The organism is Cricetibacter osteomyelitidis (assembly GCF_004340985.1).
In the GTDB taxonomy this organism is placed as follows: domain Bacteria; phylum Pseudomonadota; class Gammaproteobacteria; order Enterobacterales; family Pasteurellaceae; genus Cricetibacter; species Cricetibacter osteomyelitidis.
Map to the genome: position 1 here is coordinate 1 of NZ_SLYB01000020.1, position 42,577 is coordinate 42,577.

At 40.8% G+C, this 42,577-nt stretch carries 36 protein-coding genes and 1 pseudogene; 17 read left to right on the forward strand and 20 right to left on the reverse strand.

What is annotated here, in order from left to right; all coding sequences use genetic code 11:
• Positions 1 to 232: 232 nt before the first annotated feature.
• Together EDC44_RS09130 and EDC44_RS09135 are read right to left on the reverse strand one after the other, a co-directional pair.
• Positions 233 to 766 carry an inorganic diphosphatase gene (locus EDC44_RS09130; RefSeq protein ID WP_131977762.1) on the reverse strand — a complete coding sequence of 178 codons (534 nt, stop codon included), beginning with the start codon at positions 764 to 766 and terminating at the stop codon, positions 233 to 235.
• 51 nt (positions 767 to 817) lie between these two features.
• Positions 818 to 1,159 carry a DUF496 family protein gene (locus EDC44_RS09135; protein ID WP_131977766.1) on the reverse strand — a complete coding sequence of 114 codons (342 nt, stop codon included), beginning with the start codon at positions 1,157 to 1,159 and terminating at the stop codon, positions 818 to 820.
• A gap of 199 nt (positions 1,160 to 1,358) precedes the next feature.
• Between EDC44_RS09135 and serC the strand changes: the two genes are divergently transcribed.
• The 4 genes from serC to folD all read left to right on the forward strand — a co-directional run bounded on the left by serC (position 1,359) and on the right by folD (position 5,927).
• Positions 1,359 to 2,450 (forward strand): 3-phosphoserine/phosphohydroxythreonine transaminase, encoded by a 1,092-nt coding sequence (serC, locus tag EDC44_RS09140; protein WP_131977769.1) that lies wholly within the window; start codon positions 1,359 to 1,361, stop codon positions 2,448 to 2,450.
• A 45-nt stretch (positions 2,451 to 2,495) separates the two neighbouring features.
• Positions 2,496 to 3,596, forward strand: a complete 1,101-nt coding sequence (gene hisC / locus EDC44_RS09145; protein ID WP_131977772.1) for a histidinol-phosphate transaminase — start codon at positions 2,496 to 2,498, stop codon at positions 3,594 to 3,596.
• Between the two features lie 74 nt (positions 3,597 to 3,670).
• A complete protein-coding gene (gene aroA, locus EDC44_RS09150; protein ID WP_131977775.1) occupies positions 3,671 to 4,984 on the forward strand; it encodes a 3-phosphoshikimate 1-carboxyvinyltransferase in 1,314 nt (437 codons plus the stop codon).
• A gap of 85 nt (positions 4,985 to 5,069) precedes the next feature.
• A complete protein-coding gene (gene folD, locus EDC44_RS09155; protein WP_131977778.1) occupies positions 5,070 to 5,927 on the forward strand; it encodes a bifunctional methylenetetrahydrofolate dehydrogenase/methenyltetrahydrofolate cyclohydrolase FolD in 858 nt (285 codons plus the stop codon).
• A gap of 137 nt (positions 5,928 to 6,064) precedes the next feature.
• Here folD and malM read toward each other — a convergent pair whose 3' ends face one another.
• From malM to malK, 3 genes are all read right to left on the reverse strand, one after another.
• Positions 6,065 to 6,940: a maltose operon protein MalM gene (gene malM, locus EDC44_RS09160; RefSeq protein ID WP_131977781.1), complete on the reverse strand. Its 876-nt coding sequence runs from the start codon at positions 6,938 to 6,940 to the stop codon at positions 6,065 to 6,067.
• A gap of 79 nt (positions 6,941 to 7,019) precedes the next feature.
• Positions 7,020 to 8,285 carry a maltoporin gene (locus EDC44_RS09165; protein WP_131977784.1) on the reverse strand — a complete coding sequence of 422 codons (1,266 nt, stop codon included), beginning with the start codon at positions 8,283 to 8,285 and terminating at the stop codon, positions 7,020 to 7,022.
• Positions 8,286 to 8,405: 120 nt separating this feature from the next.
• Positions 8,406 to 9,524, reverse strand: coding sequence for a maltose/maltodextrin ABC transporter ATP-binding protein MalK (gene malK / locus EDC44_RS09170; protein ID WP_131977787.1), 1,119 nt, complete (start codon positions 9,522 to 9,524; stop codon positions 8,406 to 8,408).
• A gap of 380 nt (positions 9,525 to 9,904) precedes the next feature.
• Between malK and malE the strand changes: the two genes are divergently transcribed.
• The 4 genes from malE (at position 9,905) to EDC44_RS09190 (ending at position 15,735) form a co-directional block, all read left to right on the forward strand.
• Positions 9,905 to 11,092, forward strand: coding sequence for a maltose/maltodextrin ABC transporter substrate-binding protein MalE (gene malE / locus EDC44_RS09175; RefSeq protein WP_131977790.1), 1,188 nt, complete (start codon positions 9,905 to 9,907; stop codon positions 11,090 to 11,092).
• A 93-nt stretch (positions 11,093 to 11,185) separates the two neighbouring features.
• Entirely contained in the window at positions 11,186 to 12,733 is a 1,548-nt protein-coding gene (gene malF / locus EDC44_RS09180; RefSeq protein ID WP_131977793.1) for a maltose ABC transporter permease MalF, read from the forward strand.
• A gap of 12 nt (positions 12,734 to 12,745) precedes the next feature.
• Positions 12,746 to 13,636 carry a maltose ABC transporter permease MalG gene (malG, locus tag EDC44_RS09185; protein WP_131977796.1) on the forward strand — a complete coding sequence of 297 codons (891 nt, stop codon included), beginning with the start codon at positions 12,746 to 12,748 and terminating at the stop codon, positions 13,634 to 13,636.
• 59 nt (positions 13,637 to 13,695) lie between these two features.
• The gene (locus tag EDC44_RS09190; protein ID WP_131977798.1) at positions 13,696 to 15,735 is read left to right on the forward strand and encodes an alpha-amylase; all 2,040 of its coding nucleotides are present in this window, start codon (positions 13,696 to 13,698) and stop codon (positions 15,733 to 15,735) included.
• 33 nt (positions 15,736 to 15,768) lie between these two features.
• On the opposite strand, the gene malT is transcribed toward EDC44_RS09190, so the two are convergent.
• Complete coding sequence (gene malT / locus EDC44_RS09195; RefSeq protein WP_131977801.1) at positions 15,769 to 18,474, reverse strand: HTH-type transcriptional regulator MalT; 2,706 nt, start codon at positions 18,472 to 18,474, stop codon at positions 15,769 to 15,771.
• Positions 18,475 to 18,635: 161 nt separating this feature from the next.
• Here malT and malP point away from each other — a divergent pair, with 161 nt between their 5' ends.
• The gene (gene malP, locus EDC44_RS09200; protein WP_131977804.1) at positions 18,636 to 21,026 is read left to right on the forward strand and encodes a maltodextrin phosphorylase; all 2,391 of its coding nucleotides are present in this window, start codon (positions 18,636 to 18,638) and stop codon (positions 21,024 to 21,026) included.
• Between the two features lie 57 nt (positions 21,027 to 21,083).
• A complete protein-coding gene (malQ, locus tag EDC44_RS09205) occupies positions 21,084 to 23,150 on the forward strand; it encodes a 4-alpha-glucanotransferase (RefSeq protein ID WP_131977807.1) in 2,067 nt (688 codons plus the stop codon).
• Positions 23,151 to 23,204: 54 nt separating this feature from the next.
• On the opposite strand, the gene dsdC is transcribed toward malQ, so the two are convergent.
• The gene (dsdC, locus tag EDC44_RS09210; protein ID WP_131977810.1) at positions 23,205 to 24,128 is read right to left on the reverse strand and encodes a DNA-binding transcriptional regulator DsdC; all 924 of its coding nucleotides are present in this window, start codon (positions 24,126 to 24,128) and stop codon (positions 23,205 to 23,207) included.
• A gap of 177 nt (positions 24,129 to 24,305) precedes the next feature.
• On the opposite strand from dsdC, the gene dsdX reads away from it, so the two are divergent.
• Together dsdX and dsdA are read left to right on the forward strand one after the other, a co-directional pair.
• Positions 24,306 to 25,643, forward strand: coding sequence for a D-serine transporter DsdX (gene dsdX / locus EDC44_RS09215; RefSeq protein WP_131977813.1), 1,338 nt, complete (start codon positions 24,306 to 24,308; stop codon positions 25,641 to 25,643).
• A gap of 12 nt (positions 25,644 to 25,655) precedes the next feature.
• Positions 25,656 to 26,984, forward strand: a complete 1,329-nt coding sequence (dsdA, locus tag EDC44_RS09220) for a D-serine ammonia-lyase (RefSeq protein ID WP_131977816.1) — start codon at positions 25,656 to 25,658, stop codon at positions 26,982 to 26,984.
• Between the two features lie 42 nt (positions 26,985 to 27,026).
• On the opposite strand, the gene EDC44_RS09225 is transcribed toward dsdA, so the two are convergent.
• Positions 27,027 to 27,590 (reverse strand): acetate uptake transporter, encoded by a 564-nt coding sequence (locus tag EDC44_RS09225; RefSeq protein ID WP_131977819.1) that lies wholly within the window; start codon positions 27,588 to 27,590, stop codon positions 27,027 to 27,029.
• Positions 27,591 to 27,728: 138 nt separating this feature from the next.
• On the opposite strand from EDC44_RS09225, the gene recO reads away from it, so the two are divergent.
• Both recO and rlmD read left to right on the forward strand, forming a co-directional pair.
• Entirely contained in the window at positions 27,729 to 28,442 is a 714-nt protein-coding gene (gene recO / locus EDC44_RS09230) for a DNA repair protein RecO (RefSeq protein ID WP_424276107.1), read from the forward strand.
• Positions 28,443 to 28,444: 2 nt separating this feature from the next.
• Complete coding sequence (rlmD, locus tag EDC44_RS09235; protein WP_131977826.1) at positions 28,445 to 29,758, forward strand: 23S rRNA (uracil(1939)-C(5))-methyltransferase RlmD; 1,314 nt, start codon at positions 28,445 to 28,447, stop codon at positions 29,756 to 29,758.
• Between the two features lie 61 nt (positions 29,759 to 29,819).
• On the opposite strand, the gene mscL is transcribed toward rlmD, so the two are convergent.
• Together mscL and trkA are read right to left on the reverse strand one after the other, a co-directional pair.
• Positions 29,820 to 30,218, reverse strand: coding sequence for a large-conductance mechanosensitive channel protein MscL (gene mscL / locus EDC44_RS09240; RefSeq protein ID WP_131977829.1), 399 nt, complete (start codon positions 30,216 to 30,218; stop codon positions 29,820 to 29,822).
• Between the two features lie 86 nt (positions 30,219 to 30,304).
• On the reverse strand, positions 30,305 to 31,681 hold the full coding sequence (trkA, locus tag EDC44_RS09245) for a Trk system potassium transporter TrkA (protein WP_131977832.1): 1,377 nt from the start codon (positions 31,679 to 31,681) through the stop codon (positions 30,305 to 30,307).
• A 105-nt stretch (positions 31,682 to 31,786) separates the two neighbouring features.
• Here trkA and mioC point away from each other — a divergent pair, with 105 nt between their 5' ends.
• Entirely contained in the window at positions 31,787 to 32,239 is a 453-nt protein-coding gene (gene mioC / locus EDC44_RS09250) for an FMN-binding protein MioC (protein ID WP_131977835.1), read from the forward strand.
• Positions 32,240 to 32,300: 61 nt separating this feature from the next.
• On the opposite strand, the gene EDC44_RS09255 is transcribed toward mioC, so the two are convergent.
• The 10 genes from EDC44_RS09255 to pstS form a co-directional block, all read right to left on the reverse strand.
• Positions 32,301 to 32,672, reverse strand: coding sequence for a YgiW/YdeI family stress tolerance OB fold protein (locus EDC44_RS09255; RefSeq protein WP_131977838.1), 372 nt, complete (start codon positions 32,670 to 32,672; stop codon positions 32,301 to 32,303).
• 84 nt (positions 32,673 to 32,756) lie between these two features.
• Positions 32,757 to 33,416: a hexitol phosphatase HxpB gene (gene hxpB / locus EDC44_RS09260; protein ID WP_131977841.1), complete on the reverse strand. Its 660-nt coding sequence runs from the start codon at positions 33,414 to 33,416 to the stop codon at positions 32,757 to 32,759.
• Positions 33,417 to 33,555: 139 nt separating this feature from the next.
• The gene (locus tag EDC44_RS09265) at positions 33,556 to 34,173 is read right to left on the reverse strand and encodes a glutathione S-transferase family protein (protein ID WP_131977844.1); all 618 of its coding nucleotides are present in this window, start codon (positions 34,171 to 34,173) and stop codon (positions 33,556 to 33,558) included.
• A gap of 38 nt (positions 34,174 to 34,211) precedes the next feature.
• A complete protein-coding gene (locus tag EDC44_RS09270) occupies positions 34,212 to 35,609 on the reverse strand; it encodes a DASS family sodium-coupled anion symporter (protein ID WP_131977847.1) in 1,398 nt (465 codons plus the stop codon).
• A gap of 56 nt (positions 35,610 to 35,665) precedes the next feature.
• Positions 35,666 to 36,943 (reverse strand): phosphate regulon sensor histidine kinase PhoR, encoded by a 1,278-nt coding sequence (phoR, locus tag EDC44_RS09275; RefSeq protein ID WP_131977850.1) that lies wholly within the window; start codon positions 36,941 to 36,943, stop codon positions 35,666 to 35,668.
• 2 nt (positions 36,944 to 36,945) lie between these two features.
• Positions 36,946 to 37,635: a phosphate regulon transcriptional regulator PhoB gene (phoB, locus tag EDC44_RS09280; RefSeq protein WP_131977853.1), complete on the reverse strand. Its 690-nt coding sequence runs from the start codon at positions 37,633 to 37,635 to the stop codon at positions 36,946 to 36,948.
• 56 nt (positions 37,636 to 37,691) lie between these two features.
• Positions 37,692 to 38,468: a phosphate ABC transporter ATP-binding protein PstB gene (gene pstB / locus EDC44_RS09285; RefSeq protein WP_131977856.1), complete on the reverse strand. Its 777-nt coding sequence runs from the start codon at positions 38,466 to 38,468 to the stop codon at positions 37,692 to 37,694.
• Positions 38,469 to 38,481: 13 nt separating this feature from the next.
• A complete protein-coding gene (gene pstA, locus EDC44_RS09290; RefSeq protein WP_131977859.1) occupies positions 38,482 to 39,333 on the reverse strand; it encodes a phosphate ABC transporter permease PstA in 852 nt (283 codons plus the stop codon).
• Positions 39,330 to 40,283 (reverse strand): phosphate ABC transporter permease subunit PstC, encoded by a 954-nt coding sequence (gene pstC / locus EDC44_RS09295; RefSeq protein ID WP_131977862.1) that lies wholly within the window; start codon positions 40,281 to 40,283, stop codon positions 39,330 to 39,332. Before pstC ends, pstA begins: the two co-directional genes overlap by 4 nt.
• 165 nt (positions 40,284 to 40,448) lie before the next feature.
• On the reverse strand, positions 40,449 to 41,489 hold the full coding sequence (gene pstS, locus EDC44_RS09300) for a phosphate ABC transporter substrate-binding protein PstS (protein WP_131977865.1): 1,041 nt from the start codon (positions 41,487 to 41,489) through the stop codon (positions 40,449 to 40,451).
• A gap of 191 nt (positions 41,490 to 41,680) precedes the next feature.
• On the opposite strand from pstS, the gene nrdG reads away from it, so the two are divergent.
• Positions 41,681 to 42,148 carry an anaerobic ribonucleoside-triphosphate reductase-activating protein gene (gene nrdG / locus EDC44_RS09305; RefSeq protein WP_131977868.1) on the forward strand — a complete coding sequence of 156 codons (468 nt, stop codon included), beginning with the start codon at positions 41,681 to 41,683 and terminating at the stop codon, positions 42,146 to 42,148.
• Between the two features lie 205 nt (positions 42,149 to 42,353).
• Positions 42,354 to 42,577, forward strand: a pseudogene (locus EDC44_RS09310) (transketolase); the annotation flags it as partial.

A 42,577-nucleotide genomic window follows, 5' to 3' on the forward strand; every position in this document is an offset into this window, starting at 1 on the left:
ATATCAAGAGAAAGGTGAAAAAACTAAAAAATAAACCCTCTTTTATCAAATTGCTTTGAAAAGCAAAGCGGGAGTGGGTTTGTCAGTAGTCTGAAATAACCCTGAATATTATCATATTCAGGGTTATTTTTATATATCAAAACTTAGTTAGTTATTACCGCACTTTTCACGGCATTTACTTTTTCTTGCACACTTATTTTAGCGTTCGTCACTTTTTATACAAATTATTTTATTAAGCCTGTTTATTCCAACGCTCAATAGATTCTTTGATAACTTGTTTTGCTTCCGCTACATCGCCCCAGTGTTGAACCACGGTAGAACCCGGTTTTTTCAGTGCTTTGTAGTTGTTGAAATGGAACTCAATCTGTTTGATTAATTGAGCCGGTAAATCTGAAAGACTGTTGTAGGCATTGCCGCTGTCGCGATCGTCTGCCGGTACGCAAACGATTTTATCGTCCACTTCGCCGTCGTCCACAAATTTCATTACACCGATGACTTTTGCTTTCAAAAACACGCCGGTGGCAAGCGGTTGACGGGTGATTAACAACACGTCTAATTCATCGCCGTCTTCGTCTAAAGTTTGCGGGATAAAACCGTAGTTAGTCGGTTTCGCAAAAATTGCAGGTTCTACACGATCAAGTTGGAATGCACCTAATTTACGGTTCCACTCGATTTTGTGGCAGCTGCCTTCCGGGATTTCATTTACTACATTGATAATGCCGGCATCAACATCGCCCGGCGTTAAGATTTGGTTAAAATCTGCCATTATAAATTTCCTTTAATTTAGAGCTAAAAAAGGGGTGCAGTATAGCACGAATTACTTTTGTTTTTTCAATAATTCCGCGTGAGCCTGATTTTGCTCTTTCATCTTACGGGAAATTTCGCGGCGCTCTTTAGAACATTCCGCATTACGGATCATATAATCATCCACACGGGTTTCGTAATCATCACGCATATTAGCGATAATGGCTCGCACATCTGCAATGGTCATATCATCAGTGATGTATTGATCTAAGTTATCAAGTAACAACACGCGTTTTTGATTGTCGCGAATTTTACGGTCGTTATCCGCAATATCACGTTTGAGTTTATTTTTTAAACGATACATACGCACATAATCCAACACTTCTTGAAAGGATTGTTTATTTACAGTTTCCATTTGCTGACTCTCTATAAGTAAAAAAGATGTTCTTAATTTAGCCTGTTTTAGTTATTTCGTCAAAGTATTCAGTGCATTTTTGCGATAGAGATCAATAAATTTTACAGATTGAAAGAAAAACCGTTGCGAACTCTTCCTGCAAGTGATAAAACTATCGGCATTCGTTTCAAAAAAGCAACACACATTAGGAAATTTCATTATGACACAACAAGTCTTTAATTTCAGTGCAGGACCGGCAATGATTCTGCCTACAGTATTAGAAAAAGCACAAACGGAATTATTAAATTGGCAAGAGCAAGGCACATCGGTAATGGAAATCAGCCATCGCGGTAAACTTTTTACTGAATTATCGGAACAATCCATTATAGATTTACGCAAACTCTATAATGTGCCGGATAACTACAAAATTTTATTCTTACAAGGTGGTGCTCGCGGTCAGTTTGCCGCCATTCCGATGAACTTGCTTAGTGAAAACGGCAAAGCGTTATACTTAAACAGCGGACATTGGTCTGCTACGGCAGCCAAAGAAGCCCGCAATTTCGGCGAAATCGATGAACTTAATATTGTAGAGACCGATGCCGAAGGTAATTTAGCGGTGAACCGCATGGACTTCAGCGATATCGCCGAGCAATATGATTATGTACATTATTGCACCAATGAAACCATCAGCGGTGTGGAAATTTTTGATATTCCAAATGTAGGCAATGCAGTATTGGTTGCAGATTTATCTTCCAATATTATGTCCCGCCAAATCGATATCAGCAAATTCGGCTTAATCTATGCGGGAGCACAGAAAAACCTAGGTCCGGCAGGGATTACATTAGTGATTATCCGTGAAGATTTATTGGGTAAAGCCCGTAAAGCGACACCGTCTATTTGGAATTACGAAACTCAAGCCAATGCGGATTCAATGATCAATACACCACCGACTTTTGCCTGGTATTTATGTTCTTTAGTATTCAAACAATTATTGGCGGACGGCGGTTTGGACGTGATAGAAGCCAAAAATCGTGCAAAAGCAGAATTGTTATATAACTATATTGATCAAAGTAAACTTTATGCCAATAAAGTGGCAAAAAACAATCGCTCTTTAATGAATGTAACCTTTGTGACCGGCAACGATGAATTAGATAAAAAATTCATCGCCGAAGCTTTAGCGGAAGGCTTGCAAGCACTAAAAGGCCATAAAGTGCTTGGCGGTATGCGGGCGTCAATTTATAACGCAATGTCAATCGAAGGCGTGCAGGCATTAATCAAATTTATGCAAAAATTTGAAACGGAAAATGCTTAATAACCATCTCCCGTTTACGGGAGGGCGTTTAATCAAGGTAACTATATGAAATTTATCGATATCGCCAATGACGGCGTGAAAAAACTCTCACCTTATCAAGCAGGTAAACCTATTGAAGAACTCGAACGGGAACTCGGCATCAGCAATGTTATCAAACTCGCCTCCAACGAAAATCCTTTCGGTTTTCCGGACAGCGCCAAACAAGCCGTACAAAATGCCATTAATGACCTAACTCGTTATCCCGATGCCAACGGATTCAACTTAAAACAGGAGGTAGCGGAAAAATTCGGCTTACAAACCGACCAAATTACGCTGGGCAACGGTTCAAACGACTTATTGGAATTAATTTTCCAAACTTTTGTGAGCGATAAAGACGAAGTGATTTTCTCGCAATATACCTTTATCGTTGCACCACTGGCGGCTCAAGCCCGCAATGCTAAGGCAAAAGTGATTCCGGCGGTGGATTACGGTCACGATTTAAACGGATTTTTGCAAGCTATCACCGACAAAACTAAATTGATCTATATTGCCAACCCGAATAACCCGACGGGCAATTTTTTAACTCATCAGCAAATTGACGAATTTCTAGCGCAAGTGCCGGAACATATCATCGTGACATTGGATGAAGCCTACACGGAATTTACCGCAGAAAACGAACGGGTCGATTCTTTCGGTTTATTGCAAAAATATCCGAATTTAGTGGTATCCCGTTCTCTTTCCAAAGCCTATGGTTTAGCGGGTCTGCGTATCGGTTATGCGGTATCTAATCCGGAAATTGCCGATTTATTTAACCGCGTACGCCAGCCGTTTAACTGCAACAGCTTAGCATTAGCGGCTGCGGTTGCAGTGATTAACGATGATACATTCGTCGCACAAGTTGCCGAAAATAACCGTGCAGAATTAGAACGTTACGAACAATTCTGTGAGCAACATAACTTGGAATATATTCCGTCCAAGGGTAATTTTATTACAATCAACTTCAAACAATCGGCTGCACCGATTTATGATGCCTTGTTGCGTGAAGGCGTAATCGTTCGCCCAATCGCCGGTTATGGTTTGCCAAATCATTTGCGTGTGAGTATCGGCTTACCGGAAGAAAATTCCCGTTTTTTCACCGCACTTTGTAAAGTGCTTAATTTAAATTAAGGAACAAAATATATTACAATACTGCGGGTTTCTTGCTCGCAGTTTTTCTATCAAAAATCCCATAGAGAATATTAATGGAACGACTAAATTCAATCACCCTGCAACCTATCGCCCGAGTAGAAGGCACTATCAATCTACCTGGTTCAAAAAGCCTGTCTAACCGTGCATTACTTTTGGCCGCCTTAGCCAAAGGCACTACTAAAGTCACCAATTTATTAGATAGCGACGATGTACGCCATATGTTGAACGCCTTAAGCCAATTAGGCGTGAGCTATCAGCTGTCTGATGATAAATCCGTATGCGAAGTGCAAGGCTTGGGAAAAGCCTTTCATTGGCAAGACGGCTTGGCATTATTTTTAGGCAATGCCGGTACGGCAATGCGCCCGCTCACAGCCGCTTTATGCTTAGCCGGTAAGGATAACAAAGGGCAAAATGAAATTGTGCTTACCGGCGAACCGCGAATGAAAGAACGCCCGATCAAACATTTAGTGGATGCGCTACGCCAAGCGGGAGCGGATGTGCAATATTTAGAGCAAGACGGTTATCCGCCCGTGGCTATCCGCAACACCGGGCTGACCGGAGGCAAAGTGCAAATTGACGGTTCGGTTTCATCACAATTTTTAACCGCACTTTTGATGGCCACACCCATGGCAGAAGCGGACACGGAAATCACTATTCTTGGTAATTTGGTGTCTAAACCTTATATCGATATCACCTTGAATATGATGCGGATTTTCGGCGTTAACGTAGAAAATCAAAATTATCAACGCTTCTTGGTGAAAGGCAATCAACAATATCAATCGCCAAATACATTCTTGGTAGAAGGGGATGCCTCATCGGCTTCTTATTTCCTTGCCGCCGGTGCTATAAAAGGTAAAGTGCGAGTGACCGGCGTGGGCAAAAACAGTATGCAGGGTGACCGTTTATTTGCAGATGTGTTGGAAAAAATGGGCGCAAAAATCACTTGGGGCGACGATTTTATCGAAGCAGAACAAGGGGATTTGGTGGGTGTCGATATGGATATGAACCACATTCCCGATGCGGCAATGACCATTGCCACCGCCGCACTGTTTGCCAAAGGTGAAACTATAATTCGCAATATCTACAACTGGCGAGTGAAAGAAACCGACCGACTAACCGCAATGGCAACGGAATTGCGGAAAGTAGGGGCAACCGTGGAAGAAGGCGATGATTTTATCCGCATCCAACCGCTGCCATTAAGTGATTTCAAACACGCCGAAATCGAAACCTATAACGATCATCGAATAGCAATGTGTTTTGCTTTAGTCGCTCTTTCCGATACGCCTATGACAATTTTAGATCCGAAATGCACGGCAAAAACCTTTCCAACGTTTTTTGATGAGTTTGAAACGCTGAGAGTGCGTTAATTATCCAATGGGAAGTATTTTATTTTTTCTGACTTTTCTGTCAAAATACCCCCGTTTTTATATTCGTTTAGAAAAGGAAAAAATTATGTCCGCTCAAGTGATTTCTGGTAGTGAATTAGCGAAAAAAGTGAAGTCCGAAGTCTCACAAAAGATCGAAAAATATGTGTCTCAAGGCAAACGCAATCCAGGTTTGGCGGTAATTTTAGTGGGCGCAGATCCGGCATCGCAAGTGTATGTGGGAAGCAAACGCAAAAGCTGTGGTGAGATCGGTATTCATTCCAAATCTTACGACTTGCCGGAGACCGCCAGTGAAGCGGAATTATTGACATTAATTGATGAACTTAATGCTGATAACAGTATTGACGGTATTTTAGTGCAACTGCCGTTGCCGAAACATATCGATAGCACCAAAGTCATCGAGCGTATCGCCCCGCATAAAGATGTGGACGGTTTCCATCCTTACAATGTCGGCCGTTTATGCCAGCGTATTCCCGTGTTGCGAGCCTGTACCCCATACGGCATTATGAAATTGCTGGAAACCACCGGTGAAGATCTGCACGGCAAACATGCTGTGATTGTGGGAGCCTCCAATATCGTCGGTCGTCCTATGGCAATGGAATTATTATTGGCGGGCAGCACGGTCACCGTCACTCACCGTTTCACCAAAGACTTAGAACACCACGTTCGTCAAGCGGATATTTTAGTGGTGGCAGTGGGTAAAGCGAAATTTATTTCGGGCGAATGGGTGAAACCGGGTGCTATTGTGATTGATGTAGGCATCAACCGTGTGGACGGCAAACTCTACGGCGATGTGGATTATGAAGCAGCTGCTCAAAATGCCGCGTTTATCACTCCGGTTCCCGGCGGTGTAGGTCCGATGACCGTGGCAATGCTGATGTTCAATACGCTGTTTGCCTATGAACGTAATGAAAATGTAGTTTAAAATAAAGCAAGTGCGGTAAAAAATTGCCAAAATTTACCGCACTTTTTTATATGCCTTAAACGCTAAAACCAAAAGAAAAAACCACCGATTTCTCGGTGGTAAAACAATGAAAAAACGACTAGAGAATAACTACTTAATCACTTAGAGGAAACTTGTTTTAAGAAAATTTTACGCGGTGAAGTTAGTCCTAATTTTTCGGCTTCATTCACTAAATTCATCGCTTTGTTTACATCACCGGATTTTAATGCCTTTGTTACCGCCTGATTAAAATAAGCTTCAGTATCTTTATCTACCGGCACATTAACCGCTTTGCTGCTATTTGCGGCCATCGGTGCGGCGGCTGTACCTACTGCGGTTGTGGTTTTCGCTTTCTTGGTCGGAAGAATATCATCCAAACCGATAAATCTTGTGCCTTGATCATTACGCACATTTACGACAATTTCACCGTTACGGGTATGTTGCACTTTAATATCATCAATAGCCGGCGGTTGATTCCCCATCGCTTTGGCATAGGTTTTTGCCGGGTGCGGAACGACTGTGGTCTTGCCTAAATCTTGCTCCGTGGTGTAAATCAATAAATAAATGTAATCCTGTCCGTTAACCGGGGTCAGATTTAATTCAGTGCTGAAACGGTTACCTAATATTCCTCGCTCTTCTTTAAATTTAAAAGCGGATGAAGGATAACTGGCAGCAACATTAAAATTACTGTCTAAAATAACCGCACTTGGAATAAATACATGATCATCAATTACATTGCTGTCAATTTCAATGGTTAAAGCGCCTTGATTAGCAGGAATGCGATACGCAACTATCGGACTTTCCGTACCGGCAAAATCGCGGGTGAATGCCTGATTTTGTTGAGCGGAAACCGTCGTTTTCAAATTTTTGGAAAGTTCGACATTTTGCCATTGAACAGCAGACAAGGTCTGCGGATTAATATGAACAGACTGATTTGCAGAAATGGGTAAAGCACAGAACGCCAAAAGTGCGGTGGAAAATAAAAATTTTTTCATATTAACCTCAGAATAAAGATTGGTAATACAGTGCGGACAACTTGCCCGCACTACCTTGACATGTTAAGTGATAATCAGATTACCACCATGCTTCCATTTGTACACCAACGATAAATTCGTTGTCTTTCGCTTTATAGCCCGCATTGGTGCGTTGATCGATATTGAAAGAGTCGTTCCAGCGGCCCCAAGTGCCGAACACACGAATAGCCGGACGTGCCCAAATGCTATCACCTGCCTGCCATTGTTGTGCAAGGGTCAATTTCACTAAATCGTTTTTCTCACCGGTTGCTTGAGCTTTGATACGATCATAACCTACTTCAAATAATGTACTCATGGTTTTATTCCATTTATACATCGGGCGGATACCGGCAGAATACCAAGTTTTACCTTGATTATTATCTAAATCGGTTTTTTCATAAATTAAGGCATACATGGTTTCCCATTTTTCACCTAATTTAATTGCACCATGGTTAAGAATACGCAACATATGACCGTTATTATTGATCGAGCCCCCTTGTGAGTGACCGGTATTCCATGATGTCATGGAATCTGTGGCATATTGCACTACAAATTTATTAAAACCACCAAAAAAATTACCTTGAGTATGTTCAGCCGTAATCATGAAACCGTCTTTAGAGGCATTCGGGTCAAGCCAAGCATTGCTATCGGTACGTGCACGGCCATAATCAAAACCAAGTTCCAATTTGCCGTTTGGATTAACGTTTAAATCCGCCAAACGAATATCGAATACATCATTGTAAACATCACGGTCTTTATTGGATGTACAAGTTCTGGTTGCATTATCACATGTCCAGCTGTATGCACCGCCGGATTCGGTATTACGAGTTACTGCAAAAGATAATTTACCAAAGCCTAAATCAATGTTTTCAACCCCTGCACCCGGACCGGAAATATCCCAGTAATAGAAGTCGTTCATATGAATATCATGACGTTGGTAGAAACGTTTACCGGCCCACAATGTTGCACCCGGTAAGCTATCCAAGAAGTTTTTAAACTGTACGTTCATTTCACGTAATGCCGGACTGGTAGCTTCCCAGTCTACTTGCTGATTGACGGAATAAGCCAAATTACTGTCTAAATAAATGGATTTATCGCCGTCTTTATAAAGCTCTTGTCCTAATTTTAATTCAGCGTAGGTTTCCGCTTCATTACCTAAACGATATTTAGAACCGCCACCGTTTACTTGGAGTGCTTTTTGTTCACCGCCGCCGGATGTCCAACCAATACCTGAACGAGCGTAACCGTGGAAATCAACAGCGGATGCTTGAGATGCAAAAAGCGCACCTGTGATAGCTAATGCAAGCAGTGTTTTTCTACTATTCATAATTGGCCTCTCAATTTAATTGATAATTGCAATGTTAAAGTTATTAATTTTTTAATGTTTATACGCATATTGAGATCACATAAAACACTAAATCGTTATCATTTTTTCGGTTACTCAGACTTACACGCCGATTTCTTTGTATAAACGACGACATGCAGAGCCGTCTTCACGGAACAAATGACAGCGTTCCGGAACAATACCGATATCAATGATTTGACCTTCATCTACTAACATAATGTCATTTTGACGATAGATAAGGGTCGGTTGTTTTATTTCCGGAATTTCTAAGTGCACTTGGGTTTCATTACCTAATAACTCAACAACTTGCACCACCCCACGTAAAGTTACTTCAGCTTTATCAGACGGAATCAAATGCTCCGGACGAATACCTAATGACAAGTTATCTCCTACTTTTACTCCCGTCCCCTCAACCGGAATCCAAAAGTTATGATGATTCGCATCAGGCATCTCAATTTGTACTCGTTCTTTTTCTACTGCCGTCACGCGTACAGGGAGAAAATTCATTTTTGGCGAACCGATAAAACCGGCAACGAAACGGTTTTGCGGATAATGATATAATTCCAACGGTTTACCTACTTGAGCAATTCCGCCGGCTCGTAATACCACGATTTTATCGGCCAAAGTCATTGCTTCAATTTGATCATGTGTCACATAGATCATGGTACGTTTTAAGCGTTTATGCAGTTTGGAAATTTCCACCCGCATTTGCACCCGTAATGCCGCATCCAGGTTAGAAAGCGGTTCATCTAATAGAAATACATCCGGTTGAGAAACTAAAGTACGACCAATCGCTACACGCTGCCGTTGGCCGCCAGAAAGTGCTTTCGGTTTGCGATCCAATAAATGAGCCAGTTGCAACACTTCCGCCACCTGATTTACTTTATGATCACGCTCCGCTTTCGCCACGCCAGCCAACTTCAAACCGAAAGACATATTTTCTGCAACATCCATATGCGGGTATAATGCATAAGACTGGAACACCATTCCGATACCGCGTTTTGCAGGTTCTACATCATTCATGCGTTGTTCGCCGATATATAAATCACCGGAAGTAATATCTTCAAGTCCGGCAATCATGCGCAATAATGTGGATTTACCGCAACCGGAAGGACCGACAAATACGACAAATTCACCTTCTTTAATAGTTAAATTAATATCTTTGGATATGTGAATATCACCATAAGACTTGCAAACATTTTTTAATACGACATCTGACATAAATATTTCCTTACTATGTATGAATTTGTGACTCACACCCATTTTTTAATATGGGCATATAGTGGATAATTTTTACAATAAATAAATCATCCCGATTAATTTTTTTTGGGGATTAGAAAAAATTTATTGTTTTTTTATAAATCAACCTGAAAAATTATTAGTTCAATTTATTTTTGTGATCTGACTCACATTTCATTATAAAAGTTTTAGTGTTTTTTTCATATTTTCTGTTAATTTGTGATCTCTGTCACAATATACTGCATTAGGGTGGAGAAAGGGGGATGATGAACTTTTAAAGGTTTATCGCCATTCTTAGTCATAGTAAAAAACCTTGTAGTGCCTTTATATACGATCATTTATTTCTCAGTTAGGAGTAACTTATTATGAAAAAAGTAGTTAAATTTACATTAACCGCAGTAGCCGGGCTTGTTTTATCCACTTCCGTTATGGCAAAAATGGAAGAAGGAAAATTAGTCATTTGGATCAATGGTGATAAAGGTTACAACGGCCTTGCCGAAGTAGGTAAAAAATTTGAAAAAGATACCGGCGTATCCGTATTAGTAGAACATCCGGACAGATTAGAAGAAAAATTTGCTCAAATGGCAGCAACCGGCGACGGCCCGGATGTGATCTTCTGGGCACACGACCGTTTCGGCGGCTATGCTCAAGCAGGTTTATTGGCAGAACTAACACCAAGCAAAGAATTTAAAGATAAATTTGTAGATTTCGCCTGGGATGCGGAAACTTATAACGGTAAACTCATCGGCTATCCGGTAGCTATCGAATCGTTATCTTTAATCTATAATAAAGATTTATTACCTGAACCACCGAAAAGTTGGGAAGAAGTTGTTGAGTTAGACAAAAAACTGAAAGCCGAGAAGAAAAACGCTATTATGTGGAATTTGTCCGAACCGTATTTCACTTGGCCGGTTGTTGCCTCTAACGGCGGTTATGCCTTCAAATACTCAAACGGTAAATATGATGCCAATGACATTGGCGTAAACAACGAAGGTTCAATCAATGCATTACAATTCGTTGTGGATATGGTGAAAAATAAAGTAATCAATGCAGATATGGACTACGCCATTGCCGAAGCCAGCTTCAACAAAGGTGAAACCGCCCTCACAATTAACGGTCCGTGGTCTTGGGGTAATATCGAAAAAAGCAACATCAATTATGGTGTAGCCGTATTACCAACCTTAAACGGTCAACCGTCTAAACCGTTTGTTGGCGTATTAAGTGCAGGAATTAATTCTGCCAGCCCGAATAAAGATTTAGCAACCGAGTTTATTGAAAACTATCTATTGACTGACGCAGGTTTGGCACAAGTGAATGCCGATAAACCATTAGGTGCGGTAGCATTGAAATCTTATCAAGCCGAATTAGCGAAAGATCCGCGTATTGCCGCAACGATGGAAAATGCAAAACACGGAGAAATCATGCCGAATATTCCGCAAATGTCCGCATTCTGGTATGCTGAGAAAAGTGCTATTACCAATGCGGTAAATCAACGCCAAGGCGTGAAAGAAGCATTGGATGATGCCCGTGCCCGCATTCAAAAACAATAAGTTATAATAAAATTCGGGTGCGTTTTTTCTGTCGCACCCTCAATCGCATCATAAAAGTGCGGTATGTTTTTCAAAAATTTTCAAGGTGTTTCTATGCAACAATCTGCTCAAACAAAATCCCAATCCCCCGCTTGGCTAAAATGGTTGTCAATCGGTGCGGTATTGTTGATTGATTTATATTTAGTAGTGTTAATGTATTCACAAGGGGAATATTTGTTCGCTATATTAACACTGGTAATTATTACATCCGGTATTTATATTTTTTCAAACCAAAAAGTCTATGCCTGGCGTTACGTCTATCCCGGTATTATGGGCATGGCAATTTTTATTTTGTTTCCGTTAGTTGCCACTATTGCCATCGCCTTCACCAACTATAGCGGCACTAACCAACTTGCCTTTGAACGTGCATTGAACGTATTGAGCGAACAGCGCTACTTTGCCGGCGACAAATATGATTTTAAACTATTCCCACAAGAAAACGATCAATGGAAAATAGAAGTTCATAACAAAAATACGAATGAAAACTTTATTTCTGATAATATTCAGTTCAGTGATAAACAAATCAACGTTCAGGGCGAACCGAATGCTCAAAGCGGTGAAGCCGCTCCGTTACGCGTAATTACGCAAAATCGCACCGCACTTCAGGGAATGACTATCATATTACCAAGCGGCAACGAATTAACCATGAGTTCTTTGCGTCAGTTTTCCGAACAAAAAGCCCGTTACCGTTTTGACAGTGATACGCAAATTTTAGTCAATAACGAAAACGGTAAACGCTATCGAGCCAATGGTGAAATCGGTTTTTTCCAAGAAATTGATGAAAACGGTAATTGGCTTTCTGCTACGCTTGAACCCGGTTATACGGTTACGACCGGTTTTGCCAATTTCATCAAAATCTTTACTGATGAAGGTATCCAAAAACCTTTTGTACAAATTTTTATCTGGACGGTGCTATTCTCCGTTTTAACCGTAGTATTCACCGTTATTCTCGGTATGATTTTAGCCTGTATCGTGCAATGGGAACCATTACAAGGCAAAGGTATTTACCGTTTATTTCTGATTCTGCCTTATGCCGTGCCTGCATTTATTTCCATTTTGGTATTTAAAGGCTTATTCAACCAAAGTTTTGGTGAAATCAACATGATCTTAAATCAATTATTCGGCATTCGCCCCGAATGGTTTAACGATCCGTTTTTAGCCAAAAGCATGATTTTAATCGTGAATACTTGGTTGGGTTATCCGTATATGATGATTTTGTGCATGGGCTTACTCAAAGCGATTCCACAGGATTTATATGAGGCTTCTGCAATGGATGGTGCCTCTACTTGGCAGAATTTCAGCAAAATTACGTTCCCGTTGTTAATAAAACCGTTGACCCCATTGATGATTGCGTCTTTCGCTTTTAACTTTAATAACTTCGTATTGATCCAATTATTAACCAACGGTCGCCCGGATATGATCGGCACGACTACTCCGGCAGGCTACACTGATTTGTTGGTAAGCTATACCTACCGTATCGCCTTTGAAGGCAGCGGTACGCAAGACTTCGGTTTAGCCGCTGCGATTGCCACCATTATCTTCTTATTAGTCGGTGGCTTGGCATTGCTAAACTTAAAAGCAACAAAATTTAAATTAGATTAAGGAGAATAATTTATGGCTATGGTTCAACCGAAATCAATGCGTTATCGCTTATTTGGCACGCATTTGTTTCTGATTCTCTTTGTTGCGATGATTATGTTTCCGCTGTTGATGGTGATCGGTATTTCACTACGTCCGGGCAATCTGGCAATCGGTGATATTATTCCGAAAGAAATTTCTTGGGAACACTGGAAACTGGCACTCGGCTTTGATGTAGTCAATAGGGACGGTTCGGTTACTCCGCCCCCATTCCCTGTATTGCTGTGGTTGTGGAATTCGGTAAAAATTGCCTTTATCACTTCCGTGGGTATAGTAACACTTTCCACAACTTGTGCTTACGCATTCGCCCGTATGAAATTTAAAGGTAAAAAAACGATTTTGCAAAGTATGCTGATTTTCCAAATGTTCCCTGCCGTGCTTTCATTGGTCGCTTTATACGCCTTGTTTGATCGACTCGGACAATATGTGCCGTTCTTGGGGTTAAACACGCACGGCGGTGTAATCTTCGCTTATCTCGGCGGTATCGCTTTACACGTATGGACCATTAAAGGCTATTTTGAAACCATTGACGGCTCATTGGAAGAAGCCGCCTCATTGGACGGTGCTACACCGTGGCAAGCATTCCGTTTAATTTTATTACCGCTTTCCGTGCCGATTTTAGCGGTGGTATTTATTCTGTCCTTTATCGCTGCAATTACCGAAGTGCCTGTGGCATCGCTACTGTTGCGTGATGTGGAAAGCTACACGCTGGCAGTGGGAATGCAACAATATTTATATGCACAAAACTATTTGTGGGGCGATTTTGCCGCTGCTGCGGTACTCTCCGCAATTCCAATCACCTTAGTGTTCTTAATCGCTCAACGTTGGCTGGTTGGCGGTTTAACTGCCGGCGGAGTAAAAGGATAATTAAGCCAATCGACTATAAACGGGGAATAACACATTCCCCGTTTGTGTAAGGAAATCATATGAAAAAAACCGTTTTATTCTTGAGTCTATTTTCCGTTTCGGCTTGTGCTTCCGCCGAATTTCAAAAATTTGACGAAATCGAACCGCACTTATATCAAAGTAAAGCTATCTTGCAGAAAGGCAATATTCCCTTGCAATTTCAATTAAATAATCAATGCCTACAACCACAAAGTGCGGTCAAATTAAACCAAGAAATTTCGCTCACAGCTTGTAATAACGAGATTCCGCAACTGCGTATTTTCCGCAGCGGCAATTACACCGCTCAAATTGATTTACGCAGTGGCACGCCAACCTTACGTATCGTTGTGGAAAAAGAAGCGGAAAAACAAACGCAATATAGCCAAACCTGTCCGAAATGGAACGGTAAAGCGGTTGAAATTAATGTATCAAATGTGTTTGCCGAAGGTGAATCGGTGCAGGATTTTTATTCCGGTCAAACCGACACGGTGAAAAACGGCAAAGTAACGTTTACACCGGATAAAAACGCCGCCGGTTTGATCTTATTGGAAAAAAGTGCGGTGCAAAATTCAGCCGTTTTTAATTGGAAAAATGCCACGGTTTATTTTGTTTTAACCGATCGTTTCTATAATGGTGATAGCAGTAACGACAACAGCTATGGGCGACACAAGGACGGCATGCAGGAAATCGGCACTTTCCACGGCGGCGATTTAAAAGGTTTAACGGAAAAACTGGATTATCTGGCCGATCTCGGCGTGAATGCCCTTTGGATCTCCTCACCGCTTGAGCAAATGCACGGCTGGGTTGGCGGTGGTTCAAACGGTGATTTCCCGCATTATGCCTATCATGGTTATTATCACCAGGATTGGACAAAAGTGGATGCCAATATGGGCAGTGAACAGGATTTGGCAGATTTTATCCGTCAAGCTCATCAACGGGGCATTCGAGTAATTTTTGATGTAGTGATGAATCACACGGGTTACGCAACTTTGGCGGATATGCAGGAATTCGGTTTCGGTTCGCTTTATTTAAAAGACAATGAAATTCTGTCGGTGCTTGGCAAAAAATGGACAAATTGGCAACCGAAGAGCGGTCAAAATTGGCACAGTTTTAATGATTATATTAACTTTGGTGATAAAGCCGGCTGGGCGAAATGGTGGAATAAAGATTGGGTACGTTCGGATATCGGCGATTACGATAGTCCGAAATTCGATGATCTGAAAATGTCGCTTTCATCACTGCCCGATTTAAAAACCGAAAACGAAAGTGCGGTAGGTTTACCGCCGTTTTTCCACCATAAAGAAACGAATGCAAAAACTTTGGACAATGCCAAAGTGCGTGATTATTTAATCACTTGGCTATCCCACTGGGTGCGTAAATACGGTGTGGACGGTTTCCGTGTAGATACGGCTAAACACGTAGAACAAAGCACGTGGCTGCAATTAAAACAGTCCGCACAACAGGCACTAAGAGAATGGCAAAACACTCATCCGCAAGAAAAATTTAACGACGAATTTTGGATGACCGGCGAGGCCTGGGGACACGGCGTAATGAAAAGCGGTTATTTCCAAAACGGGTTTGATTCCATGATTAACTTCGATTTCCAAGATCAGGCAAAAAATGCTCTGGATTGTTTTGCCTACATTGAACCGACCTATGTGGAAATGAATGCTAAATTGCAAGATTTTGATGTATTGAGTTATTTATCTTCTCACGATACGCGTTTGTTTTTCCATTCCGACAGTCAAAATGATACGGAAAAACAAAAAATCGCCGCTAACAGTTTATTACTCGCACCAAGTGCAGTACAAATTTATTACGGCGATGAAAGCGGTCGTGAATTCGGACCAATCGGTTCCGATCCAATGCAGGGCACGCGTTCCGATATGAATTGGCAGGAGTTGGCAACTAATCCGGCAAAACAGCAATTATTGCAACATTGGCAAAAACTGGCAAAATTCCGCCAAAAACATACCGCACTTGGAGCCGGTCAACATAAAACATTGGAAACCGAACGCTATTACGCATTCAGTCGAGAACAAGGCGACGATAAAGTCATGGTGATTTGGGCCGGAAAATAAACATAAGAGGCATAGGCTGTGCCCCATGACAATTTAATTATATCCCATCAGTTTCAACAATTCTTTTGTATAATCAATGGCCTCTGCACGATTGGCAACGCCGATTTTTTGATATAAATTACGAATATGGGTTTTAATGGTCGTGGTTGCAACCTGCAATTCTTCAGAAATTTGATCATTGCTATAACCTGAATAAATCAGCCCCAAGACTTGCCATTCCCGTTGAGTAAGAGGACTAATACGGAGTAATTCCGGTACTTGAGGGTTTTTCAATAAATTTTCCACAAACTGTTCGTCAAAATGAGCAAATTTATGGCGATAATATTGATTGATATTACGTAAAATAAATTGTGCTTTATGCAAAGCGATTTCGTCCAATACATTAAGTTGCAGCAAATGGCGGACTTGTTGTGCCATAATTTCACCTTCAATCACAAAGGCACTGATAAAATTGGTTTGACGAGCCAGATTAAGTGCAGCAATTAAATCTTTTTGAGCCAAGTCTTTTCTAGACTGTAAATAATACAAACGGTTACGTAAAATTAACGCTCGATTTAAATCAGTATTTAAGCTAAGTTGTTCAGCCGTATGAATCAGTTGATCCAGGATATGTTGAGCTTCATCGAATTGTTCTAATAATAAATGTGCCCGCACAATATTGCGCCATTGCCCTTGTGAAAAATGATTACACATCATTCTCGGTTTACGGCTGCGTAATAGCCAACTGGCCACATTATCTCGGCTATCTCGCATTTGCCATAATAGAATCTTGTCTGCATCCACATTAGTCATCCAGTCATAATGATATTCTTTACTGGTTTTTAAAATATCAATATCATTTAATAAACGGGAAGCATTATCCAAATCCCCTCGCACTAAAGAAATTTTGCTTAATAGTGCAAGACATTGCAATTTATCTTCGTCTTTGGTCAGAACCGCCATACCTGCATTAGCCATTGCTTCCGCTTTGTCTAAGTTATACCATTCCCACAAAATTTGTCCTTTGGTACGTAATAAAAATTCATACATCGGTACTTTTTGCAGGTGATTTTCTTTCACAAATAAATTGGCCTTGTCCAACATATCATAAGCAGCTTGCAAGAAACCTTGAGCCAACAATATTTCTGATTGCTGTAGCAACGCCCATAATACATTATGATACATATGATAACGCCGAGCCATATGCTCGGTTTTTTGTAACATTTCCAAGGCAATGGCCAATTCTCCCCGCACATGATGAGATTCACCAATAATTGAGGTTGCGACTACTCGCGCATAATAAAAACTATCCGGCAAATCCGCTAATGCCTGGGTTGCCAGTTCAAGCGCTTCTTTTTCATTACCATCATTAATAGCAACCTGTGCACGCAAGACATTAAATTCTGCTTCATATTCTTTACTTAATTGAACATTATGCTCTCTCATTGCCTGTTCAAAATGATTAAAAATACCAATAACTTCTATATGTCGATGCTGGCTTTGCACAACCCATGCTTTAAGTAATAATAATCTTGGTTGTTGAATAAAATGTTGGCTATCCAAGCGATTTAAACTTTCTTCTAACAATTTCAGTTCGCCGCAATGAAATAAATCCCATGCCGATTGTTTTAAAATATCCAATAATGTTGCCGAATCATCTAATTGCATAGCATGATACAATGCTTCTGACGTATAGCCCAAACCGAGCCATGCTTCTGCCGCCCGTTGATGCAAGTTTTGCAGTTCGGAGGCCAATTCCGCTTGACAACATTGCCATAGGAAAGAGGCGAAGAGCGGATGAAAACGCCACCAATTATTCTGTTCATCTACATCAATTTGTTGTAAAAACAGACCGCTCTTTTCCAATTCTTCCAAACGTTGACGGCTATTTTTACAACCGGTTAGATGCTGTACCAGCTTTTCATTCATTGAACGTAATACCGAGCATTGCAATAAAAAAATACGAATGTCCTGATCAATATGATTCAATACTTCATCATTGAGATATTCACTGATATGCGAACTATTGAACTTCGCCAATTTCTTCGCGGTTTCCTGTAATGTGGTTTTATGTTGTTTTGCGGATAAACTGATTAATTGCAATGCGGTAGGCCATCCTTCCACTTCATCACAAAGTGCGGTCAATTCCGGCTCGGATAATGGTACATCAAGTCTTGACTGAAAAAATGTGATGGTTTCTTGATGATTAAAAGGAAGTTCATGTATATCAATTTCTAATAATTGTTCTTGTACGCGTAACCCGGCAATCCCCAATGACGGCACAGAGCGAGAAATAATAATCAATGTCATATTAGTCGGTTGATGTCGAATCCAATATTTCAAGGCATCATGAATCTCCTCATTATCAATAAGATGATAATCGTCAATAATTAAATAAATATGCTCTCGAAAATGTCCGACCGTTACTAACAATTGATTAAACAAGGCTTGTAAATTTGCCTGATGGCTTGCTTGACTCTCAACTTCTCGTAATTCCATTTGCATGGCATTAAATAATGCCGTACTGAAATAAGTTGCAAAACGATCCGCTTGATTATCACTTTCATCCAAAGAATACCAACCTACATTTTCTCGATTCGCAATCCATTGTGAAACCAACGTAGTTTTTCCATAGCCGGCAGGTGCATTAATTAACACTAATGGATATTGATTGGCTTTATTCAATTGTTGAATAAGTCGCTGCCGCGGAATACTATGTTGCAAACGATATGAACTAGTGAGTTTTGATGGTATTAACATGATCTCCGCCTTGAATAAATTGTGCTACGTTTTATCTACGCCTTACTTCCTAATATTCATACCTATAAAAACGTGTGAGGTATGATTTATTTTAATTATAATTCAACATAATGATATAAAGAAATGATTTACCTATTTTATATTTACAACCAGAGGTTCCTATGACACAACAACGCATTTCGCAACAGAAATTTAACGCAATTACACAAAAATATTGCCGCTATTTTGATGTTGACTCCCCAGAACAATTCTCGCTTCAACAATGGTATCAGTTAATCGCGGAAAGTACTCTCGAATTAGCTTATGAAAAAAAACCGGTAAAAACCGAAGAGCAACGCCATGTAAATTATCTTTCCATGGAATTCTTAATCGGTCGTCTAACCGGTAATAACCTAATGAATTTAGGCTATTACGATGAATTTAAAAATTATTTGAAAAAATATAACGTAGATTTGGCCGATGTATTGGAGCAAGAACGCGATCCTGCATTAGGTAATGGCGGTTTAGGTCGTTTAGCTGCCTGTTATTTGGATTCAATGGCCAGTGTAGGTCAATCCGCCACCGGTTACGGTTTACATTATCAATACGGATTATTCAAGCAAGCTTTCGAGGACGGAAAACAACACGAAAGTGCGGACACCTGGAATCGTGATCAATATCCGTGGCAATCTTATAATCCAAGCAAAACCCAAATTGTTAGCTTTGGCGGAAAAATTAAGCAAATCAAAGATGATCGTTTTGACTGGCAACCTGAACTCACTATTCAAGGTAAAGCCTTTGATCTGCCTATCGTCGGTTATCAAAATGATGTAGTACAAGCATTACGCTTATGGCAAGCCGATAACGATCAGTCTTTTAATTTTGATAAATTTAACGACGGTAAATTCTTAAATGCCGATAAAGATATTGTCAATGCGGCTGCACTTACACAGGTTCTTTATCCGAATGACAATCATAAAGCCGGTCAAAAATTACGTTTAATGCAGCAATATTTCCATGTTGCCTGTTCCGTAGCCGATATTTTAGAACGCCATTTTGCTCAAGGTCATGAACTCAAAGAGTTTGCAAAGTATCAGATTATTCAACTCAATGACACTCATCCGACACTGGCAATTCCTGAATTAATGCGGGTATTATTAGATGAATACAAACTAAGCTGGGATGATGCTTGGGCAATTTGTTCTAATGCATTTGCCTACACAAACCATACTCTATTGCCTGAAGCATTAGAGCAATGGGATCAACGGCTATTTAAAAAATTGCTGCCTCGTCACTTCCAAATTGTGGATAAAATTAATGCTATTTTCCATGAAAAAGTACGGTCAGAATTAGGTGACGATCCGGATGTATGGGCGAAATTAGCGATTTTATATGATTATCGCGTGCGTATGGCTAATCTCTGTGTAGTGACTTGTTTCCGTGTTAATGGCGTAGCTCAGATCCATTCCGATTTATTAGTGACTGATTTATTCCCTGAATATCATAAATTATTCCCGACTAAATTCTGTAATGTCACTAATGGGATTACACCACGTCGCTGGATCCGTCAGGCTAACCCGCAACTTGCCGATTTATTAGATCGTAGCTTACAAACAGACTGGGCTAAACATCTTGATCAGCTTAAAGGGGTAGAAAATTTTGTGAATGATAGCGGTTTCCGTGATGAATACGCGAACATCAAACAAAATAACAAAATTATTTTGGCAAATGAAATCCACCGCACTTTAGGCTTAACCGTTAATACGGATGCAATCTTTGATGTGCAAATCAAACGATTCCATGAATATAAACGCCAGCATTTGAATTTACTGAATATTATCGCGACTTATCAAGAGCTTAAAGCGAACCCGAATATGGATTTCACCCCACGAGTATTTATTTTTGCAGGTAAAGCCGCGCCGGGTTATTACTTAGCTAAAAATATTATTCATGCGATTAATAATGTGGCAAATGTGATTAATCACGATAAAGCTGTGAAAAATAAATTGCAAGTCGCTTTCTTACCCGATTACCGTGTAAGTTTGGCAGAAAAAATCATTCCCGCCGCAGATATTTCCGAACAGATTTCCATGGCGGGTAAAGAAGCATCCGGCACCGGCAATATGAAATTGGCATTAAACGGTGCATTAACTGTGGGAACATTAGACGGTGCTAACGTGGAAATTGCCGAAATGGTGGGCAAAGAAAATATATTCTTATTCGGTCATACTGTAGAAAGTGTACGCGAATTGCTCGCTAAAGGATATAATCCGAAAAATTATTATAAGAAAGATGCCATATTAAAGAACGCGATAGATTTTTTAACCAAAGGCAAGGTTTGTGACGGCGATAAACAAATGTTTAAATTAATGATCGACAGCTTACTTGAACGGGATCCGTTCTTAGTTTTTGCTGATTTCGCCAGTTATGTGGATGTACAAAAACGTATCGGTATAGCTTATTTAGATCAAGAACAATGGCTTACCAGTGCTATTTTAAATACCGCACGTTTAGGTATGTTTAGTTCCGACCGTTCTATTCGCGATTATCAAGATCGTATTTGGTCGAAATAACACGATAATGTTTTCTCCCCAATTAATTTGGGGAGAATCCAAAAGAGGGAAATAAAAATGAAGACGACCCAGCTTACACGCCAATTTAATCAGGCGGGAATTATGCCGTTCTTTTTCGATGAAAGAGGTCGTAAAAAATACGCACCTCTCTCTATAAAAAAATCTCTTTATAAGGCACTTAGCGGAAATACCCGTAATAAACACTTTCCTTTACCAACTGTACAAATTTTCCGAGAAAATCAACCGCACTTTCTACGTTTAAATAATGCAGATGGACGCAAAATTCAAGGTCAATGGCAGTTACGCTTAGAAAACAGTGATATCGTATTAAATGGAAAAGTGAAAAAAAATGTGATTCGGTTACCAAAAGACCTGCCTTTAGGTTATCACAATCTCACATTCAAGAATCAGCAATGCCGCATTATTATCGCCCCGAATCGTTGTTATCAACCGCAAGCCTTGCAGGAAGGCAAGAAGCTCTGGGGTTCTTTTATTCAGCTGTATACCCTGAAATCCAAGCAAAACTGGGGAATAGGCGATTTCACAGATTTAAAACAATTTATCCGGCATCTTGCGCCATACCAAGCGGATTTTCTCGGCCTTAATCCGATTCACGCTCTGTTTCCGGCTAACCCGGAATCTGCCAGTCCTTATAGTCCGTCATCCCGCAAATGGTTGAATATTGCCTATATCGACGTGGCGGCCCTGCCGGAATTTCAACAAAATACCGCGGCACAGGAATGGTTTCATAGCCCGGCTGTGCAGCAAACCTTACACGAAGTGCGGTCAGATTCCTGGATTAATTACGGCAAAATCATTCCGCTGAAATTACAAGGCTTGCGTTTTGCTTTTGACAGCTTCCAATCACAACAAGATCCGCAAAAACAACAAGCATTCTCCGTATTTGCAGCGAATGGCGGAGAAAGTCTGCAAATTCAAGCGACCTTTGACGCATTACACGCCTATCTAACAGCAAACTTCAGCGAGCAATGGGGATGGGATTTTTGGGCAGAAAAATATCAAGACTATCATTGCAACGCGGTACAACAATTCCGCCAAGCACACGCCGACGACGTGCAATTTTATACTTGGCTACAATTTATTGCCGATCAACAATTAGCCGAATGTGATGCACTGTGCCGTGAAAAACAAATGACTATTGGTTTATATCGCGATTTAGCCGTAGGCGTTACCGGAAGCGGGGCTGAAACCTGGAATGATAAAAATCTCTATTGTTTAAATGCTTCCGTAGGTGCTCCGCCGGATATTCTCGGACCGCAAGGACAAAACTGGGGATTGACTCCGATGAATCCGCATGTATTGCAACAACAGGCCTATGAACCTTTTATTGAACTCATTCGTGCTAATATGCAACATTGCGGTTCGTTACGTCTTGATCATATTATGTCATTATTGCGTTTGTGGTGGATCCCGAAAGGTGACCGTGCGGTTAACGGCGCTTATATACGTTATCCCGTTGATGATCTCATCGCTATTTTAGCGTTGGAAAGCCAACGCCATCAATGCTTAATCATCGGTGAAGATCTTGGCACCGTACCGAAAGAAATTGTGAGTAAATTACGCAATGCGGGCATCCTGTCTTATAAAATTTTCTACTTTGAATTTGATCAACAAGGACAAAGTCGCGATTTGCAAGAATATCCGTATCAGGCAATGACAACGCTCAGCACTCATGATTTGCCGACCATTAACGGCTACTGGCGTGGTTATGATTTTGAATTGGGTCAACAATTCGGCGTATATCCGAACCCGAAGATTTTAGCTATTTTGCAACAAGATCGCGTGAATGCAAAAAGTAAGATTCTCGCTCGTCTGAAAGAAAACAATGTGGCGATTGATCAAGGTGTAGATGAAACCCTACATTCTGCAGTGACTGCAAATTTCAGCCATAATCTACAAAAATATGTGTCTAACGTTAGCAGTGCATTATTCGGCTTCCAACCGGAAGATTGGATCAACGTCAGCGAACCGGTGAATATTCCGGGCACCAGTACGCAATATCAAAACTGGCGACGCCGTTTAACCGTCAGCACGGATGAAATCTTTGCCGATCCAACGGTGCAGAATTTATTGCATACGGTGAATCGAAATCGGAAGAAGTAAAATCTCATTCATAAAGAATCATCGTAAGAAACAACTTGACCTTACGATGATTTTCTATTTAAGTAAATTTATAAACGCTTTCACTTTTGGGTTATGCAGAGAAGCTGTTACCGCATAATAACGCTGTTGACATACATTGATTAACTTTTCAAATGGCATTATAAGTTGATTCGTCTTAATAAAAGGAGCAATCAACGTCTGTCTTCCCATTGCAACTCCCATATGCTGTACAGCTGCTGTAACCGCAAGATCTGAACGATCAAATAAGATAGCCCGTAATTGATTAAAATCCAACTCTAAATCAAAACTATTTGCCCAGTTTTGCCATTCATTATATTGAGAATCATATGCCCAGGCTTGGCTGTCATGTAAAATAGTACAATTCTTAAGCCGATCAGGATTATTATATAATTCAAATTTTTCTGCATATGCGGGGGAACAAACAGGAGTGATATTTTCCTTCATTAATTCAACACAGGATAAATCGGAATAAATTAGATCATCATAATAGATAGCCAAGTCAATTCTATGTCGATGAAAATTAATTATTTCATTACCAGTCAATAGATTAAGTGTAATATATGGATATTTTTGGATAAATGAAGAAATTTTAGGTATTAACCAACTTTGTGCAATTGATGGCCGTGAATAAATAGTTAATTGTCCTGTGAGCTCTTGGTTTTTTATTTCCCAAATGTCTTGATTTAATTGATCAAGTATAGTTTGTAGCGAATTAAATAATTTTTTTCCATCTGCAGTTAACTCAATATGACGATGATAACGATGAAATAACTTAAAGCCAATAGTATCTTCAAGATTATTAATTTGATGACTAACAGCACTTGGCGTGACACTTAATTCTTCTGCAGCAGAAGCAAAGGACTGATGACGGGCTACAGCTTCAAAAGTATGTAATTTTGCCATTTGATAACGATTCAACATTCTGTTTTTAGTGATATTCCTAATATCATTTAGCATAAATAAACTCCTAACAAATAAAAAAATATAATCCATATCCTATAAAAAAACAATTTTGTGATGTTTATCACTATTTTGAATTAAATTAGCTCATCTGAAAGTAATTATTTATCGTTTGTCAGATCATTGTCAATGAGATTAAATAAAGACGATTATTTCAACAGAGGAGAAATAGCTATGGAATCACAAATTTGGATTATAACCGTTTTAATTACAAGTATCGCCTTAATTATTTTTGCTATTGTCAAATTTAAACTACACCCATTCTTAGCCTTGTTGTTATCTAGCTTTTATGTCGGTAGTTTAATGGGAATGAAACCTCTAAGTATAATAGAAGCTATTGAGAATGGTATTGGGGGAACATTAGGCTTTCTTGCCGCTGTCATTGGACTGGGTACTATTTTAGGTAAAATGATTGAAGTTTCCGGAGCCGCAGAAAGAATTGGTATTACATTACAACAAAATAAATTTTTATCTCCCGATGTCATAATGGTAATTGTTGGCATGGTATGTGGAATTACATTATTCGTAGAGGTTGGTGTAGTATTGCTCATTCCTCTTGCATTTTCTATTGCCAAAAAGACCAACGCCTCATTACTTAATCTAGCTATTCCTTTATGCACTGCATTGATGGCTGTTCATTGTATTGTTCCTCCACATCCGGCTGCTCTATATGTCACTAATGCTTTAGGTGCTGATATGGGGAAAGTAATTGTATATGGTCTCTTAATTGGCTTAACCGCATCATTACTTGGTGGACCACTATTTTTAAAATTGATAAAACATAAAATTCCTTTTAAAAAAGTACCAGATGAGTTTTCTGATCTAAAAACTCGTGAAGAACATGAATTGCCATCACTCTCTGCAGCTTTATTTACCGTGTTATTACCTATTATTCTAATGTTAATCAAAACAATAGCCGAACTAAATCTTGATAAAGATTCTCATATTTATGGCATACTAGAATTCATTGGTAACCCAATTACAGCTATGTTTATTGCAGCCTTTGCTGCATATTATATGCTCGGCATTAAACGTAATATGAGCATGTCTGCACTCCTAACCAAAACTGAAGATGCATTTTCAGCTATAGCTAATATCTTGTTAATTATTGGTGCAGGCGGAGCTTTTAACGGTATTTTGAAATCAAGTGGATTAAGTGATGGATTAGCTGCAATTTTAGCTAATTTTGATATGCATCCAATTCTATTAGCCTGGCTTGTAGCTATTATCTTACATGCTGCAGTAGGTTCAGCAACTGTCGCTATGCTAGGTGCTACTGCAATAGTTTCTCCTATGCTCTCATTGTATCCTAATATTAGTCCGGAAATTATTACCCTAGCCATTGGTTCTGGTGCCATTGGATGTACCATTGTCACTGATTCCTTATTTTGGTTAGTGAAACAATATTGTGGTGCAACTATGAATGAAATCTTTAAATATTACACTACTGCAACGTTTATCGCTTCTTTAATCGCATTAACCTGTACATTCCTATTATCATATTTCATATAGAGAGGTATTAAAATGAACAAATCAAATTTACAAACATTAATCCAATCCCACCCATTAGTCGAACAGTTGATTCAATTAAAAGAAGTGGAATGGTTTAATCCGAATATTACCACTACCTCAGAAGGCTTATCTTATGTAGGTTTACAACGAAAGGATACACAAGATGCTACGGAGCGACTATCCCGTTTTGCTCCTTATTTTGTTAAGGCATTTCCAGAGACAGAGGCAAGCAATGGTATTATTGAATCAGAACTCGTCTCTATTCCACATATGCAAAAAATACTGGAACGACGTTATGGTAAAAAAATTACTGGAAAGCTTTATCTGAAAAAGGATAGCCATTTACCGATTTCAGGGTCTATTAAGGCTCGGGGCGGTATTTATGAAGTTCTTGCACATGCGGAAAAATTAGCTATCGAAAATGGATTACTAAATACAAATGATGATTATAGTAAATTATTTTCAGAGAAATTCAGACAGTTTTTTAGCCAATACAGTATTGCCGTAGGCTCAACCGGAAATTTAGGATTATCTATTGGAATTATCAGTGCTAAATTAGGATTTAATGTGAGTGTTCATATGTCTGCAGATGCAAGAGAATGGAAAAAACAAAAATTGCGTTCTCATAATGTTAATGTTGTGGAATATGAACAAGATTATGGAGTTGCCGTTGCCCAAGGACGTAAAGAAGCTGAAAAAGATCCTAACTGTTTCTTTATTGATGATGAGAACTCTAAAACATTATTCCTAGGATACTCTGTTGCGGGAGAAAGATTAAAACAACAATTACAAAACCAAAATATACTTGTTGATGCGGAACACCCTTTATTTGTTTATCTTCCTTGTGGAGTCGGAGGAGGACCCGGAGGAGTGGCATTTGGGCTAAAATTAGCTTTTGGTGACAATGTACATTGTATTTTTGCTGAACCGACTCATTCTCCTTGTATGTTGCTAGGTGTTTATACCGGTCTACACGATAAAATTTCAGTACAAGATATTGGTATTGATAATATCACTGCTGCAGATGGATTAGCGGTAGGTCGTCCTTCCGGCTTTGTGGGCAGAGCAATGGAAAGATTGCTTGATGGTTATTATACAATTAGTGATCAAGAAATGTATGACTTATTAGGATTGTTAAATCAAGCCGAGCAAATCAAATTAGAACCGTCTGCTTTAGCCGGTATGCCTGGAGCCATTCGTATACAGAATGATGAATATTTACAAAGAATGAAATTCACCGCTCAACAATTACAAAATGCTTCACATATTGTATGGGCAACCGGCGGAGGTATGGTTCCACAAGAAGAAATGGAAAAATATTTAAGCCTTGGTAATTATTAATATATGAATAGCCCGGGTTACTCCGGGCTATTGATTTGAATACTATTTTCTCTCACCAATGGGCAATACGGTTCTGCCGTAGCTTTCATTTAACACTTCCGCTGCCGCTAAATAGAAAGCACATAATGCCGTGATTAAACCTAAGTAACCGCCCACGTTCACAATGCCGTGATTGCCTGTTGCATCACCGATAGCCAAAGCATAGAAAGTTAAAGTTAAGAAGAAAAAGACCGCACTTAACGCTTTTGGTTTGCTGAATGTCGCTAAAAACATCATTAATGTGAATGTGCCCCAGCAGCCCAAATACCAAGCCACGAAGGTTGCAGGGACGTTTTCTTTAAAGAATGTAACGAACAACGCCCAAGACCACCAGAATGAACCGTAGCTAATAAATGCGGTGAAGCCGAACGTGTTACCTTTGCCGAACTCAAACATACCAGCGATAATTTGAGCCGTACCACCAAAAGCGAACGCCATACCTAATACCAAACCTAAGCTCTCGGCACCGAAAAAGCCGCCGTTCACTAAGCATAATAACCATGTTGTTAATGCAAATCCGCACAAACCCAAGGGACCCGGATTGGCGGTTTTGTTGTCTGCTGACATAAAACTGTTTCCTTTTATACTGGTTTCAAAAGGGCGACAGTATAGGGGCTAATGAATGAAAAATAAAGCAAAATATGTGGAAAATCTGCTAAAATACACCGCACTTTTAGTTATATTTTCACAGCAAAGGAAACCGTTATTTCAGCCGAAAATTGGCAACGCGGATTTGTGTTGCACCGCCGTTCATACAGCGAAACCAGCCTTTTAGTGGACTTGTTTACAGAACAAACAGGTCGCTTAACCGTGCTGGCAAAAGGGGCAAGAACCAAACGTTCCACCCTAAAAGGCGTATTGCAGCCGTTTACACCGTTGCTGTTGCGTTGGTCAGGCAAAGGCGAGCTGAAAATTCTCACCAAAGCGGAAGCCGTGTCCATCACATTACCGCTGGAACAAACCGCACTTTACAGCGGTTTTTATGTGAACGAATTACTCACCCGCGTGCTAGAAATTGAAACCGCTTATCCGCAGTTGTTTCAAGATTATCTGCAATGTCTCACCACATTGGCGACCGATCCCAAACGCCTTGAACCGGCGTTGCGTACCTTTGAATTTCAGTTATTACAGACCATAGGCTATGCGGTGGATTTTTGTCATTGTGCCGGTTCGGGAGAATTTGTGGATGAAAATATGACTTATCAATATCGCGAACAAAAAGGCTTTATTGCATCGCTGATTCAAAATAACCTGACTTTTTACGGCCGTGATTTACTGGCATTCCATCATCAACAGTTTAACGATGTCGCCACTTTGCAGGCAGCCAAACGCTTCACCCGCATTGCCCTGAAACCCTATTTAGGCGGAAAACCGTTGAAAAGCAGAGAGTTATTCTCTCAACTTGTACTGAAAAAATAATTATGGCTCTACTCTATCAACAAAAGAAACCGGCTCAAAAAACATCGCAAAATCTCACCGCACTTGTGACGGATTTAGACTATCAAGGCTTAGGCATTACCAAAATCAATGGCAAAACCTGGTTTATCGAAAACGCCTTGCCCGGCGAACAGGTACAATTCAAGGTGTTGGAAAACAAACGCCAATATGGTCGCGGTGTAACACAAAAGCTATTGCAACGAAGTGCCGAACGCGTTTATCCGCAATGTGAATATTACACCCGTTGTGGCGGTTGCCAAAGCCAGCATATTCCGCTTGCAATACAGCGTGAAGCCAAACAGGCGGCATTGTTTCGTCGCTTACAAAAACTGCAACCGCAAGGCATTGAATTTATGCCGATGATCTGCGGTGAGCAATGGCATTATCGCCGTAGAGTGCGGTTGAGTTTATTGTGGAATCCGAAAACGAAGAAACCGGAGCTGGGCTTTCGCCAAGCCAATTCGCAACAAATTGTGCCTATTGAACATTGCAATGTGTTAGCCCAACCGCTTAATGGTTTGATTCCAATGCTAATTGCAATACTCAATCAATGGTCGCAACCGAAAAATCTTGGTCATATTGAATTGGTGAATGCGGATAACGGTGTAGCAATGCTATTACGCACTACCGGAAAGATCAGCGAAAATGACCGCACTTTGCTGTTAAATTTTGCTATTTCGCAACATTTAATGCTTTTTGTGCAACAACAAGATGATATTGAACACTGGCATGGCGAAATACCTTACTATCAAATTGAAAATTTAAAATTACAATTTGATATTCGGGATTTTATTCAGGTCAACCGCGAGTTAAACACACAAATGGTTCAAACCGCCTTGCAATGGCTAGATTTGCAACCTGATGATCAAGTGCTGGATTTATTCTGCGGTATGGGTAATTTCACCTTGCCACTCAGCCGCCGAGTTAAAAGTGCGGTAGGAATTGAAGGCGTTTTGCCGATGGTGGAAAAGGCCCGCTCTAACGCCCATCGCAACCAATGCCATAACGCAGCGTTTTATCAAGCGGATTTGGCACAGTCTTTTAATGACCAGCCTTGGGCAACACGACATTTCAATAAAATCCTGCTCGACCCGCCCCGCAGCGGTGCAGCTTTTGCGTTAAATGCCTTGTGCGAATTAAACGCCGATAAAATTTTATATGTGTCCTGCAATCCTGCCACACTAGTGCGAGATGCCGAAATTCTGCTGAATTTTGGTTATAAAATTCAAAAAGTTGCTATGATCGATATGTTCCCAAATACAGGACATTTGGAAAGTGTGACGTTATTTAGTCAATAAAACGATCGCCCGTCAGTCTAAACTCACGGGCGATCGGTTTTGATCTAGGTTTTATTAAAAGCTATTTTTTCAATAAATCACGAATTTCCGTTAATAATTTTTCTTCCGCTGTTGGTTCTGCCGGTGCTTCTTCTACTGCTGGTTGTTGGCGTTTCAATTTGTTGATAGCTTTGATCATCATAAAGATTGCGAAAGCAATAACGATGAAATCAAAGACGTTTTGGATAAATGCACCATAATTTAAGGTTACTGCCGGGGTTTCGCCGACAGCTTCAGCCAATACGATTTTAAGATCTTTGAAATCTACACCGCCGGTTAAGATACCCAACACAGGCATTGCTATATCAGCCACTAAAGAACTTACGATTTTGCCGAACGCACCACCGATGATTACACCGACAGCCATGTCAACAACGTTACCTTTCATCGCAAATTCGCGAAACTCTTTCATAAAGCTCATAATGTTTTCCTTTTGATTGTTTAATGTCTATACTTTGTTAAAAAGTGTGCGTATTATAACCATCAATTTTTAGATGTACAGCTTTTTTAAATAAAAAATGGCGATGGTTGAAACAGTTTTTCAATATCCGGTACGGATTTTTTATCACTGAGATACACAATCACATGATCGCCATTCTCAATCACCACGCTTTTTTTCGCGATAATTACATAACCATGGCGCAGAATTGCCCCGATAATAGCCCCTTGAGGCAATTTAATTTCACCAACTTGACGTCCAATAACTGATGATGTGGCGGCATCACCGTGAGCGACAATTTCAATGGCTTCAGCCAAACCATGCCGCAACGATACTACATTGGCAATATCGCCTTTGCGTACTTGAGTAAGCAAGGCCGAGATCGTGGCTTGTTGCGGCGAAACGGCAATATCAATGGTGCCACCCTGCACTAAATTGATATATGCCATACGCTGAATCAGCACCATAACTTTTTTGGCACCCAACCGTTTTGCCAGTAACGCTGACATGATATTAGCTTCATCATCACTGGTTAGTGCGATAAAAACATCTATGTTTTCAATATGTTCTTCAAATAAGAAAGATTGATCCGAGGCGCTGCCATGGAATACCAAGGTTTTTTGTAACTGTTCTGCCAGTGTTTCTGCCCGTTCTGCATTTCGCTCGATCAATTTCACCGTACAATGTTCTTCTAACGCAGATGCTACACCGATGGCAATATTACCGCCCCCTACAATCATAATTTTTTTATAGGGTTTTTCAAGACGTTGCAATTCTGCCATAATCGCTTTTATATGCGGTGTCGCACAAATAAAAGTAACTTCATCCCCCGCTTCAATAATAGTGGAACCTTGTGGTCGAATCACTTTATCTTGCCGCAAGATCGACACAATACGACAATCAATGTGAGGCAAATGTTCCCGCAAGGCCGAGATTGCATAGCCCACCAACGGTCCGCCGTAATAGGCTTTCACCACAGCAATACTGATCTGTTCATCAGCAAAATGTGCTACTTGCAATGCCCCGGCATAATCCACCAATCTCACGATATCGCCGGTCACTAATTTTTCCGGCGAGATCACATGATCCACCGGCACGGCGGCATTGTGAAACAATTTGTCTTTTTCCCTCAAATATTCGCTGCCGCCAATACGGGCAATTTTTGTGGGTGTATTAAATAAGGTATAAGCAATTTGACAAGCCAGCATATTAGTTTCATCGGATTTTGTCACCGCCACCAATAAATCCGCATCGGCAGCCCCCGCTTCCCGCAACACCCGCGGTGATGACGGCAGCCCGGTAATCACTTGGAGATCGTGCTTATCCTGCACGTTTGCCAACAATTCTGCATCACCGTCTACTAAAGTAATATCGTTGTCTTCACTCACCAGACTTTCTGCAAGCGTAGTACCTACTTGCCCGGCACCGAGAATAATTATTTTCATCTATTTCGCCCTTAATTTTGCTGAAAACAGCATAACAAAAAATCTGGCATAAATCATCAAAGCAAACTAAAATCTGTGAACTGATTCTCTATTTTAGGATAAAAAATGACACAGAAAATTTGTATTATCACAGGCAGTACCTTAGGCAGTGCGGAATATGTAGCCGAACACGTTGCAGACTGTTTGCAGCAACAAGGCTTTGAAACGCGTCTTGAACACGGGGCAGCGTTAGATGATGTGATCGATGAAAAACGTTGGCTGGTAATAACGTCCACGCATGGTGCGGGCGAGCTACCGGATAATATCAAACCATTATTTGAAACCTTGGCGGCACGAGATATTAACCTTGCCGATTTACACTTTGCGGTTATCGGTTTAGGCAACTCCGATTACGATACTTTCTGCCAATCCGTTGATGAAGTGGAAGATATATTAGATGCGAAAAGAGCGGTCAAAATTTGTGAATCTTTGCGGATTGATATGAAAACGACACAGGATCCGGATGCCGATGCGGAAAATTGGTTGTCGAATTTTGTGGAAAATCTGACCGCACTTTAATAGAAAAGGGCGTATTCAATACGCCCTCAAACCATTGATGAAGCAGCTATTTTGCATCATATTACTTTATTCTTTGTAAACGTTGAACGTCGATGTTTGCTTTTTCATTCCAATCGTTATCGAGTTCGCCGGTAATTCGGATTTTATCATGCGGACCGATATTTTGCCCTTGCCATACGTCATCATCGATTTCTACTTTAATTGAACCGGTATCATCTTGGAATAAATAGTCGTCATCTTTTAATTGTTTGATTATCACGCCGTCCAGCGTTACATAGGTGTCATCTTTTGCTTTCAATGCTTGAGCGACAGTGATTTTTTCCGGTTGAGCGACAAAACCGCCGCTTGTTTGATTTTGTTCATTGCTGTTAAATCCTGCCATTGCTGAGCTTGAAATGGCAAATAATGCGATGATTGATAATAATTTTTTCATAATAAGATCTCCTAAATAAAATAAATGTCATCGTTGAGTAGCGGTATTACAGCATAGAATTCTTAAAAAAAACTTAAGATAAAATTATTTATTTAATTGTTCGAGCAATATCTCATTAACGCCGGATAAATCGCGTAATTTCACATCTGCAACAGACCACACCGGCAAATCGAATTGTTCCGTATCAGGCACGGCAATGCACGTCATTGAAGCGGCTTTCACGGCGATCATGCCGACTTGAGAGTCTTCCAAACCGACGCATTGTGCGGGCGATAATTTTAACTGTTCGCAAGCATCCAAATAAACTGCCGGGTGCGGTTTGCTATAAGGTAATTCGTGTGCAGATGAAATACATTCGAAATATTCGGCAATGTCGCAACTTTCAATAATATTTTCCAACATATAACGCGGTGAGGCGGAAGCGATTGCCATACGAATATTATTATTTGCCAACAATGCCAAGGTTTCTTTGACATAAGGCATTAACGGTTTGGCATTGCAAATCATATCAATGGCATAAGCCAGGTATTCTTCAGAAAGTGCGGTCTGATTTTGTGAAATTTTGTATTTTGTACAAGCTCTTTCTACGAGCACCGGCACTGGCGAGCCCCGCCAGCTGCCTAAATCTTCATGTGTAACGGGAATACCGTATTTATTCATTACATCCACACCGGATTGTTGCCATAAAGGTTCGGAATTGATCATCAATCCGTCCATATCAAAAATAAACGCTTTTTTCTGCATTGTGTTACTCCAAATAAAATGTGTTGAAATTATATCCTATCCGAGCAAAAAAGAGCAGTCCATTTCTGAACTGCTCTTGGAATATTATTGCTCGATTTGTTTGGCAATACGGAAATAACCGAATAATGTCATTGGATGACTATGGCTGTAAACCTTGTTGTTTTAACACGGCTTGTACAGCGGGATTTTCACCGACGCGTTTATAGAATGGCTCTAATTGCGTTAGCGGGCTGTAATCTAAGCCGAGTGCTTTGCACCAACGTAATTCGACGTATAAGTACAGGTCAGCCACGGAAATTTGTTCGCCGAAATAAATATGACGGCTTAAATGCTCATTGGCAATGGTCAGCAAACGTAACACGTGTTCTGCGGCGGCTTGACGCACTGCGTTAGTGAGTGCTTCATTGCTTTCGGCGTAGGCCGGTAAGCGGAATAATGGTGTAAATGCTTTATGTAAATCGGCATTGCAAAATGCCAACCATTTCATTGCGTTGGCTTTGTCTTGTACGGTCGTACTGCCGAATAATTTGGTTTCCGGTGATAAATTGTCAAGATAACTGACAATCGCTATGTTTTGCGATAATGCCAAATCACCGTCCACCAATAGCGGCACAGTTCCCAACGGATTTAAGGTCAAATATTCCGCCGTTTTAATTTCATCGCGTGTTGCGGCTATTGCTTCATAGGGTTTGCCGATCCATTCTAATGCCACATGCGGCACGATTGAACAGGCTCCCGGTAAATAATAAAGTTTCATGTAATCTTTTCCTTTTTAATCATATTGTCAGAATGCGATTAGAACCAGAACAAATAGGCAAAAGTCGCCAACATTAAAATACATAACGGATCTAAACGAATACCGGCTCTCAGCATTTCTTTTTGGGCCACTTCGCCGCTACCGTAGATAATCGCATTCGGCGGCGTCGCCACCGGTAAGCTGAAGGCACAGGATGCACCGATACCGATGATTAATGCCAAACCAAGCGGCGGTAAGCCGAGCGGTTCGGAAATAGAAACAAAAATCGGTACTAATAATGCGGCACTGGCGGTATTGGAAGTGAATTCCGTTAAGAACACAATAAAGCAGGCAACCATTAACGCGATAAGATAATAATGTCCGCCTTGAATAAGGAAAACGATACCGTCTGCAAGAATTTGGCTGGCTCCTGAGTCTTTTAAAACCGCACTGAGGGTTAAGCCGCCGCCGAATAAATAGAGCACGCCCCATTCGGTGCCTTCTTGCAATTGTTTCCAAGATGCGATACGAGTCACACAAATGAATACTGCGGCAAATAATGCGATCACGGCATCAAAATTGCCGATTTCTGTTTTTAATCCTAACAAAGATGAAATAATCGGGTTAAGTTTGCTGCTGAAAATCCAACAAAGTGCTACAACAATAAACATAAGCAGCGTGAGATAACGCTTTTTGTTCATTGGTACACTTTCGGATTGGTGAGAAAAGTGAATGCTTAATTTAGGTCGATAAATGATATAAAGCGTAGCAACCATTAACGGGAATAAAACCATCATGACCGGTGTGCCGTACAATAACCAATCCGCAAAGGTGAGATTGAGTTCCGAGGCAACAATCGCATTCGGCGGGCTGCCGACTAATGTGCCCATTCCGCCGATGGTGGCACTATAAGCGATTCCGAGTAATACGAACACGTATGTATTGTGATCTTTTTCGCGATCTAAATTACTTAAAATACCCAACGCGAGCGGTAACATCATTGCTGCCGTTGCGGTATTACTCATCCACATGGATAGGAACCCGGTGGTAATAAAAATATAAATCACGGCTAAAAATAACCGCCCTTTGGCCAATTGCATGATTTTGTCGGCAATTAATCGATCCAGTTTTTGGATATGTAATGCCGTAGATAAGGCAAAACCGCCGAAAAAAAGGAAAATTGTCGGATTGGAAAAGGCGGTGAGAGAACTTTTAGTTGTCGCAAGCCCCAACACAATGGACAATAACGGCACTAATATAGCAGTCACGGTAACGTGTACTGCTTCGGTCAGCCATAAAATGGCCACAAAAGCCAGTAAGGCAAGACCTCGATTGGCTTCGGGAGTGAAAGGTAAAAAGTTAATCAGTAATAGAAAAAGAATGACGTCCAAAATAAAAATGGTAGAGTTTTTTCCCACCGATAATTTGCTTGGCACACTGGGTGATAGCGGAGACATTGATTTATCCTCAGTTATAATAATGGGTTAGAAAAACGTCACTATTATAGTGGATATTAGGCGGATTCGCTATTGATGTTTTCCAATTTTATTTCAAACCAGAAGCGACTGCCTTGTCCGATTTCACTTTCAATATTAAGTTTGCTACCGTGATGTTCCAGGGCGTGTTTAACAATTGCCAACCCTAAACCGCTGCCGCCGGTTTTGTTGGAACGGGATTCGTCCACCCGATAAAAACGTTCGGTCAAATGAGCGAGATGTTGTTCCGCAATACCAACACCGTTATCCTGCACGGCAAAAATACCTTTATCCTGCTCCCGTTGCCAGCTGATACTAATTTTGCTGTTTTCACCGGCATGTTTAATGGCATTGTAAATTAAATTCGATACTGCACTTTGCAGTTGACCTTCATCGCCCCGCACAATCAGTTTAGGTTCGATATCAAAAATAATTTGTTGGTTATATTGGTTTAAAAGTGCGGTGTTTTTTTCCAAAGATTTGATTAATTCCGATAAATTAACTTTGTGATGTTGCACATTATTAGACATTTCGATTTTAGCCAGTGTGGTCAAGTCATTGAGCAAATTGGTCATTCGATGACATTGTTGCTGCATTGCTTGTACCGCTTTCTGTTGCACAGGACTGCCGTTATCATCTTCTGCCAATATTTCCACATAACCTTGCAAAACGGTGAGCGGTGTACGGAGTTCGTGATTCATATTGGCTAAAAACGTTTGTCGCCACTGCATCACGCGGATCATTTGTGTGATATCTCTTGCAATTACCATAAACGTATCATCATCGTAAGGGGTGATGTTAATTTCCAAATACTGCTGAATATTGGTCACCAACACTAAAGGACGTGGATGCTGGGTCTGATTGAAATAATTTTGGAATTCCGGATAGAAAATAATATTAAAAATATTCTTTTGTGCTTTTTTATTCCAATAGAAAGAAAATAATTCTTGTGAAGCATTGTTACACCATAAAATATCACCGCTTTTTTCGCAGATCATAATCGCATTCGGCAGATATTGAATGTTTTTATTGAGCTTGGAAAGCAGACGTAATGCTTTGATTTTTTCTTGTCGGTTTTGGCTGCGATAATAGGCGATCGTCTGGGAAAAACCATCCCAAATGCTGGCTTTTTGCTCTTTCGGATTTAACGCACGAACCAGTTTGATTTCATTATCCTGATGCCAGCCCAGCAACAACACTAAGGCGATAGAAAACCATAAAAAGAAAGATTGGGCGAAATAACTCAATAATAACGAAATAGCTGCTGCAACCATTAGTTCCGCTAACAGCTGTAAAAAAGATTGTTTGGTTTTCATCATCAATCCTGAAAATGATTGGAAAAACGATAGCCGGTTCCCCGCACCGTTTGAATATAACGATCAAACTGACAACCCGCCAAACTTTTGCGTAAACGGCGGATGTATACATCTACCGTGCGGTCTTCCACATAAATATCGTCGCCCCAAATATGATCAAGCAACTGATCGCGGTTGTACACTTTTTCCGGATGCTGCATAAAAAATTGCAGTAATTTAAATTCCGTACAGCTCAAACTAATTTCTTGCTGTTGGAACATTACTCGTTGTGCCGCCTGATCAAGCTGCAAGCCATCAATATCAATCACATCACTGTGCTGACCGTAGGTGCGGCGTAATACCGCTTCTATGCGGGCAAGCAGAATTTTCGGTGAAAACGGTTTGGTGATGTAATCGTCCGCACCGGCATTCAAACATTGAATACAATCTTCTTCCGCACTACGGGCAGTGAGCATAATAATGGGAATATGTTGGATTTCATCCTGTTTTTTCAGATATTGAATGAACTGCAAACCGGAACGCCCCGGCAGCATCCAATCCAATAAAATCAGCTGTGGATTTTCATTTAAATTTTTGACCGCACTTTGGTAGTCGCCGGCTTCAATAATATGATAATCTCGGGTACTCAGATACAATGCAATCATCTCACGGATTGCACGTTCGTCTTCCACTACTAGAATTTTTTCTGTCACTTTCCCTTCTCTGTCCTTTCGTGGTTTTTCTCCTGTAAACGGGAGAGAATTTACACTTAACCCATTTTCCCGCGAATATAATCTTCCGTGCGTTTGTTTTGCGGTTTGTCGAAAATATTGCGGGTTTCACCGAATTCAATTAAATCGCCCAAATACATAAATGCCGTATAATCAGAACAGCGGGCTGCCTGCTGCATATTATGGGTAACGATAGCCACAGTATAATCGTGTTTTAACTCGGAAATCAATTCTTCGATTTTCATGGTGGAAATCGGGTCTAATGCAGAGCAAGGTTCGTCCAATAATAACACTTCCGGTTTCACCGCAATGCCGCGGGCGATACATAAACGTTGCTGCTGGCCGCCGGATAAGCTATCGCCACTTTGGTGCAGTTTGTCTTTCACCTCATTCCATAACGCCGCTTTGGTTAACGCCCATTCCACGCGGTCATTCATTTCCGATTTGCTTAGATTTTCAAACAAACGGATACCGAAGGCGATATTGTCATAAATAGACATCGGGAACGGTGTCGGTTTTTGGAACACCATACCGATTTTGGCTCGGATAATTGAAATATCTGTTTGGGATGTAAGTAAATTTTCACCTTCCAACAGGATTTCACCGGTCGTTTTTTGTCCTGGATAAAGTTCATACATTCGGTTCAATGTGCGTAATAAAGTAGATTTACCGCAACCGGACGGACCGATAAAAGCGGTCACTTTATTTTTTGCGATTCGCATATTAATATTTTTTAATGCGTGAAAATCTCCATAGTAGAAATTTAAGTCATTTACGGTTAATTTGCTGTCGCTGATAGGGACGATATTATTCATTATAAACTATTCCTTAACGTTTTTTCGGTTGAAAATATAAACGGGTAATTAAATTAATGCCGAGCACAAATAGAGTAATCAAGGTTGCACCTGCCCAAGCTAAATTATTCCAATCTTGGAAGGGGCTGGCGGCATATTGATAAATCACTACCGGCAAATTCGCCATGGGTTTATTCATATTCGAAGAAATAAACTGGTTAGAAAGTGCAGTAAATAATAGTGGTGCGGTTTCCCCGGCAATACGTGCTACGGATAGTAAAATACCGGTAAGAATGCCGGATTTCGCCGAACGATAACAAATCATAATGATTACTTTCCATTGCGGGCAACCCAGTGCCGCCGCTGCTTCCCGTAAACTGTTCGGAATGAGCGAGAGCATATTATCAGTGGTTCGCACCACAATGGGGATCATAATAATCGCTAATGCCAACGACCCCGCCCAACCGGAATAATGTTGTACTTGTGCCACATAAACTGCGTAAATAAACAATCCGATAACAATAGAAGGGGCGGAAAGCAGAATATCGTTTAAGAAACGGGTAGCCGATGACAGTTTGCTGTAACGGCCGTATTCCGCCAAATAAGTTCCCGCTAAAATACCGATAGGTGTACCGATTAAGGTCGCAACCACCAGCATTAAGCCTGAACCTAAAATAGCATTTACCAAACCGCCTTGTTCGCCGGGGCCGGGTGTTTTTTCTAAGAATAGTTCCAAAGACATTGCCGGAATCCCTTTGGTTATCAAGGTGGAGATAATCCACGTTAACCAAAATAAACCGAATATCACGGCGAAAAAGGATAAACTGAGCATCACTTTATTGCGGAGTTTACGGTATTGGAAACGGGTATTGTTGTAACGACTCATACTTTACGTCCTTCTTTTCTGGTCATGCGGGCAATCATTAAGCGTGAGCAGGCTAATACAATGGTAGTAATGACAAATAACAGCAAACCGATTTCCATTAACGCCGCTTTTTGTAATCCGCCCGCTTCGTTAAATTCGTTTGCGATAGCCGAAGCTATGGAGGTGGACGGTGAAAAAATCGATTCCGGCAGGCGAAATGCGTTACCGATTACGAAAGTCACCGCCATGGTTTCGCCCAAGGCACGCCCCAAGCCCAGCATAATACTGCCGACTACTCCGGTTTTGGTGTAAGGCAACACCACTTTCCAAATTACTTCCCATGTGGTTGATCCCAGTCCGTAGGCGGATTCTTTTAACATCGGCGGAACGACGGAAAACACATCACGCATCACAGAGGCGATATACGGAATAATCATAATGGCAAGCACTAAGCCCGCAGTAAATAAGCCGATACCGAAAGGTGCACCGGAAAATAATACGCCCACAAAGGGTAAACCGCTCAAACACTTGATTAAGTGCGGTTGAATATATTCTTGAAATAGAGGAACAAAGACAAACAATCCCCACATACCGTAGATAATCGACGGAATTGCCGCTAACATTTCAACGGCTAAGCTGATTGGCCGACGCAGCCATTCCGGTGCCAATTCGGTTAGAAATACTGCAATGCCGAAAGAAATCGGAATTGCGAGCAATAATGCGATTAATGAAGAAACCACCGTACCGACAATCGGCACAACCGCACCATAATTACCGTTTACCGGATCCCAATCGTTTGTCCACAAAAATGTTATACCGAATTTACTGATAGATTCCCAACTGCCTGCAACCAAAGATAACAAAATTGCTGCTAACAGCAAAAATACAAAAATTGCAAAGCCTCGAGTGGCACCGCGAAATCCGCTTTCCTGCCAATGATGGGATTGCAATTCTTTTGATAAATTTTTCATTATATTACTCCTAATCCGCTAACGGCGGATTACTCGCCCCTACCGGAGCCGTTGGCTGAGCCAACGCTCAAAAAACGTTGTTTTTTGTGACCGCTCTTTTATTGTAGGGACGGCAGCACATTATGCTTATGCCGTCCCTACATTATGCCGTTCATATCAAAAGCATTACCATACAGCCTGACCTTTGGTATCTTTCACATTAGCTTTCCAGCTTGCTTGAATTTGTTTGACGACTTCTTGCGGCATAGGCACATAATCCAGTTCAAGTGCGGTATCCTGACCTTTAGTAAACGCCCAATCAAAGAATTTAAATACGGCTTTGGTTTGTTCCGGTTTTTCTGCGACTTTGTTGACTAAAATAAAGCTTGCCGCCGTTACAGGCCAAGATTGCTTACCGGGTTCATTGGTTAATACAACCCCCATACCGGCAACTTCATTCCATTTCGCATTTGATGCGGCGGACATAAAACTGTCTTTAGACGGTTGCACAAATTCACCCGCTTGGTTTTGTAATGAAGTCCAGGATAAGTTGTTTTGTTTGGCGTAAGCATATTCTACGTAACCGATAGAATATTTTAATTGACGCACATACGCCGCCACACCTTCATTACCTTTACCGCCTTGACCGGTCGGCCATTTCACCGCTTTGCCTTCGCCTACCTGCATTTTCCAATCGCTTGATACTTTGGCTAAATAATTCGTCCAACCAAATGTGGTACCGGAACTGTCGGAACGGTGAACCACAATAATGGTTTTGCTGGGTAAGTTAAGATCAGGATTTAATGCTTTGATTGCCGCATCGTCCCATTTAGTGATTTTGCCTAAGAAAATATCTGCCAATACTGTGCCGGACAATTTCAATTTTCCTGCCGCAACATCGGGAATATTCACTACCGGCACCGTACCTCCGATAATGGCCGGGAATTGTACTAATTGATTATCGGCTAATTTATCCGCTTTCATCGGATCATCACTGGCACCGAAGTCAATAGTTTTCGCAATAATTTGCTGCTGCCCTCCGCCGGAACCGATAGATTGATAATTCACTTTATTGCCGGTTTCTTTTTCATATTGAGAAGCCCATTTCGCATAAATCGGATAAGGGAAAGATGCACCCGCACCGGTAATTGTATCCCCCGCTTGAGCTTGTGCTGCGAAAAGTAAACCTAAAGAAAGTCCTAACACGCTTAATTTTGTTTTTAACATATATTCACCTTGTAAAGTTGGAATGGATTACTACGTTGTTCGGGGGGAATATTACGCAAGAAATGTTACAGTTTTATGACAAATAAATTTTTGCCGAAAAAGCTCTCGCCATAGCACCGAGAAAGTGCGGTCATTTTTATAACAAATATGTTAGAATAAACCGCATCCTATATCCAAATACTCAATCAACGATGAACTACCTTCAATATTATCCTGTCGATATTGTGAACGGCGAAGGCACTCGCTGCACCTTGTTCGTGTCCGGTTGTACGCACGGCTGTAAAGGTTGCTATAACCAAAAAAGCTGGTCATTCAGTGCAGGTGTACCTTTTGATGAAAGTATGGAACAACAAATTATCAAGGATCTAAAAGATACCCGCATTAAACGTCAAGGCTTGACTTTATCCGGCGGCGATCCGCTGCATCCGCGTAATGTGGAAACATTACTGCCTTTTGTACAGCGTTTAAAACAAGAATGTCCCGATAAAGACATTTGGTGCTGGACAGGCTACAGGCTGGCGGAGTTAGATGAGTATCAACGACAAATGCTACCTTACATCGATGTGCTGATTGACGGCAAATTTATTCAAGCCGAAGCGGATCCCAGCTTAGTGTGGCGGGGATCTGCCAATCAAGTTATTTACCGTTTTAAAGTCTAAAGTGCGGTCGGTTTTCCGATTTTTTCTATCATAAAGCTACATTCTCTATTGTCTGTCAGATTTACTTCCTCACAAGAAAACGTGACTTAGATCACAGTTTTGTTACTCAATAAAAACCTATCGAATTAATCACCGCACTTTGCAAAAAAAATAGTGTAAAATGCAAAAATTACTTAATTACTAATTTTATTTTTCAGGAGTAAATATGGCAAATCGTCGAGAATTAGCAAACGCAATCCGCTTTTTAAGTATGGACGCAGTGCAAAAAGCAAAATCAGGACACCCGGGTGCGCCTATGGGCATGGCGGATATCGCCGAAGTGTTATGGCGCGGGTTTTTAAAACATAATCCAACCAACCCGAAATGGGCGGACCGTGACCGCTTTGTGCTTTCAAACGGTCATGGCTCAATGTTAATTTATAGCTTGTT

What these genes read in the sequence shown, in the direction of transcription:
- hxpB (WP_131977841.1), bottom strand. Translation starts at nt 33,416, where the DNA reads ATGCAGAAAAAAGCGTTTATTTTTGATATGGACGGATTGATGATCAAT.
- rlmD (WP_131977826.1), top strand. Translation starts at nt 28,445, where the DNA reads ATGGCTCTACTCTATCAACAAAAGAAACCGGCTCAAAAAACATCGCAA.
- nrdG (WP_131977868.1), top strand. Translation starts at nt 41,681, where the DNA reads ATGAACTACCTTCAATATTATCCTGTCGATATTGTGAACGGCGAAGGC.
- pstA (WP_131977859.1), bottom strand. Translation starts at nt 39,333, where the DNA reads ATGAGTCGTTACAACAATACCCGTTTCCAATACCGTAAACTCCGCAAT.
- malT (WP_131977801.1), bottom strand. Translation starts at nt 18,474, where the DNA reads ATGTTAATACCATCAAAACTCACTAGTTCATATCGTTTGCAACATAGT.
- EDC44_RS09270 (WP_131977847.1), bottom strand. Translation starts at nt 35,609, where the DNA reads ATGTCTCCGCTATCACCCAGTGTGCCAAGCAAATTATCGGTGGGAAAA.
- phoR (WP_131977850.1), bottom strand. Translation starts at nt 36,943, where the DNA reads ATGAAAACCAAACAATCTTTTTTACAGCTGTTAGCGGAACTAATGGTT.
- dsdA (WP_131977816.1), top strand. Translation starts at nt 25,656, where the DNA reads ATGAACAAATCAAATTTACAAACATTAATCCAATCCCACCCATTAGTC.
- dsdC (WP_131977810.1), bottom strand. Translation starts at nt 24,128, where the DNA reads ATGCTAAATGATATTAGGAATATCACTAAAAACAGAATGTTGAATCGT.
- mioC (WP_131977835.1), top strand. Translation starts at nt 31,787, where the DNA reads ATGACACAGAAAATTTGTATTATCACAGGCAGTACCTTAGGCAGTGCG.
- aroA (WP_131977775.1), top strand. Translation starts at nt 3,671, where the DNA reads ATGGAACGACTAAATTCAATCACCCTGCAACCTATCGCCCGAGTAGAA.
- pstC (WP_131977862.1), bottom strand. Translation starts at nt 40,283, where the DNA reads ATGAAAAATTTATCAAAAGAATTGCAATCCCATCATTGGCAGGAAAGC.
- EDC44_RS09165 (WP_131977784.1), bottom strand. Translation starts at nt 8,285, where the DNA reads ATGAATAGTAGAAAAACACTGCTTGCATTAGCTATCACAGGTGCGCTT.
- pstB (WP_131977856.1), bottom strand. Translation starts at nt 38,468, where the DNA reads ATGAATAATATCGTCCCTATCAGCGACAGCAAATTAACCGTAAATGAC.
- malQ (WP_131977807.1), top strand. Translation starts at nt 21,084, where the DNA reads ATGAAGACGACCCAGCTTACACGCCAATTTAATCAGGCGGGAATTATG.
- dsdX (WP_131977813.1), top strand. Translation starts at nt 24,306, where the DNA reads ATGGAATCACAAATTTGGATTATAACCGTTTTAATTACAAGTATCGCC.
- EDC44_RS09190 (WP_131977798.1), top strand. Translation starts at nt 13,696, where the DNA reads ATGAAAAAAACCGTTTTATTCTTGAGTCTATTTTCCGTTTCGGCTTGT.
- pstS (WP_131977865.1), bottom strand. Translation starts at nt 41,489, where the DNA reads ATGTTAAAAACAAAATTAAGCGTGTTAGGACTTTCTTTAGGTTTACTT.
- malF (WP_131977793.1), top strand. Translation starts at nt 11,186, where the DNA reads ATGCAACAATCTGCTCAAACAAAATCCCAATCCCCCGCTTGGCTAAAA.
- EDC44_RS09255 (WP_131977838.1), bottom strand. Translation starts at nt 32,672, where the DNA reads ATGAAAAAATTATTATCAATCATCGCATTATTTGCCATTTCAAGCTCA.
- malM (WP_131977781.1), bottom strand. Translation starts at nt 6,940, where the DNA reads ATGAAAAAATTTTTATTTTCCACCGCACTTTTGGCGTTCTGTGCTTTA.
- EDC44_RS09225 (WP_131977819.1), bottom strand. Translation starts at nt 27,590, where the DNA reads ATGTCAGCAGACAACAAAACCGCCAATCCGGGTCCCTTGGGTTTGTGC.
- EDC44_RS09265 (WP_131977844.1), bottom strand. Translation starts at nt 34,173, where the DNA reads ATGAAACTTTATTATTTACCGGGAGCCTGTTCAATCGTGCCGCATGTG.
- serC (WP_131977769.1), top strand. Translation starts at nt 1,359, where the DNA reads ATGACACAACAAGTCTTTAATTTCAGTGCAGGACCGGCAATGATTCTG.
- malG (WP_131977796.1), top strand. Translation starts at nt 12,746, where the DNA reads ATGGCTATGGTTCAACCGAAATCAATGCGTTATCGCTTATTTGGCACG.
- trkA (WP_131977832.1), bottom strand. Translation starts at nt 31,681, where the DNA reads ATGAAAATAATTATTCTCGGTGCCGGGCAAGTAGGTACTACGCTTGCA.
- EDC44_RS09135 (WP_131977766.1), bottom strand. Translation starts at nt 1,159, where the DNA reads ATGGAAACTGTAAATAAACAATCCTTTCAAGAAGTGTTGGATTATGTG.
- malP (WP_131977804.1), top strand. Translation starts at nt 18,636, where the DNA reads ATGACACAACAACGCATTTCGCAACAGAAATTTAACGCAATTACACAA.
- malK (WP_131977787.1), bottom strand. Translation starts at nt 9,524, where the DNA reads ATGTCAGATGTCGTATTAAAAAATGTTTGCAAGTCTTATGGTGATATT.
- hisC (WP_131977772.1), top strand. Translation starts at nt 2,496, where the DNA reads ATGAAATTTATCGATATCGCCAATGACGGCGTGAAAAAACTCTCACCT.
- folD (WP_131977778.1), top strand. Translation starts at nt 5,070, where the DNA reads ATGTCCGCTCAAGTGATTTCTGGTAGTGAATTAGCGAAAAAAGTGAAG.
- EDC44_RS09130 (WP_131977762.1), bottom strand. Translation starts at nt 766, where the DNA reads ATGGCAGATTTTAACCAAATCTTAACGCCGGGCGATGTTGATGCCGGC.
- mscL (WP_131977829.1), bottom strand. Translation starts at nt 30,218, where the DNA reads ATGAGCTTTATGAAAGAGTTTCGCGAATTTGCGATGAAAGGTAACGTT.